51 protein-coding genes and 1 tRNA gene (2 of these 52 cut by a window edge) are annotated in these 57437 nt (G+C 68.5%); 26 read left to right on the forward strand and 26 right to left on the reverse strand.

All coding sequences use genetic code 11. From position 1 onward, the window contains the following. The 3 genes in view from ABD719_RS05900 to ABD719_RS05910 are tightly spaced (at most 1 nt apart) and all read left to right on the forward strand, a layout consistent with a single transcriptional unit that may run on beyond the window. Positions 1–31, forward strand: partial view of an HlyD family secretion protein gene (locus tag ABD719_RS05900; RefSeq protein WP_344692438.1) — the 3' end only. It extends 1154 nt beyond the left edge of the window; only the last 31 of its 1185 coding nucleotides appear in the window; its start codon lies off the left edge, out of view; its stop codon occupies positions 29–31. Between the two features lies 1 nt (position 32). Beyond that, a complete protein-coding gene (locus ABD719_RS05905) occupies positions 33–1595 on the forward strand; it encodes an MDR family MFS transporter (RefSeq protein ID WP_344692440.1) in 1563 nt (520 codons plus the stop codon). After that, positions 1595–3085: an efflux transporter outer membrane subunit gene (locus ABD719_RS05910; RefSeq protein ID WP_344692441.1), complete on the forward strand. Its 1491-nt coding sequence runs from the start codon at positions 1595–1597 to the stop codon at positions 3083–3085. The genes ABD719_RS05905 and ABD719_RS05910 overlap by 1 nt, the downstream gene beginning before the upstream one ends. Here the strand turns inward: ABD719_RS05910 and cobA are convergent. The 7 genes from cobA to ABD719_RS05945 form a co-directional block, all read right to left on the reverse strand. Further along, the gene (gene cobA / locus ABD719_RS05915) at positions 3010–3849 is read right to left on the reverse strand and encodes a uroporphyrinogen-III C-methyltransferase (protein WP_344692442.1); all 840 of its coding nucleotides are present in this window, start codon (positions 3847–3849) and stop codon (positions 3010–3012) included. The two genes, ABD719_RS05910 and cobA, sit on opposite strands and share 76 nt — an antisense overlap. Then, positions 3833–6433 (reverse strand): molybdopterin-dependent oxidoreductase, encoded by a 2601-nt coding sequence (locus ABD719_RS05920; RefSeq protein WP_344692443.1) that lies wholly within the window; start codon positions 6431–6433, stop codon positions 3833–3835. The genes cobA and ABD719_RS05920 overlap by 17 nt, the downstream gene beginning before the upstream one ends. Before the next feature lies 1 nt (position 6434). After that, positions 6435–6791, reverse strand: coding sequence for a nitrite reductase small subunit NirD (gene nirD / locus ABD719_RS05925; RefSeq protein ID WP_344692595.1), 357 nt, complete (start codon positions 6789–6791; stop codon positions 6435–6437). Further along, positions 6791–9334, reverse strand: coding sequence for a nitrite reductase large subunit NirB (gene nirB / locus ABD719_RS05930; protein ID WP_344692444.1), 2544 nt, complete (start codon positions 9332–9334; stop codon positions 6791–6793). Before nirB ends, nirD begins: the two co-directional genes overlap by 1 nt. A 347-nt stretch (positions 9335–9681) precedes the next feature. After that, positions 9682–10929, reverse strand: a complete 1248-nt coding sequence (locus ABD719_RS05935; RefSeq protein WP_344692445.1) for a nitrate/nitrite transporter — start codon at positions 10927–10929, stop codon at positions 9682–9684. A gap of 200 nt (positions 10930–11129) precedes the next feature. After that, complete coding sequence (locus ABD719_RS05940; RefSeq protein ID WP_344692446.1) at positions 11130–12350, reverse strand: CmpA/NrtA family ABC transporter substrate-binding protein; 1221 nt, start codon at positions 12348–12350, stop codon at positions 11130–11132. Further along, positions 12347–12928, reverse strand: a complete 582-nt coding sequence (locus ABD719_RS05945) for an ANTAR domain-containing response regulator (protein ID WP_192126273.1) — start codon at positions 12926–12928, stop codon at positions 12347–12349. Before ABD719_RS05945 ends, ABD719_RS05940 begins: the two co-directional genes overlap by 4 nt. A gap of 138 nt (positions 12929–13066) precedes the next feature. Here ABD719_RS05945 and ABD719_RS05950 point away from each other — a divergent pair, with 138 nt between their 5' ends. Further along, complete coding sequence (locus ABD719_RS05950) at positions 13067–14140, forward strand: alpha/beta hydrolase fold domain-containing protein (RefSeq protein ID WP_344692447.1); 1074 nt, start codon at positions 13067–13069, stop codon at positions 14138–14140. 9 nt (positions 14141–14149) lie between these two features. Here the strand turns inward: ABD719_RS05950 and ABD719_RS05955 are convergent, their stop codons facing one another. From ABD719_RS05955 to ABD719_RS05970, 4 genes are read right to left on the reverse strand one after another with little or no spacing between them, the layout of a single operon-like run. Next, on the reverse strand, positions 14150–14995 hold the full coding sequence (locus ABD719_RS05955; RefSeq protein WP_486387610.1) for an EAL domain-containing protein: 846 nt from the start codon (positions 14993–14995) through the stop codon (positions 14150–14152). Next, positions 14992–16179, reverse strand: coding sequence for an AMP-binding protein (locus ABD719_RS05960; protein WP_344692448.1), 1188 nt, complete (start codon positions 16177–16179; stop codon positions 14992–14994). Before ABD719_RS05960 ends, ABD719_RS05955 begins: the two co-directional genes overlap by 4 nt. Then, positions 16176–17465 (reverse strand): sensor domain-containing diguanylate cyclase, encoded by a 1290-nt coding sequence (locus tag ABD719_RS05965; protein WP_344692449.1) that lies wholly within the window; start codon positions 17463–17465, stop codon positions 16176–16178. Before ABD719_RS05965 ends, ABD719_RS05960 begins: the two co-directional genes overlap by 4 nt. Positions 17466–17472: 7 nt before the next feature. Continuing rightward, complete coding sequence (locus tag ABD719_RS05970; protein ID WP_344692450.1) at positions 17473–17850, reverse strand: phosphonate transporter; 378 nt, start codon at positions 17848–17850, stop codon at positions 17473–17475. Positions 17851–18033: 183 nt separating this feature from the next. On the opposite strand from ABD719_RS05970, the gene ABD719_RS05975 reads away from it, so the two are divergent. The 6 genes from ABD719_RS05975 to ABD719_RS06000 all read left to right on the forward strand — a co-directional run bounded on the left by ABD719_RS05975 (position 18034) and on the right by ABD719_RS06000 (position 21751). Further along, entirely contained in the window at positions 18034–18228 is a 195-nt protein-coding gene (locus ABD719_RS05975) for a hypothetical protein (RefSeq protein WP_344692451.1), read from the forward strand. A gap of 97 nt (positions 18229–18325) precedes the next feature. Then, entirely contained in the window at positions 18326–18646 is a 321-nt protein-coding gene (locus ABD719_RS05980) for a hypothetical protein (protein WP_344692452.1), read from the forward strand. 54 nt (positions 18647–18700) lie between these two features. Further along, entirely contained in the window at positions 18701–19066 is a 366-nt protein-coding gene (locus tag ABD719_RS05985) for a CsbD family protein (protein WP_344692453.1), read from the forward strand. A 6-nt stretch (positions 19067–19072) separates the two neighbouring features. Further along, a complete protein-coding gene (locus ABD719_RS05990) occupies positions 19073–20593 on the forward strand; it encodes a helix-turn-helix transcriptional regulator (RefSeq protein ID WP_344692454.1) in 1521 nt (506 codons plus the stop codon). Then, complete coding sequence (locus ABD719_RS05995) at positions 20590–20835, forward strand: hypothetical protein (RefSeq protein ID WP_344692455.1); 246 nt, start codon at positions 20590–20592, stop codon at positions 20833–20835. The genes ABD719_RS05990 and ABD719_RS05995 overlap by 4 nt, the downstream gene beginning before the upstream one ends. Before the next feature lie 34 nt (positions 20836–20869). Next, positions 20870–21751: a hypothetical protein gene (locus ABD719_RS06000; RefSeq protein WP_344692456.1), complete on the forward strand. Its 882-nt coding sequence runs from the start codon at positions 20870–20872 to the stop codon at positions 21749–21751. Between the two features lie 48 nt (positions 21752–21799). Here the strand turns inward: ABD719_RS06000 and ABD719_RS06005 are convergent, their stop codons facing one another. The 3 genes from ABD719_RS06005 to ABD719_RS06015 all read right to left on the reverse strand — a co-directional run bounded on the left by ABD719_RS06005 (position 21800) and on the right by ABD719_RS06015 (position 24330). Next, entirely contained in the window at positions 21800–22939 is a 1140-nt protein-coding gene (locus ABD719_RS06005) for a CaiB/BaiF CoA transferase family protein (protein WP_344692457.1), read from the reverse strand. Continuing rightward, positions 22936–24132: an acyl-CoA dehydrogenase gene (locus ABD719_RS06010; RefSeq protein ID WP_344692458.1), complete on the reverse strand. Its 1197-nt coding sequence runs from the start codon at positions 24130–24132 to the stop codon at positions 22936–22938. Before ABD719_RS06010 ends, ABD719_RS06005 begins: the two co-directional genes overlap by 4 nt. 112 nt (positions 24133–24244) lie before the next feature. Further along, a tRNA-Tyr gene (locus ABD719_RS06015) sits at positions 24245–24330 on the reverse strand. Between the two features lie 158 nt (positions 24331–24488). Between ABD719_RS06015 and ABD719_RS06020 the strand changes: the two genes are divergently transcribed. After that, entirely contained in the window at positions 24489–26090 is a 1602-nt protein-coding gene (locus tag ABD719_RS06020) for a M20/M25/M40 family metallo-hydrolase (protein WP_425567124.1), read from the forward strand. Continuing rightward, positions 26090–26836 (forward strand): 23S rRNA (guanosine(2251)-2'-O)-methyltransferase RlmB, encoded by a 747-nt coding sequence (rlmB, locus tag ABD719_RS06025; protein WP_344692460.1) that lies wholly within the window; start codon positions 26090–26092, stop codon positions 26834–26836. Before ABD719_RS06020 ends, rlmB begins: the two co-directional genes overlap by 1 nt. Before the next feature lie 216 nt (positions 26837–27052). Here rlmB and ctrA read toward each other — a convergent pair whose 3' ends face one another. Beyond that, positions 27053–27754 carry a response regulator transcription factor CtrA gene (gene ctrA / locus ABD719_RS06030; RefSeq protein ID WP_192126254.1) on the reverse strand — a complete coding sequence of 234 codons (702 nt, stop codon included), beginning with the start codon at positions 27752–27754 and terminating at the stop codon, positions 27053–27055. A gap of 308 nt (positions 27755–28062) precedes the next feature. Then, on the reverse strand, positions 28063–29010 hold the full coding sequence (locus ABD719_RS06035; RefSeq protein ID WP_344692461.1) for a LysR family transcriptional regulator: 948 nt from the start codon (positions 29008–29010) through the stop codon (positions 28063–28065). 197 nt (positions 29011–29207) lie between these two features. On the opposite strand from ABD719_RS06035, the gene ABD719_RS06040 reads away from it, so the two are divergent. Both ABD719_RS06040 and wrbA read left to right on the forward strand, forming a co-directional pair. Continuing rightward, positions 29208–29921, forward strand: coding sequence for a pirin family protein (locus ABD719_RS06040; RefSeq protein ID WP_192126248.1), 714 nt, complete (start codon positions 29208–29210; stop codon positions 29919–29921). Between the two features lie 40 nt (positions 29922–29961). Beyond that, a complete protein-coding gene (gene wrbA, locus ABD719_RS06045) occupies positions 29962–30564 on the forward strand; it encodes an NAD(P)H:quinone oxidoreductase (protein WP_344692462.1) in 603 nt (200 codons plus the stop codon). 206 nt (positions 30565–30770) lie between these two features. Here the strand turns inward: wrbA and ABD719_RS06050 are convergent, their stop codons facing one another. Beyond that, positions 30771–31502, reverse strand: a complete 732-nt coding sequence (locus ABD719_RS06050) for a M15 family metallopeptidase (protein ID WP_344692463.1) — start codon at positions 31500–31502, stop codon at positions 30771–30773. Positions 31503–31551: 49 nt separating this feature from the next. On the opposite strand from ABD719_RS06050, the gene ABD719_RS06055 reads away from it, so the two are divergent. The 3 genes from ABD719_RS06055 to ABD719_RS06065 are packed head-to-tail and all read left to right on the forward strand — an operon-like array spanning position 31552 to position 33146. Beyond that, on the forward strand, positions 31552–32229 hold the full coding sequence (locus ABD719_RS06055; protein WP_344692464.1) for an RluA family pseudouridine synthase: 678 nt from the start codon (positions 31552–31554) through the stop codon (positions 32227–32229). Positions 32230–32232: 3 nt separating this feature from the next. Beyond that, positions 32233–32655 (forward strand): alternative ribosome rescue aminoacyl-tRNA hydrolase ArfB, encoded by a 423-nt coding sequence (gene arfB / locus ABD719_RS06060; protein ID WP_344692465.1) that lies wholly within the window; start codon positions 32233–32235, stop codon positions 32653–32655. Positions 32656–32666: 11 nt separating this feature from the next. Beyond that, positions 32667–33146, forward strand: coding sequence for a GAF domain-containing protein (locus ABD719_RS06065; protein WP_344692466.1), 480 nt, complete (start codon positions 32667–32669; stop codon positions 33144–33146). A 283-nt stretch (positions 33147–33429) separates the two neighbouring features. Here the strand turns inward: ABD719_RS06065 and ABD719_RS06070 are convergent, their stop codons facing one another. Continuing rightward, positions 33430–34704, reverse strand: coding sequence for a M20/M25/M40 family metallo-hydrolase (locus ABD719_RS06070; RefSeq protein ID WP_344692467.1), 1275 nt, complete (start codon positions 34702–34704; stop codon positions 33430–33432). Between the two features lie 138 nt (positions 34705–34842). On the opposite strand from ABD719_RS06070, the gene ABD719_RS06075 reads away from it, so the two are divergent. Beyond that, complete coding sequence (locus ABD719_RS06075) at positions 34843–35010, forward strand: hypothetical protein (protein WP_344692468.1); 168 nt, start codon at positions 34843–34845, stop codon at positions 35008–35010. A gap of 201 nt (positions 35011–35211) precedes the next feature. Here the strand turns inward: ABD719_RS06075 and ABD719_RS06080 are convergent, their stop codons facing one another. Further along, on the reverse strand, positions 35212–35964 hold the full coding sequence (locus ABD719_RS06080; protein WP_344692469.1) for a FadR/GntR family transcriptional regulator: 753 nt from the start codon (positions 35962–35964) through the stop codon (positions 35212–35214). Positions 35965–36142: 178 nt separating this feature from the next. Here ABD719_RS06080 and ABD719_RS06085 point away from each other — a divergent pair, with 178 nt between their 5' ends. Continuing rightward, the gene (locus ABD719_RS06085; protein ID WP_344692470.1) at positions 36143–39193 is read left to right on the forward strand and encodes a TonB-dependent receptor; all 3051 of its coding nucleotides are present in this window, start codon (positions 36143–36145) and stop codon (positions 39191–39193) included. A 61-nt stretch (positions 39194–39254) separates the two neighbouring features. Here ABD719_RS06085 and ABD719_RS06090 read toward each other — a convergent pair whose 3' ends face one another. Further along, positions 39255–42032: a glycosyl hydrolase 115 family protein gene (locus ABD719_RS06090; RefSeq protein ID WP_344692471.1), complete on the reverse strand. Its 2778-nt coding sequence runs from the start codon at positions 42030–42032 to the stop codon at positions 39255–39257. A gap of 136 nt (positions 42033–42168) precedes the next feature. Between ABD719_RS06090 and ABD719_RS06095 the strand changes: the two genes are divergently transcribed. Beyond that, on the forward strand, positions 42169–44349 hold the full coding sequence (locus ABD719_RS06095) for a GH92 family glycosyl hydrolase (protein ID WP_344692472.1): 2181 nt from the start codon (positions 42169–42171) through the stop codon (positions 44347–44349). Between the two features lie 239 nt (positions 44350–44588). Here ABD719_RS06095 and ABD719_RS06100 read toward each other — a convergent pair whose 3' ends face one another. The 4 genes from ABD719_RS06100 to ABD719_RS06115 form a co-directional block, all read right to left on the reverse strand. Next, a complete protein-coding gene (locus ABD719_RS06100) occupies positions 44589–47834 on the reverse strand; it encodes a glycoside hydrolase family 2 TIM barrel-domain containing protein (RefSeq protein WP_344692473.1) in 3246 nt (1081 codons plus the stop codon). After that, positions 47831–49015, reverse strand: coding sequence for a mannonate dehydratase (uxuA, locus tag ABD719_RS06105; protein ID WP_344692474.1), 1185 nt, complete (start codon positions 49013–49015; stop codon positions 47831–47833). The genes ABD719_RS06100 and uxuA overlap by 4 nt, the downstream gene beginning before the upstream one ends. A gap of 108 nt (positions 49016–49123) precedes the next feature. Continuing rightward, positions 49124–49444, reverse strand: coding sequence for a DMT family transporter (locus ABD719_RS06110; protein ID WP_192126225.1), 321 nt, complete (start codon positions 49442–49444; stop codon positions 49124–49126). A 172-nt stretch (positions 49445–49616) separates the two neighbouring features. Beyond that, a complete protein-coding gene (locus ABD719_RS06115; RefSeq protein ID WP_344692475.1) occupies positions 49617–49874 on the reverse strand; it encodes a hypothetical protein in 258 nt (85 codons plus the stop codon). A 301-nt stretch (positions 49875–50175) separates the two neighbouring features. Between ABD719_RS06115 and ABD719_RS06120 the strand changes: the two genes are divergently transcribed. Then, the gene (locus tag ABD719_RS06120) at positions 50176–51270 is read left to right on the forward strand and encodes an FxDxF family PEP-CTERM protein (RefSeq protein ID WP_344692476.1); all 1095 of its coding nucleotides are present in this window, start codon (positions 50176–50178) and stop codon (positions 51268–51270) included. A 222-nt stretch (positions 51271–51492) separates the two neighbouring features. Here ABD719_RS06120 and ABD719_RS06125 read toward each other — a convergent pair whose 3' ends face one another. After that, positions 51493–51660 (reverse strand): hypothetical protein, encoded by a 168-nt coding sequence (locus ABD719_RS06125; protein ID WP_192126219.1) that lies wholly within the window; start codon positions 51658–51660, stop codon positions 51493–51495. Between the two features lie 203 nt (positions 51661–51863). Beyond that, positions 51864–52196, reverse strand: coding sequence for a hypothetical protein (locus ABD719_RS06130; RefSeq protein WP_344692477.1), 333 nt, complete (start codon positions 52194–52196; stop codon positions 51864–51866). Positions 52197–52775: 579 nt separating this feature from the next. On the opposite strand from ABD719_RS06130, the gene ABD719_RS06135 reads away from it, so the two are divergent. The 5 genes in view from ABD719_RS06135 to ABD719_RS06155 are tightly spaced (at most 27 nt apart) and all read left to right on the forward strand, a layout consistent with a single transcriptional unit that may run on beyond the window. Then, entirely contained in the window at positions 52776–53087 is a 312-nt protein-coding gene (locus ABD719_RS06135) for an STAS domain-containing protein (protein ID WP_344692478.1), read from the forward strand. Next, the gene (locus tag ABD719_RS06140) at positions 53084–53452 is read left to right on the forward strand and encodes a response regulator (RefSeq protein WP_344692479.1); all 369 of its coding nucleotides are present in this window, start codon (positions 53084–53086) and stop codon (positions 53450–53452) included. The genes ABD719_RS06135 and ABD719_RS06140 overlap by 4 nt, the downstream gene beginning before the upstream one ends. Further along, positions 53449–55404, forward strand: a complete 1956-nt coding sequence (locus tag ABD719_RS06145; protein WP_344692480.1) for a chemotaxis protein CheA — start codon at positions 53449–53451, stop codon at positions 55402–55404. Before ABD719_RS06140 ends, ABD719_RS06145 begins: the two co-directional genes overlap by 4 nt. A gap of 1 nt (position 55405) precedes the next feature. After that, positions 55406–55906, forward strand: a complete 501-nt coding sequence (locus ABD719_RS06150) for a chemotaxis protein CheW (RefSeq protein ID WP_344692481.1) — start codon at positions 55406–55408, stop codon at positions 55904–55906. 27 nt (positions 55907–55933) lie between these two features. Then, positions 55934–57437 carry the 5' portion of a methyl-accepting chemotaxis protein gene (locus ABD719_RS06155; protein WP_344692482.1) on the forward strand. 317 nt of this gene lie beyond the right edge of the window, so the window shows 1504 of its 1821 coding nt (coding positions 1–1504); its start codon is at positions 55934–55936; the stop codon falls past the right edge of the window.

Consider the following 57437-nt stretch of genomic DNA (forward strand, 5'->3'; position numbering starts at 1 on the left):
ACAGCGGCAGGCCGATCGCGGGGAACGCTGACGTGGCCACCGCTGCCGCCGCTACCCCGCCGCGAAAGGGCGCCGACCGTGCCGATGCCTCCGCGTGGCTGGCGGTGGCGGCCGGGACGCTGGGCGCGTTCATGGCGACGCTCGACATCTCGATCGTCAATTCGTCGCTGCCGACGATCCAGGGCGAGATCGGCGCCAGCGGCACCGAGGGGACATGGATCGCGACCGCCTATCTGGTGTCGGAGATCATCATCATTCCTATGGCCGCGTGGCTGGAGCGGATGCTGGGGCTGCGCACCTTCCTGCTGATCGCGGCGGGGCTGTTCACCGCCTTTTCGGTGATGTGCGGCCTGTCGACCAGCCTGGGCATGATGGTGTTCGGACGTGTGGGGCAGGGCTTCACGGGCGGCGCGATGATCCCGACCGCGCAGGTCATCATCGCGCAGCGGCTGCCGCGCGCGCAACAGCCGATCGGCATCGCCGCGTTCGGCGCGACCGCGATTCTGGGGCCGGTGCTGGGGCCGCTGATCGGCGGCTGGCTGACCGAGAATGTCAGCTGGCATTATGCCTTCTTCATCAACGTGCCGATCTGCGCCATCCTCGTCACGCTGCTGCTGCTCGGCCTGCCGCATGAAAAGGCCAAGCTGCATTTGTTCGGTCAGGCGGACTGGAAGGGGATCGCCGGGCTGGCACTGGGGCTGGGCGGGCTGACCGTCTTCCTGGAGGATGGCCAGCGCGAGCAATGGTTCGATTCCAGCCTGATCCGGACGATGTTCGGGGTGATGCTGGCGGGATTTGTCCTGCTGTTCTGGGGGCAGGCGACCGCGCGGCGGCCGATCATCAAGCTGAAGCTGCTGCTCGACCGCCAGTTCGGATCGGTGGCGCTGATGGGCGTGGTGCTGGGCGTGGTGCTGTACGGCACCGCCTATGCCATTCCGCAGTTCCTGTCATCGATCGCGGGGTACAATGCGCTCCAGTCGGGCAAGGTGGTGCTGTTGTCGGGATTGCCGAGCCTGTTCATGATGGCGATCGTGCCGTTTCTGCTGCGGCGCGTGGATATCCGCATCGCGGTCGCCGTCGGCCTTGGCATCATGGGTCTGTCGGCGATGATGGATGCGAACCTGACGATGGCGTCGACGGGCAGCGATTTCACCGCCAGCCAGCTGATGCGCGGCGTCGGACAGATACTGGGCATGTTGTTCCTCAGCCAGGCGGTGGTGCGATCGGTGCCGCCCGAGGATGCCGGCGACGCATCCGGGCTGTTCAACGCGATGCGCAATCTGGGCGGCAGCTTCGCGCTGGCGGGCATCTCGATCCTGCAGGACCAGCGGCAGTGGCTGCATTCGCGCCGGATCGAGGAGTCGCTGAACGCCAACGGCGTCGCGGTGCAGGACTTCGTCGGCGGCCTGTCGCAGCAGTTCGGCGGGATGCCGACCGCGCTGCGTGTCGTCGGTCAGCAGATACAGGGGCAGGCACTGGTGATGACGTACAACGATATCTTCTGGATCATGGGCGCCGGCACACTGGCGGTGCTGCCGCTGGTGCTTTTCCTGAGGCCGCTGCCGCAGGACGCCGCGCCGGCGATGGTGCATTGATGCGGGCGTTTCCGCTCCTGTGTGGCGCGGCGCTGGCCGGTTGCACGGTCGGCCCTGACTACAAGGCACCGCCGGCGATCGCGAGCGAGGCGGTGGCGCGCGGCAATTTCGTGCGGGCGCGCGATGCCGCGTTCGCGCCGGCTCCCGGCCTTGCCCGGTGGTGGGAAGCGCTGGCCGATCCGACGCTGACCGCGCTGGTCGACGATGCGCTGGCGCACAGCCCGACGATCGACGAGGCGACCGCGCGCATCCGTGCCGCGCAGGCGCAACTGAGGCAGCAGCGTACCGCACAACTGCCCGCCGTCAGCGCCAACGCCACCTATCTCCATGCCACGCTGCCCGGGGTCGGCATCGGCGACAGCGGGGCGGCGGAGGGTGGAACGGCTGACGGCGGGGCGGGTGGCACAAGCGGTTCGGGTAGCGCGAGCGGCCTCGACTTCTACAATCTCGGTTTCAACGCGTCGTGGGAACTCGACCTGTTCGGCGGCGGCCGGCGCGGGGTGGAGCGGTCGCGCGCCACGATCGGGGCGCGCGTCGCCGATCTGGCGGATGCGCAGGTGTCGCTGTCGGCGCAGGTGGCGCAGGCCTATGTCGCGTTGCGCGACGTGCAGGCGCGTATCCGACTGAACCGCGCGTCGACGGCGTTGCAGGAGCGGCAGGTCGTGCTGGCGCGACAGCGTTATGCCGCCGGCACCGCGTCGCTGCTCGATGTGGAGCGGCTGCGCAACCAGCTGGAAAGCACGCAGGCGGATGCGATCCCGCTGGGCGCGCAGGCGGACGAGTATCTGAATCAGCTGGCGGTGCTGACCGGGCGGGTGCCCGGCGCGCTCGACATGACGTTGGGCACGATCGTGCCCGTGCCGTTGCCCCCTGCGCGGGTCGCGATCGGCGATCCGGCGGCGATCATCGCCAACCGGCCCGACATCCGCGCGGCCGAGCGTGCGCTGGCGGCGAACACCGCGGCGGTGGGCGTGAACAAGGCGAAGGAACTGCCCGGCATCCGTTTCCTGGGCATATTGGGGCTGGGCGGCACGAGCCCCGGCGACGTGTTCGATCCCGGCAACCTGACGACGCTGCTGGCGCCGTCGCTCAACTGGTCGCTGCTCGATTTCGGGCGCAACCGTGCGGTGACGCGGGGGTCGGAAGCGGATCGCGACGCATCGGACGCCGCCTATCGCCGGACGGTGCTGGCCGCGTTGCAGGATGCGGAAACCGCGCTGTCGCGGTTCGGCAACACGCGCGCGCAACTGGGTCAGCTGATCCACGTGGAAGCGACGGCGCGGCGATCGACGGCGCTCAATGCCCAACGGGTACGGGCTGGCACCACCTCACTGATCGACCAGCTCGATATCGAACGCCAGCAATTGTCGGCGGCGATCGCGGTCGAGCAGGCGCGGGCGCAGTTGGCGCAGAGCTATATCGCGGTCAACAAGGCGCTGGGACTCGGCTGGTCGGCACCGGCATCCGCAGCTGCTGCGCCGGCGCGCTGATCCTCCCCCTGGTCGCCGCGGCTCACCGCCTCGCCGATCACGAGCAGGGTCGGATCGTCGTCGCTGATCGTGCGGACGAGGAAGGCGAGCGAGGCCAGCCGGCCCCGGATCATTCGTTCCTGCGGCAGCGATACGTTGACCGCGATCAGCACCGGCGTGTCGGGCGAACGGCCCGCCGCGATCAGTTCCCGTGCCACCTCCGGCGCGGCGGCGCGGCCCATATAGACCGCCAGCGTGGCATCCGGGTCTGCCAGTCCCGCCCAGTCCAGATCGAGCGGCGCGCCGGCGCGGGCATGGGCGGTGACCAGCGTCAGCTTGCGGGCCAGGCCGCGCAGCGTCAGTGAGACGGCGGCGCTGGCGGCGGCGGCGCTGGCGGCGGTGATGCCGGGGCAGACGCGGACCGGCACGCCATGCGCGGCAAGGTGATCCATCTCCTCGGTCGAGCGGCCGAACACCGACGGGTCGCCGCCCTTCAACCGCACCACCCGCCGCCCGGCCAGCGCTGCGGCGAGCAGCAGGTCGTTGATCGATCCCTGATCCTTGGAATGCCGGCCCGATCGCTTGCCGACGCTGACGCGCTCGACATGATCGGGCACCAGATCGAGGATGCCGGGGCCGACCAGCGCGTCGTGGAACACGATGTCCGCCGCGCCGATCAGGCGTTCCGCCTTGCGGGTGAGCAGGTCGGGATCGCCGGGGCCTGCGCCCACCAGCCAGACGGTGCCGGGATCGATATCCGGCATGATCCTATCGCGATGCGGCATCGGCGGTCTCCGTCAGGGTGGTGGTGGCGATCAGCCGGGCGAGCGCCGGGCGGCACGACCCGCAATTGGTGCCCGCGCCCAGCGCCTCGCCGATCGCGGCGACGCTGACGAGCCGCTGACCGGCGATCGCGGTGACGATCGTCTTCAGCCCGACATCGAAACAGGCGCACACGATCGGCCCGTGGTCGACGACCGTCCCCGGCGCGCGACCGGCAAGCAGCGCCGGGCCGGGGGTGGCGTGATCCAGTTGCGCGATCAGCCAGTCGCGCGCGGGAAGCAGGCCGGACCGGGTGACGAACAGCACCGCCGCCACCCGGCCATCACGCAGGATCGCGACCCGGCGCGTGCCCTTCGCGGGGTCCTGCGCCTCGATCCGGTCGCCCTTGGGCAGGGTGCGTTCCAGCGCCGCCGGGTCGCCGTCCCCCGCCAGCTCGAACAGCGCGCCGCCCGGTACGGTGACGCGGGTGGCCCACAGGCAGTCGGGCAGCGCCGCCGCCGCATCGCGGGTGACGAGGAAACCGCGCCAGGCGGGCACGACCGGTTCGATCCGGGCGGGCGTGTTCTTGAAACCGGGCTGGCCCGAATGCGGATCGGCGAGGGGGCGGGGCAGCAGGCCGGCGCGGCCGCCGGTCGATTGCCGATCGGTCCAGTGGATCGGCACGAACAGTTCGCCCGGCCGCTGTCCGGTGGCGATCGTCACGCGGAACAGGCTGTCCCCCTGCGGCGTGGCGACGCGGGCGAGGCCGCCATCGGTCAGGCCCAGCGTCGCGGCATCGTCCGGATGGACCTCGACCAAAGGTTCCTCGCGATGGCGGGCCAGTTTGGGGCTGAGGCCGGTGCGCGTCATCGTGTGCCACTGGTCGCGGTAACGGCCGGTGTTGAGCGTCATCGGCCACCCGCGCAGCGGCTCGGCCAGCGCGATCTGGCGCACCGGCACCAGCCGTGCCCGGCCGTCCGGTGTCGAGAACCGTCCGTCGGCGAAGGGGCGGCCGCCCCAGCGGAACGGCGCCAACGCGTCATAGGCCTCGTTGCCGATCGCGGCGTGCGCCTTCAGGTTCAGCACGCGCGCGCCGTCGTTTTGATACGCGGTCAGGCGGGCATGTTCGCGCCAGATATCGGCGGGGTGGCGATAGGCGAAGGCATCCGCCCAGCCCATCCGGGCGGCGACCTGCGCCACGATCCACCAGTCCGGCTTCACCTCCCCCGGCAGCGGCAGCACGGCGCGCTGGCGGGAGATGGTGCGATCGGAATTGGTGACGGTGCCGTCCTTCTCGCCCCAGGCGGCGGCAGGCAGGCGGACATCCGCGTGGAGACCGGTATCGGTCGTCTCCATCACGTCGGACACGACCACGAACGGGCAATCGGCCAGCGCCGCGCGCACCCGTCCGGCATCGGGCATCGACACCGCCGGGTTGGTCGCCATGATCCACAGCGCCTTGATCCGGCCCTGTTCGACCGCGCGGAACAGGTCGACCGCCTTCAGCCCCGGCTTCGTCGCCATCTGGGGGGCGGCCCAGAAACGGCCGACGCGCGCCACGTTGTCGGGCGCGAAATCCATGTGCGCGGCAAGGGTGGAAGCGAGGCCGCCGACTTCGCGTCCGCCCATCGCATTGGGCTGGCCGGTGATCGAGAAGGGTGCGGCGCCGGGCCTGCCGATCCGTCCGGTCGCGAGGTGCAGGTTCAGGATCGCATTGACCTGATCGGTGCCGCGGATCGACTGGTTGATGCCTTGGCTGAACAACGTGACCGTGCGCGGCGTCGCGGCGAACAGCTCGAAGAAGCGGTGGAGGTCGGCCGGCGCCACGTCGCAGGTGCGGGCGGTGGTCCACAGATCGCCGTCCGCGTCCAGCGCCGTCCAGAACCCGTCGGGCACGTCCAGCGTGGCGTCGTCGGTCAGCCCCTCGCGCCGGCAATGGGCCAGCAGGCCGTTCATCAGCGCGACGTCGCTGCCCGGCCGGATCGCGAGGTGGAGGTCCGCTTCCTCCGCCGTTTCGGTGCGGCGCGGGTCGATCACCACCAGCTTCGTGCCGCGCGCCGCGCGCGCCGCCTGGATGCGCTGATAGACGACGGGATGGCACCACGCGGTGTTCGACCCGACCAGCACGATCAGGTCCGCCTCGTCGAGATCGTCGTAGCTGGCGGGTACCACGTCCTCGCCGAACGCGCGCAGATGCCCGGCCACCGCGCTCGACATGCACAGGCGCGAATTGGTGTCGATGTTGCCGGAGCCGATGAAGCCCTTCATCAGCTTGTTGGCGACATAGTAATCCTCGGTCAGCAACTGGCCCGAGACGTAGAGGGCGACGCTGTTCGGCCCGTGCGCCGCGATCGTCTCGCGGAAGCGCCGGGCGACGAGGTCGAGCGCCTTGTCCCACCCCGCGCGCCGGTCGCCGATCATCGGGTGGAGCAACCGGCCCTCCAGCCCCGTCGTCTCGCCCAGATGCGTGCCCTTGGAACACAGCCGGCCGGCATTGGCGGGGTGATCGGCATCGCCCCGGATCGTCACCCCCCGTTCGCCCTGGCGGGTGGCGACGATCCCGCAGCCGACCCCGCAATAGGCGCAGGTGGTGCGTATGCCTGTCATCTCAGGCCGCCCGCGCCACGGGGACGGTAGCGATGACGGTGGCGGCGCGGGGGATCAGCACGCGGCCGTCCCGCACCTCGACCGGCACGGTCGGCACGCAGCCCTTGTCCTCGCCCAGCGCCTCGCCCGTCGCCAGCGAGATGCGCCAGTTGTGCAGGGGGCAGGACACCGCATGGCCGTGGACGATGCCCTGGCTGAGGGGGCCGTGCTTGTGCGGGCAGCGGTTGACCAGCGCGAACACCCGGTCGTCGCCGGTGCGGAAGATGCCGATGTCGTCGCTTCCCGCGATCGTCACGGTGCGCGCACCGCGCAGGGGAATGTCGGCGACCGCCCCGATATCGATCCAGTCGGCGGGCATCATGCGTTCTCCATCATGGCGGGACCGGGTGCGGCGCCGGGTGCGGGGCCGAAGGCGGCGAGGGGGGCATGTTGTTCGCGATCGGCCCCCGCCGCCCGCGCCGCCCAGGGATCGTCCTGCATGAACTGCTGCGAGAACAGGAACCGTTCGGTCAGCGCCTCCCGGCCCGGCGCATCGTCGACGATCCGTGACTTGATGTAATCGAGGCCGATCCGCTCGATCCACGGCGCGGTGCGTTCCAGATAGCGCGCCTCCTCACGGTAGAGCTGGGTGAAGGCGGCGCAGTAATCCTTCGCCTCCTGCTCGGTGGCGACCTTGCACAGAAAGTCGGTGGCGCGGACCTTGATGCCGCCATTGCCGCCGACATGGAGTTCGTAGCCCGAATCGACGCAGACCACGCCGAAATCCTTGATCGTCGCCTCCGCGCAGTTGCGGGGGCAGCCCGATACCGCGATCTTGAACTTGTGCGGCATCCACGATCCCCAGGTCATCTGTTCGATCTGGACGCCGAGACCGGTCGAATCCTGCGTGCCGAACCGGCACCAGTCCGACCCGACACAGGTCTTCACGGTGCGCAGCGATTTGCCATAGGCGTGGCCGCTGACCATGCCGGCCGCGTTCAGATCGGCCCAGACGGCGGGCAGATCCTCCTTCTTGATGCCAAAGATGTCGAGCCGCTGGCCGCCGGTGACCTTGACCATCGGCGCGTTGAACTTGTCGACCACATCGGCGATCGCGCGCAACTCACGCGGGTTGGTCAGCCCGCCCCACATCCGCGGCACCACCGAATAGGTGCCGTCCTTCTGGATGTTGGCGTGCATCCGTTCGTTGACGAACCGGCTCTGCTGGTCGTCGACATAGACGCCGGGCAGCGCGCACAGCAGGTAATAGTTGAGCGCGGGGCGACAGGACGAACAGCCGTCCGGGGTCGACCAGTGGAGCTTCTGCATCACCTCCGGGATCGAGCGCATGTCCTGCGCCACGATCTCGCGCCGGACGTCGTCATGGCCGAAGCTGGTGCATGTGCACATCGTCTTCACGGTGCGCTCGCCGCCGTAATCGGCCCCGAGCGTAAGCGACAGGAGCTGTTCGACCAGACCGGTGCACGATCCGCACGAGGCCGACGCCTTGCAGGTGGAGCGCACCGCATCAAGGCTGGTCGCCCCGTCCACGATCGAGCAGACGACCTTGCCCTTGGTCACGCCGTTGCAGCCGCAGATCTCGGCATCGTCCGAGAGCGCCGCAACGGCCGCCTTAGGGTCCGCCTGCCCCCCTCCGGAGGCATAGGCCTGACCGAAGATCAGCATCTCGCGGATGTCGGCGATGTCCTCCCGTTTCTTCAGCAGGTCGAAATACCAGCCGCCATCGGCGGTGTCGCCGTACAGCACCGCGCCGACGATGCGGTCGTCACGGACGACCACACGCTTGTAGATGCCGCGCGCGGCATCGCGCAGCACGATATCCTCCGCGCCCTCGCCGCCGCTGAAGTCGCCCGCCGAGAACACGTCCAGCCCGGCGACCTTCAGCTTGGTGGAGGTGACGGAGCCGCGATAGCCGCTGTGCCGCTCCACCAGCCCGTCCGCCAGCGCGCGGCACATGTCCCACAACGGCGCGACGAGGCCGTAGACCATGCCGTCATGCTCGACGCACTCGCCCACCGCCAGCACGTCCGGATCGGAGGTGACCATGTGATCGTCGACCTGGATGCCCCGGCCGACCGCCAGCCCCGCCGCGCGGGCGAGGGCGACCGCGGGACGGATGCCGACCGCCATGACGACGAGGGTGGCCGGGATCACGGTGTCGTCGGCCAGCCTGACCGCCTCGACCCGGTCGGTGCCGACGATCCCGGCGGTGTTCGCGCCGGTCAGCACCGTCTGCCCGCGTGCCTCCAGCGCGGATTTCAGCAGCCAGCCGGCGGCCTCGTCGAGCTGGCGTTCCATCAGCGTGGCGGCGAGGTGGATCACCGTCACCTTCATGCCGCGCAGGGTGAGGCCGTGTGCCGCCTCCAGCCCCAGCAGACCGCCGCCGATCACCACCGCATCGCCGCCCCGTCCGGCGGCGACCAGCATGTGATCGACATCCTTCATGTCGCGGAAGGTGATGACGCCGGGCAGGTCGTGGCCGGGCACGGGGATGATGACGGGATCGGAGCCGGTGGCGATCAGCAGCTTGTCGTAGCCGACCGTGCGGCCCGACCGCGCGGTCACGGTGCGGGCGGCGCGATCGATATGGTCGACCGGGTCGCCGGCGATCAGGTCGATATCGTGATCGGCGTACCAGGCGGCGTCGTTGATGACGATCTCGTCGAACGTCTTCTCGCCCGCCAGCACCGGCGACAGCATGATGCGGTTGTAGTTCACATGCGGTTCGGCGCCGAAGATCGTCACCCGGTAGCGACCGGGCTCGCGCGCCAGCAGTTCCTCCACCGCGCGGCACCCAGCCATGCCGTTGCCGATCACCACCAGCCGGCGGTCGCTCCGCACGGCGGACGGGATGGGGTCCGCCTCCGGGGTTTCCGTATTGCCGAGTTCGTGAAAGTCCATTTTTCGCGCTCCGAAACGAAAAAGGCCGCCATGCGGACGCTGGGGAAACCCAGCGCCTGCATGGCGGCCTTGCCATCATCGTGAACGATCCGGGATGATCCCCGATCGGGCGATGCGCCGTCCCCCCTCATCATTGAGCAGGTCCGGCTGTAGAGCCCGGAGCAGCGTCGCCCGAGCCCGGCGAATATGCGTGATGTGCGGGTGACCGGCAAGATGTTTTTCGCGGGTGCGGCAAAAGCGGTCGCGCGTCGCCCGATCCGTCATGACGGGCACTACAAAGCCATCCGGATGCCGCACAGGCGGCGTTCCGGATGGCTTCGCGATACCTTGCGGCGAGGGATCGAAAACTAGATTCGCACGCCCTCGGCCGTGCCCCAGGAGGCGCGCCATTTGCCTTTGACGATCGTCAGCCCGACAAAGGCCAGCGCCGACAGCGCGGCGAAGATCAGGAACCCGGACGAGAAGCTGCCGGTCATCTGCTTGGCGATGCCCAGCGACGAGGCGAGGTAGAAGCCGCCGATGCCGCCCGCGAACCCGACCAGCCCGGTCATCACCCCGATTTCCTTCGCGAAACGCTGCGGCACGAGCTGGAACACCGCGCCGTTGCCGACGCCCAAGGCCAGCATCGCCGCCACGAACAGCGCCAGCGCTGCGGCCACCGTGGTCGCCATGCTGACGCCCGCCAGCGTCACCGCCGCCGCGACGAACACGAAGCTCAGCGCCTTGCACCCGCCGATCGCATCCGCCAGCGCTCCACCCATCGGCCGCACCAGCGACCCGGCGAACACGCACGCCGCCGTGCAATAGCCGGCGGTGATCGGCGACAGTCCGAACCGGTCGGTGAAATAGATCGGCAGGCTGGCGGCCAGCCCGACGAACCCGCCGAACGTCACGCTGTAAAAGGCCATCAGCCACCACGCGTCCGCAGTGCGCAGCGGTTCCAGATAGGCGCCGAACGACTTGGGCGCGGGCTGGCCGGGTGCGTCCTTCGCCATCACCATGTAGAGGACGAAGACGATCGACAGCGGGATGCAGGCGAGGCCCAGCACCGCGTTCCAGCCGAACAGCTTGGCGAGCACCGGCGCGAACAGCGCGGCGAACACCGTGCCGGAATTGCCCATGCCGGCGACGCCCATCGCCTTGCCCTGATGCTCGGGCGGATACCAGCGGCTGGCCAGCGGCAGCGCGATCGCGAAACTGGCGCCCGCGAAACCCAGAATGACGCCCAGCGCGATCGTGGCGCCGAAGCTGTCGACGCCCAGCAGATAGGCGGACAGCAGCCCGGCGATCACGATGATCTGGCTGATCGCACCCGACCGCTTCGGCCCGATCCGGTCGACCAGCAGGCCGTTGACGACGCGCAGGATCGCCCCCGCCAGGGTGGGCGTCGCGACCATGAAGCCCTTTTCGGCCGGGGTCAGCGCCAGCGACGCCGCGATCGCGGGTGCGAGCGGGCCGAGCACGACCCACACCATGAAGGCGAGATCGAAATACAGGAAGGCGGCGATCAGGGTCGGCTTGTGGCCGCTGTTCCAGAAACCGGCAGCAGCCGTCTTGTCCGCGTCGTCCGTGTCTTTCCAATAGGCAGTCGCCATCGGAATCCTCCATGAAATATGGGTGAGCCCAAGCAAAAAGCCGCCGTCCATCGCCAGCGGGTGCGGGCGAGCGGACAGCGGCTTTGCTGATCTGTGTGGAGGGGTGCGACGCCGGCGCTGGCGCGTTCCCCGCTGGACGCGCATCCTCGCGCGTTGCCCCGAAGCTGACCTAGTTCGGCGTTTTTCGCAAGTGCGAAAAATCAGAGGCCGGAGGGGTTTCCGCCGATCGCGGCAAGATATCCCGCGATGTCAGATGGATCGAAGACCGCACCGTCGAAGAAACGATCGGGGCCGAGCGTCAGGCTACCCTTCGACGAGCCGACCGGCAGCGATACGCCGATCGATCCCTCCACCTTCATGCTGGCGCCGGGCATCGGTTCGCCCGTTCCCGCCAGCGCGCGCCGGTAGACGTCGGAGCGGAAGACATCGGCGGCGCGGCGTTCGATATCCGCGCCGGCCTCGATCCATCCCCACCGGACGAACTGCGAATAGATCCACAGCGCCTGGCTGCGCCACGGGAAGCCGGCCGCTTCGCGGTGGAAGATCATCGCATCCGGCGCATGCAGCGACGGATCACCCTGTCGGGGCACCAGTTGCCCGGTCAGTGCGGGCAGGATCAGCTCGGCCGGCTGGCCGAGATAGGTGTCGCGCGCCAGCAACTCGGCCAGTTCGGCATGATGGGCGGGATCGTCGCACCATGCCGCCGCACGCGACAGCGCGAGGATCAGGCGATCGACGGTGTCGGGATTCGCCGCCAGCCAGTCCTCGCGGAAGGCCAGCACCTTTTCCACACCGCGCTGCCAGATGCGCGAGCCAAGCGTGACCAGTTCGGCCAGGCCTGCCGCGATCGCCGCGCTGCCCCATGGCTCGCCTGCGATGAAGCCATCGATCTCGCCCGATCGCATCGCCTCGACCATCAGCGACGGCGACAGCACCCGCAGCGTCACGTCGCGATCCGGATCGACCCCGGCAAAACCCAGCCAGTAGCGCAGCATCAGCGCATGGCTGGAGAAGCGGTGGACCACGCCGATCACCGGTTTACGCCGGTACAGCCCGATCGCGGTCGCGAAATCATGCGCCGTCGCCACCGGATCGCCGGCGCGCGCCATGACATCGGGGTCGAGCGCGGCGGCGAAGGTCGGTGACATGACCAGCGCGTTGCCGTTGACGTTGAGCTTGAACGGCGCGGCGATCGCGGCGGGATGCTGGCTCAGCCCCAGCGTGACCGCCAGCGCCAGCGGCGCCAGCATATGCGCGGCCTGCACCTGCCCGAAGACCAGCCGGTCCCGCACCGTGGCCCAGCTTTCCGCGCGCACCAGCGCCAGCGCGATATCGTGATCGGCAGCGAAACCCTTTTCACGCGCGGCGACCAGCACGGCGCTGTCGGTCAGCGGCAGGAAGGCGATCGACAGCGGCGTCACGACGATGGCCCCAGCAGGCTGCTGGCGGTAATCAGCGCCTCCGCCACGTCGACGATACGACGGCCCTGATTCATCGCGGTCGTGCGCAGCAGCGAATAGGCATCGGGTTCCGACAGGTTGCGGCTGCTCATCAGGATCGTCTTCGCCTTGTCGATGGTGCGCCGGTCGGCCAGCGCGGTCTTCGCCTCGTCCAGTTCCGCCTGCATCCGCGCGAAGGCGTTGAAACGCCGGATCGCAAGGTCGAGGATCGGCTTCACGCGTTCCTTGCGCAGCCCGTCGACGACATAGGCGGACACCCCGGCATCGATCGCCGCGCCGATCATCACGTCGTCCGACCGGTCGACGAACATCGCGATCGGCTTGGCGAGCGCGCGGCTGACCACCAGCATCTCCTCCAGCGTGTCGCGGCTGGGATTGCCCAGGTCCATCAGCACCACGTCGGGCGCCATCCGTTCCAGGCGGGCGACGAACGCGCCCTGCGGCGCGACGATCTGGATATCGTCATACCCCGCCTCGCGCAGGCCCTCTTCGAGCACCGTCGCGCGCAATCCGCTGTCGTCGATGATCACGATTCGCAATGGCCCCGGCCCCCCGCGGGCATACGATCATTGCTGCGGCCGCGAACGTCAACCGCGATCGTCGCCTGCCCATGCTGGACAGGCTGGACGGAGCGGGCGATGCATGTGGTTTGCCGATGGCCGTGACGGAGGATGGACATGCCCGACAATGATCGACCCGCCGGCTGTCCTGCCTTGGATCGCCGCGTCTTTCTGGCGGGTGCCGCCCTGGGCATGGCGGCCCGGCCGGCATGGGGCGCGGGCGTATGGTCGCGCGGCGATCTGGCGGGCGTCGATCCGGCGATGATCGACGATCTGTTGCTGGTCGACGACATGACGGTATCCGCCGCCAATCTCGACCGGTTCCGCCATCGCCCCGCCGCGAGGCATGCGCATCCCGCCACGCCGCCGGCGGTGCCCGTCGCCGCGCCGGTGCCGCGCACCATCCCCGGCCTGCCCGGCCGGTCTGCGGTGCGCACCGTCCAGTTCGATGGCGACCCCGATCGCCGGCGGCAGGGGCGGGGGGCGGTGGTGTGGATGCATGGCGGCGGCTATATCGCGGGGGCGGCGGGCATCCCCGTCGACCTGCGCGTCGCGGCGCGCGAGCATGGCTGGCTGGTCGTGTCGGTCGATTACCGGCTGGCGCCGAAAGCAGCGTTCCCGGCCGCGCTGGACGACAATCTGGCGGCGCTGTGCTGGGTCCACGACCATGCCGGTGCGCTCGGCGTCGATCCCGCCCGGATCGCGATCGGCGGGGCGAGCGCGGGGGGCGGCCATGCCGCGATGCTGGCCTTCGCCGCGCGCGACCGCAGCGCCGTAAGGCCCGCGTGCCAGATACTGATCTATCCGATGCTGGACGACCGGACGGGCAGCAGCCGACCCGCGCGGCCGGGCACGGGGCAGTTCATCTGGACCGCCGCGTCCAACCGGTTCGGCTGGTCGTCGCTGCTCGGGATGCCGGCGGGTGGGGCGCAGGTTCCGGTCGCAGCGGTGCCGGCGCGTCGACGCGATCTGGCCGGGTTGCCGCCCGCGTTCATCGGCGTCGGCACGCTCGACCTGTTCCTGGACGAGGACCTTGCCTATGCCGCCGCGCTGACGACGGCGGGCGTGACGGTCGACCTGCGGGTCGTGCCCGCCGCCTTTCACGCATTCGATGGCGTCGCACCGCAGGCCCCCGCCTCGCGGTCGTTCACCGCGCAGTGGATTGCGAGGCTGGCCGCCGCGATCGGCTGATCCCGCGCGTCAGCGATCGTCGAAGAGGGGCAGGGTGATCGGCGGCAGCGTGGCGGTCGCAGGGCGGGCCAGCGCATATCCCTGGCACAGGCGGATGCCGATCGCCTTCAGCGTGCGCAATTCCGCCGCCGTCTCGATCCCCTCGGCGATGCACTGGATACCCAGCCCCTCCGCGATCCGGACCATGCCGGACACGATGGTGCGACGTGCGGCGGAGGCATCGATCCCCCGGATCAGCGCCATGTCGAGCTTCAGCATGTCGGGTTGCAGATCGGCGAGCAGTCCCAGCCCGGCATAGCCCGCCCCGACATCGTCGATCGCGGTGGTGAAGCCGCGCGTGCGATAGGCGGCCAGGATACGCTGGACATGCGCCACGTCGCGCATCCGTTCATCCTCGGTGAATTCGAACATCAGCCGGCCGGGATCGAAGCCCACGCGCCGCGCCGCCGCCAGCGACGCGCGGATGCAGGCATTGGGTTCGTACACCGCATTCGGCATGAAGTTGATCGACAGCTTCGTATCGGCCGCCGGATCGAACAGGCCGCCGGCCAGCTCGATCGCCTTCACCCGGCACGCCTGATCGAACTTGTAGATCATGTCCGGGTCGACCCCGGCCAGCACCTCGCCGGCGGATCGTCCGTCCAGCCCGCGCACCAGCGCCTCGTAGGCGAAGACCGCGCCGGTTTCGATATCGACGATCGGCTGGAACGCCATCGTGATCGCGATGTTGAGCGGGGCGCCGCTGCGGCATCCCCGGCACGCATCCGCCATGCCGGCCGGCGCCATATCGACGGGCGCGATCGTGAGGGGTTCGGCGAGTGCGACATCGGCCGCGGTGATCGGGGAATGGATCATGCCCAGTCTTTCAGCTTGCCCATCTCGTTACGCGGCAGGGCCGGACCGAAGCGCAGGCTCTTGGGGTGTTCGGGTTCGGTCAGCCGGGTGGTGACGGCGTGGTCGATCTTGGCCGACAGGCCGGCGGGATCGTGATCGCCATGCGGCACGACGAACGCCTTCAACCGGCCGTTGCCGTGCAGTCGCACCGCCGCGTCGGCGACGCCGTCGACCTCGCGCAACACCGCGGCGACCCGGTCCGGCCACACATTGTGACCGGCGACCTGCACCGCGCCGTCGCGTCGGCGAACCGGTCTGATGGCGCGGTCGCCGACGCGTTCTATCCGGTCGGGCAGGGCGTGGACACCGCCGTCCCGGTCGCCGAGCCGCCAGTCCTCGCCGCCATCCGGCAGCAACCGCCAGCGGGGCAGCAGATCATAGGCGGTCGACGGCAGTTCGCGCAGCGCGATCCCGCTCGTCTCCGACGATCCATAGATATCGAACAATCGGGCCAGCCCCGCCGCCGGCAGTGCCGCCGCCAGTCCGTCGTCGAGCGGCCCCGCCGAACTGACGCCGACGACATCGTCGGGGAACCGGCGGGTCAGGCGCAGCATCGCTTGCCACTGGTCGGGCACCGCGACCACCAGATCGCCGGCGGTCAGGCCCAGCGCGGTGCCGGCCGTGCGCACGACGACCGGCACGTCCAGCGCCGCCGGCAGCAGCGCCGTCCAGATGATACCGTAGAGGTGATGCGCGGGCACCAGCGCCACCACGCGTCGCCGGCCGGGGAAACACGTCGCCAGGAACGCCGCCTCGTCCAGCAGGTCGGCCATCGCGTGGTTGCAGGGCGCCGGGTTGCCGGTCGATCCCGACGTGCGGACCGTCATCCGGCCGTCACCCGCGGCATGACCCAGCATGATCCAGTCGATCCACGCACCGACCAGACACGGCGGATCGCCGCCCAGCAGGCTGTCGTCGAGATCGAATGCCTCGGCCAGCGCGCCCAGCGCGCCCAGTTGCTCCATCGAGTCTAGCCCGAGTCCTTCGTCGCCGATCGGTGTCGGGTCCGGCCAGCCGTTCGCCGGCAGCGCCGGCAGGGCGCCGTCCTCGCGCAGACGGCGCAGTTCGGCGGTGACGACCGCACAGGCGATGCGGCGCACCGCGGAACGGGACAGCACGGAACGGGGCAGGGCAGCGCTCGTCACGCCGCACGCGCTTCCGGCTGGTAGACCTGGTTCCGGCCGGCGTGTTTGGCGGCATAGAGCCGCTTGTCGGCCAGCGCGATCAGTGCGTCGATCGATCCGCCCGCCTCGTCCAGCGTCGCCCAGCCCAGGCTCGCGGTGGCGTTGAGCGGCCCGCGCGGGGTCGTGATCTCCAGTGCGGCGATGCCCTCGCGCATCTGTTCGGCCAGCGCGATCGCCTGCGCATGGTCGTGGCGCGGCAGCAATGCGCCGAACTCCTCGCCGCCCAGCCGGGCGAAGATGCCCCGTGGCGGCAGCAACGCGGTACAGGTCTCGGCGACCTGACGCAGCAGCATGTCGCCGACCGGGTGGCCATGGGCGTCGTTCACCGCCTTGAAGTGATCGAGGTCGAGGACGATCAGCGACAGCGACTGCCGCAGTTCCTGCCAATGCGCCTGTTCGCGCTCCATCGTCTGCGCGAAATGCCGGCGGTTGGCCGCGCCGGTCAGATGGTCGCAGGTCAGCAGGCGGCGCAGATCGGCCGCCGCGGTTTCGTGACGCGGAACGTCGCGCAGCACCACCGAGAAGCCGGACGGGGCGGGATCGTCCCCCTCCGAACGCGCGACGACGAGCCGCTGGCACCAGTAGCGTCCGCCATCGGCGCGGGTCTGCCACCCCTCCTGCAGGTGCCAGCCGTCGCGTCCGGCGATTTCCAGCTGTTCGTCCAGCCGCAGGTCGCCGCCGGCGGTGTCGGCGGTCAGGATGTCGGCGAGGTCGCGACCGATCACCGCCGCATGGTCGTGGCCGGTCTGTCGGGTGAAGCAGGGATCGACCGAGGCGATCCGGCCATCGGTCTCGATCGTCAGCGCGGCATAGTCGTTGATCCCGTCGAGCAGCGTCGCGAACCATGCATCCGCCTGACGCAGCCGTTCCTCCTGCACTACCTGCTGGCTGATATCCGTCAGCGTCACCATCAGGCGATCGACACCCAGCTTCACCAGCGTACACGCCAGCACCTTGGGCGCCCCCGCCTTGCGGCCGGGGCCAAGGTCGACGAAAATGCGGTGACCGTCGCAGATGCGCCCAGTGGCCGGGACATGGGCGGCCACGATACTGCGCAGTTCGGGGGCGTGGCGTTCCATCGCGGCGAACAGGTTGCCGGCATCGCGCGGCCCCGCAAGCGGCAACAGGTGCTGCATCGCATACGGGTTCATCATCCCGATGTCGCCGGCGGCATCGCATTCGATCAGCCCGACGGGACAGGCATAGAGGAATTCGAGCAGCTGTTCCTCGCTCGACTTGTCGGTCATGACCGCCTCATCGTTCGATCAGGATATAGCGGCGCGGCATGCCGGCAATCGCCAGCAGGCGCAGCCGTACCTTGGTCGGGCGCATCCTCAGGGTCAGCACATAGGGGACGATCTCGTCCAGGTCCGCCTCGTCCTCGAACCGTTGCGCGACCAGAAAGTTGTTCATGCACTGCGCGACGGCATCGAAGAAGGGGACGCCGACCACCGTCGTCGGATCGAGCCCCGACATCCGCGCCTCCGTCGCGTTATAGGTCTGGACGATCGTATCCGCGCCGAACCCGACCACCCCGAACGGCAGGGCGTCGCGTTCCTCGACGGTCATCGCCTCCAGATCGCGCAGTGCGACCGTCTCGAACCCCGTTTCCACCACCAGCACCTTGGGCACTCCTTCACCGCCGATCCCTGCCGGAAAACGGTTAAATGTCTGCTAAAACGGATGTTTTCGCGGTTGCGAATGCCTCGCGGCGTGGCGGCATCATGGGACCGTCCTGCCACTGGTGCGCTTGTACTAGGGCGTTGGTGCATCTGGACGATATGGCCGGTCATGCCCGCATGGTAGCGATCGGACATGGCCGACCAGTATGATCCCGATCCCGCCTCCCGCACCGGGCCGGACGAGCATGAATATCTGCTCAAGCGTGCGCAGGATCACGAACGGCTCGCCGGACAGACGCAGGATGCCGATGCCCGGGCGATCCATCTCCGCCTGCGCAAACTCTATCTGACACAGGCCGATCGTATCGATGTGGTACATCAAGACTAGCCAGATCGGCTAAAATACCAGGAACGAGCAACTTGCCGGGTGGTTGATACGCCCGAACCGGCCGCGACCAGCGGGCGCGGTCGCAAGAGGAATTGCCGTGAAGACCATCGTCACGACCATCGCCGGCGCATTGACGCTGGTCGCCTGTGCCGCACCGGCGACGCGGATCTCGACCGGTCTCCAGCGCTATGGTCTCGACCAGCAACGCGCCAGTTGCGTCGGCACCCGCTTGCAGGGTGATCTCTCGCTCGGCCAGCTCCAGCAACTCGGACGCGCTGCGGCGGCTTACGGCAAGAATGATACCAGCCCCGGTGTCCTGACGGTCGGCGATCTGCTGCGCGTCGCCGGCGAACTCAGGGACCCCGCGATCCCGCTGGCCGTCGGCAAGGCCGCGGCCGGTTGCGGTGTCATGCCGTAACGGCGGCCTCTCCTTATTCCCAACATCCCTATTCCCGACATCAAGGACAGACAGATGAACAAGGACGAACTGCAGGGCGGTGCCCGTTATGTCGGTGGCAAGGTCGAGAAGTCGATCGGTGACGCCGTCGACAGCCGCGACTGGAAGGTGGACGGCATCGTCGATCAGGTCGCCGGGGCCGCGCAGCATGGCTATGGCCGCGCCCGTTCGGTCGTGAATGAGGCGATCGATGCCGCGCCGGACCTTGCCGAGGATGCGCGCGAGCGGCTGACGGCGGCAGGCGAAAAGGTCGCCGATGCGGCCCGCAAGGGTGGCACGGCCGCCGTGCGCACCGTCGAGGATACGCCGCTGCTGTGGGCCGCCGCCGCCGCGCTGGTCGGATACGGCCTCGCCTGGCTGGTCCACGGGCGTCGCGACTGATCCGTCATGGCCGAGGCATTGTTCAAATCCCTGCGCGAGACCGCCGATCTGCGCCATCTGCGCCAGATCATCGCCGGTCTGGACGAGGGCGTGATCCTGATCGATCCCGACCAGAGCCTGCTCTGGGCGAACGATGCCGCACTTGCCATGCACGGCGTCGGCGACATCGCCGATCTGGGCGCGACGGTGGACGAATACCGGGCGCGCTTCCAGTTGCGCTACCGCAACAACCACCGGGTCGAGGCGGACGAATATCCGATCGAACGCGTCGTCGCAGGCGACTCGTTCTCCGAGGTGGTGGTCGAGGTGACCGTCGCGGGCGAGGATGCGCCACGCTGGGTCCATCAGGTGCGCAGCCTCGTCCTCAACGATGCCGACAATGGCGAGCCGGCGTGTCTCGTCCTGATCATTCAGGACGTGTCCGCCCGGTTCGAGGCGGAGGACCGGTTCGAGCAATCGTTCAACGCCAATCCCGCGCCCGCGGTTATATGCCGGTTGAGCGACCTCCGGTTCGTGAAGGTCAATCAGGGTTTCCTCGACATGACCGGGCGGCAGCGCGATCAGGTGCTGTGCAAGACCGTCTATGAGATCGACGTGCTGCGCGATGCGGATCGCCGCGATCTGGCCAAGGCACGCCTGGCCGAGGGCAGGACGATCCCGCAGATGGAGGCGGAGCTGGAGCTGCCCGGTGGTGGTACCCGGCTGGTGATCGTCGCGGGTCAGCCGATCGACATGGACGATCAGCCCTGCATGTTGTTCACCTTCGCCGATCTCGAACCGCGCCGGAAGGCCGAGGGCGCACTGCGCCACAGCGAGGAGCGCTTCACCCGCACGTTCCAGCTGGCACCGGTGCCGATGGCGATCGGCGCACGCGACGGGCACCTGCTGTGCGAGGTCAATGCCAGCTTCACCCAGATGACCGGCTACAGTTCGACCGAGATCATCGGCCGGCCGCTGGGCGAGGTGGAGCTGTGGGAGAGCGACACGATGCGTCGCCAGATCGAGGCGGCGATCGACGGCGGCCACGATCTGCGCGGCCGCGAAGCGCGCATCCACGGCAAGGACGGCACCGCGATCGACTGCATCGTCTCGACCGAGGCGATCCGATTGGGCGACGATGCCTGCGTGTTGTGGGCGTTTCAGGACATCACCCAGCGCAAGGCGACCGAGGTCGAGCTGGTCGAGGCGATCGAGGCGGTGATGAAGGATACGAGCTGGTTCAGCCGCACCGTCATGGACAAGCTGGCCCGGTTGCGGGCGCCGCAGATGGCGCCCGACGGCCCGGGGCTGGACGACCTGACCGCGCGCGAACGCGACGTGCTGGCGCTGATCTGCCGCGGCTGCGACGACAAGACGATCGCGCGCACGCTGGATGTCGCGGGTAATACCGTGCGCAACCATGTCGCGCGCATCTACGCCAAGATCGGCGTCAACCGCCGGATCGCCGCAGTGGCGTGGGCGCGCGCGCGCGGTTTCGACGGCGAGGGCGTCGCGATCGAGAAGCCGGTTCAGGAGACGGTGGCATGACGGCGCGGCGGACAGGCGACGATGCCGCGGCGAAGGCGGCGGCGACGCGCGCCACCAAGGGCTCTGTCCAGGAGGCGATCGGCAAGCTGATCGGCGACGACGCCGCGCGCGACCGCGGTACCACCGAACGCCAGGCTGGCGTTGAGGGGGCCGGAGTTGAGAAGGCCGAAGTCCGGAAAGCCGAAATGAACGGGTCCGGGGCGGACCACGCCCCGACGACCGGGAAATCCCCGCGGCGCTGACCGCGGCGACCATCAGATTTCAACAGGAGTGATTATGACGACCCACGTTACCACCGGCCTTGCGCCGGTCGATGCCGCTTATCCCGGCAAGACGGCGACCCGCATTTCATGGGGCGCGATCTTTGCCGGCGTCGTCATCGCCGTCGCGGTCCAGCTGGTGCTGGGCATATTGGGGGCCGGCATCGGCCTGACCATGGTCGATCCGGTCGAGGGCACGACGCCCGGGGCCACCGGGTTCGGCATCGGCGCCGGCATCTACTGGCTCATCACCACGGTGGTGGCGCTGGGGGCGGGTGGTTATGCCGCCGCACGCGTCGCGGGGGTGCATGCGCGGTTCGACGCGCTCGTCCACGGTCTGGTCGTGTGGGGCGTCACGCTGATCCTGACGCTGTACCTGCTGACCTCGGCGGTCGGCGGCATCATCGGCGGCGCGTTCCGCACGGTGGGCGCGGTGGCCGGCGCGGCCGGTACCACCGTCGGCGCAGCGGCGCCCAAGGCGGCATCGCTCGCCGGCGTCGACGAAAGCGACGTGCGCAGCGAGGCCGCGGCCTATCTGTCGGACGCGCCGAACGATCCCGCGCAGATGACGCCCGAACAGGCGCAGAAGGAAATCGCGACCGAACTGCCCGCGCTTGCCCGTGGCGGCACCGATGGCCAGCAGGCCGAGGCCCGCATCGTCGACATCGTCGCCGCCCAGCGCAAGATCAGCCGTCCCGAGGCCCAGGCCCAGGTGACGCGTGCCAAGCAGCGCTTCGTCCAGACCAAGAACGAGACGGTCGCGACCGCCAAGTCCGCCACCGACAAGGCGGCCGGTGCCGCCGCCGGTACCTCGTTCGTCCTCGTGCTGGCGCTGTTGATCGGCGCCGGTGCGGCCGGGGCCGGCGCCACCGCGGCGACGCGTCGCCGCCTGCGCTGATCGATTGGCGGCGGGCCCGATCCGTCAGGCCCGCCGCCATCACCGTTATCAGATCGGCGCACCCAGATCGGGTGCGCCATCGTCCAGATCGAGCCGGCTGCGCGAAAAGGCGATCGGGGTGCGCAGGCCGGGAATACCGCCCGGCGCGATCATCATCGCCCGCGCCGCCACTTGCGGATCGGCCAGCGCCTCCGCCACCGAATTGATCGGGCCGCCGGGTATCCCCGCCCGGTCGAGCGCCTCGATCAGCGCCGCCTTCGCCCAGCCGCGCAACCCGTCGCCCAGACGGGCGCACAGCGTGTTGCGATGCGCGACGCGCCCGGCATTGTCGGCATAGGCGGGATCGGTCCCCAGCGACGCCATCCCCAGCACCGCGCACAGCGCCACGAACTGCCGGTCGTTGCCGCAGGCGATGATGACATGGCCGTCCGCCACCGCGAACACCTGATAGGGCACGATATTGGGGTGCGCGTTGCCCAGCCGGGTCGGCGTCGCGCCGCCGACCAGATGGTTCATCGCCTGATTGGCGAGCACGCCGATCCCGGTGTCGAGCAGCGACAGATCGACCTGCTGCCCCCGCCCGGACCGGTCGCGTTCGGCCAGCGCGGCCTGGATCCCGATCACGCCGTACAGCCCGGTCATGATGTCGATCCACGCGACCCCCACCTTCTGCGGCTCGCCGCCGGGATCGCCGGTCAGGTCCATGATCCCGCTCATGCCCTGGATCAGGAAATCATAGCCCGGCTGGTGCGCGCGCGGCCCGGTCTGCCCGAAGCCGGTGACCGAGGCATAGACGAGGCGCGGGTTGCGCCGCGCCAGCGTTTCGTAATCCAGCCCGAACCGGGCCAGCGCGCCGACCCGGAAATTCTCGATCAGCACGTCGGCGGTGTCGATCAGCGCCAGCAGCCGGTCGCGCTGGCCGGGATCGGCGAAGTCGCACGTTACCGATGTCTTGCCCCGGTTGGCGGCGTGGAAATAGGCGGCGACCGTTTCCCGCCCGCCATCGCCATCATGATCGGGGGCATCGCGCGTCACGAACGGCGGCCCCCAGCGCCGGGTATCGTCGCCCTCCGGCGCCTCGACCTTGATGACCTCCGCGCCCAGATCGGCGAGCGTCTGGCCGATCCACGGGCCGGCGAGGATGCGCGCCAGCTCGATCACCCGCAGCCCGCGCAGCGGCGCGGTCATGCGAAGGCCGACAGGCCCGTGATCGCGCGGCCCAGGATCAGCGCATGGACGTCGTGCGTGCCTTCATAGGTGTTCACCGTCTCCAGATTCACCAGATGCCGCATCACGCCATATTCGATCTGGATGCCGTTGCCGCCATGCATGTCGCGCGAGGTGCGGGCGATATCCAGCGCCTTGCCGCAATTGTTGCGCTTGATGAGCGAGATCATGTCGGGCGAGAAGCTGCCGTCGTCCAGCATCCGGCCGACGCGCAGCGACGCCTGCAACCCCAGCGCGATCTCCGTCTCCATATCCGCCAGCTTCTTCTGGAACAGCTGCGTCGCCGCGAGCGGCCGGCCGAACTGGTGCCGGTCGAGGCCATATTGGCGCGCGCGGTGGAAACAATCCTCCGCCGCGCCCATCACCCCCCACGAGATGCCGTAGCGGGCGCGGTTGAGGCAGCCGAACGGCCCGCTCATCCCCTCGACGCCGGGCAGCAGCGCATCCTCGCCGACCTCGACATCCTCCATCACGATCCCGCCCGTCACCGAGGCGCGCAGCGACAGCTTGCCGTCGATCTTGGGCGCGGACAGGCCCGCCATGCCCTTGTCCAGCACGAAGCCGCGCACCTTGCCGCCATGCGCCTCCGACTTCGCCCAGACGACGAACACGTCGGCGATCGGCGCGTTGGAGATCCACGTCTTCGCGCCCGACAGGCGATAGCCGTCGGCGGTCTTCACCGCCTTCGTCCGCATGCCCCCGGGGTCGGAGCCGGCATCGGGCTCGGTCAGGCCGAAACAGCCGATCAGCTCGCCGCGTGCGAGGCCGGGCAGATATTTCTCGCGCTGCGCGTCCGAGCCATAGGCGTGGATCGGGAACATCACGAGGCTCGACTGCACCGACATCATCGAGCGATAGCCGGAATCGACCCGCTCGATCTCCCGCGCGACGAGGCCGTAGGCGACGTAGCCCGCGTCCGCGCAGCCATAGTCCGCGGGCAGCGTGACGCCGAGCAGCCCGGCCTCGCCCATCTCGCGGAAGATCGCCGGATCGGTATGTTCGTCGAGATAGGCGCGATCGACCCGGGGCCGCAGCTTGTCTTGCGCGAAGGCGGCGGCGGCATCGCGGATCATCCGTTCCTCGTCGCTCAGCTGCGCATCGAGACGAAGCGGATCGGCCCAGTCGAAGGCGGTTCCACGGGAATGGACGGACATAGGAAGACACCTGCGATCGAGAAGGACGATCGCTGTCGATACAGCGTCTTGCCCCGCGGGGAAACGCCGATGCCGGATGATGTGCCTGGAAAAATACCGCCGGTCGGGGCGGTGGTGGACAGGGCTGGATTCGAACCAGCGTACGCTTGCACGGGCAGATTTACAGTCTGCTGCCTTTAACCACTCGGCCACCTGTCCAGATGAGCCGCCAACGGCGAGGCGGCTCCATGACGAAGCTGATCGGCCGTGTCAACGCTTGCACGCACGGTTTGCGGCGCATAGCAGGCGGGCCAGTCATGAAATTCATCAAAAGGGAGCCGGTATTGCGTCGTCATCCGCTGTTTGCCGCGGCCGTCATGGTCGCCGGGCCGCTCGCTCCCCTGCCGCTCGCCGCGCAGGCCGCCGCCGGCCACGACGCCGCAATCGCACGGATCATGGATCAGGGGATGAACCACAGCGAGGTCATGACGACCGTGCAGGTGCTGACCGACCAGATCGGCCCGCGCCTGACCAACTCGCCCGCCATGCGCCGGGCCGAGACGTGGACCGGCGAACGGTTCGCCGCCTGGGGCCTGAAGAACGTCCACAAGGAAGGCTTTCCATTCGGGCGCGGCTGGTCGATCGAACGGTCGAGCGTGCGGATGGTGTCGCCGCGCCCGATCCAGCTGACCGCGATCCCGGTCGCCTGGACCCCCGCGACCGGGCCGACGCCGCTGACCGCGCCGATCATCGTCGCGCCCCTGCGGAACGAGCGCGATTTCGCGACATGGCGCGGCAAGCTGCGCGGCAGGATCGTTCTCGTCAGCCAGCCGACCCCGCCGCGCGACCCGGAGACGCCCGCGTTCCGCCGGCTGGGGGGGGAGGACATCGCCAAGCTCGACCGGTACGAACAGCCCGTCAACGATCCCGCCGCCGAGGCGAAGGAACTGCGTGACGCGCAATTCGAGGCCAAGCGCGACGCGTTCCTTGCCGCCGAGGGCGCGGTGGCGCAGGCGACGATGAGCTATCGCGACGGCAAGCTCGTCAGCGGCGAGGGATATCTGTTCGGCACCGGCGAGACGCCGAAACTGCCCGCCGTGCAGATTGCCGCCGAGGATTATCGCCGCCTGACGCGCCTCGCCAAAACGGGCCCCGCGCCCGTGCTGGAGATCGTCAGCGACGTGCGCTTCGACGATGGCGACGCGCAGGCGTACAACGTCATCGCCGAGATTCCCGGCACCGACCCCAAGGCGGGCTATGTGATGGCCGGCGCGCATCTCGACAGCTGGGTGGCGGCCGACGGCGCCGCCGACAACGGCGCGGGCAGCGCCATGGTGATGGAGGCGGCGCGCATCCTAGCCGCCACGGGCGTGCGCCCGCGCCGCACGATCCGCTTCGTGCTGTGGGCGGGGGAGGAACAGGGGCTGCTCGGCTCGATCGCCTATGTCGACCGTCACCTCGCCGCGCGCGGCAAGCCGGGTGAGCCGATGCCGACCGGGCTGTCCGCCTATTACACCTATGGCCAGCGCTGGCCGATCGTGCCGCGGGCCGGGTACCGCGACCTGACCGCCTATTTCAACATCGACAACGGATCGGGCAAGCTGCGCGGCCTGTATGCCGAGAATGGCGGACCGGCGACGGTGTCCACCTTGCGCGCGTGGCTGTCGCCGTTCGCCTCGATGGGCGCGGATGCGGTGGTGGCGGGCCGGACCGACGGGACCGACCATGTGTTCATGCAGGCGATCGGCGTGCCCGCGTTCCAGTTCGTGCAGGACCCGCTCGACTATGGCAGCCGTATCCATCATAGCGCGATCGACACCTTCGATCACCTGAAAGCGCAGGACATGCGACAGGGGTCGACCGTCCTGGCGGGCGTGCTGCTCGCCGCCGCCGATGCCGACAAGGCGCTACCCCGGCCGCCGCTGCCCACGCAGCCCGCGGTCACCGATCCCTTTGCCTACCCTGAGGATAACGACTGATGGCCCGCCGCGGACACCGCCCTTCCACCGGCACCGCCAACCGCCCCCGCCTGTGGGGTCGACATGCGGTGACGGCGGCGCTCGCCAATCCCGACCGCACCGTGCGCAAGCTGTGGCTGACGCGCGAGGCGGCGGCATTGCTGGAGGTGCCGCCGGTGATTCCGGTGACCTATGCCGATGTCGCCGACCTCGGCCGCCTCGTCCCCGCCGATGCGCCGCATCAGGGCGTGGTGGCGGAGGTCGATCCGCTGGAGGACATGTGGCTGGGCGACCTGCTGCATCTGGGGCAGGACGATCGCCGGCCGCTGGTGGTGCTGGACCAAGTGACCGACCCGCACAATGTCGGCGCGATTCTGCGTTCCGCGGCGGCGTTCGACGCGCTGGGCATCGTGACGCAGGACCGGCACGCCCCGCCCGAATCGGGCACGGTGGCGCGCGCCGCATCGGGCGCGCTGGAGACGGTGCCGTGGATCCGCGTCGTCAATCTGGCGCGAGCGCTGGAGGAGATCGCGGAGGCCGGGTTCTGGCGGATCGGCCTGACCGGCCACGCCACCCAGACGCTGGGGGAGGCGATGGGCACGCAGCGCATCTGCATCGTGCTGGGCGCCGAGGGTGAGGGGATGCGCCAGAATACCGAGGCGCATTGCGACCTGCTGGCGAAGCTGCCGATCTCGCCCAAGGTGGAGAGCCTGAACGTGTCGAACGCCGCAGCGATCGCGCTCTATGCGGTGGCGGCGCGGGGGTAGGTTTCCCGCTGTCGTTTACCGAACACTATCCCGTCGTCGTTGCCAGCGCAGCCCCGCCGTCATCGCGAGCGTAGCGAAGCGATCCAGGGCGCCCCGCGCGGGGTACTGGATTGCTTCGCTGCGCTCGCAATGACGGACCGGGGCTTGGTGACGGACCGGGGGGGTGATGACGGGACGAGACGGGGCGGGCGGCGTCATCTCGCCGGCCCGCTCCCCTCAGGCCACCTGCGTCGCGGCGACCTCTTCGGCTTCGCGCAGCACATAGCCGCGGCCCCAGACGGTTTCGATGTAGTTGTCGCCGTCGCACGCCATGCTCAGCTTCTTGCGCAGCTTGCAGATGAAGACGTCGATGATCTTGAGTTCGGGTTCGTCCATGCCGCCATAGAGATGGTTCAGGAACATCTCCTTGGTCAGCGTGGTGCCCTTGCGGAGCGACAGCAGCTCCAGCATCGCATATTCCTTGCCGGTCAGATGGACGCGGGCGCCATCGACCTCGACGGTCTTGGCATCCAGATTGACCGCCAGCTTGCCGGTGCGGATCACCGACTGCGAATGACCCTTCGACCGGCGGACCACGGCGTGGATGCGCGCGATCAGTTCCTCGCGGTGGAACGGCTTGGTCACGTAATCGTCCGCGCCGAACCCGAACGAGCGGACCTTGGAGTCCATCTCGTTCACGCCCGACAGGATCAGCACCGGCGTCGTCACGCGGGCGACGCGCAGTTTCTTCAGCACGTCGTACCCGTGCATGTCGGGCAGGTTCAGGTCGAGCAGGATGATATCGTAATCATACAGCTTGCCGAGATCCAGGCCCTCCTCACCGAGATCAGTGGTGTAGACGTTGAACCCCTCGGTATTCAGCATCAGCTCGATGGCCTTGGCGGTCGTCGGCTCGTCTTCGATCAGCAGCACGCGCATACAGGTATTCCCCAGCCGCGGGACCGCTCGTCGTCGAAGCGGCAGACCCGAATATTAACCACACAAGCAATGAACGCGAAAGGTTAATCGACACTTAAATCGGTTGGTTTTTTTACACCCATTTACGGTTTTTCAACCGTAGCCGGTGTTTCGTGCCCGCAACGACTTTGCCCGGAACCATGCCCGGAAAGTCACGGTGGAAAGTCACGAAAGTCGCATCCTACACCCCTGCGCGGGCATGGACGTGGACGCCCGGAGGGCGCGGGGATCGGCTATGGCGAAGGGGGGCGTGCGGGCGGGCGGTGGCGTCAGGCATCCGCCGTATCTGCCAGATGACCGGGCTGTAGGACAGCCGCGGGCTGGGTGCAGGGATCGCGCAGGTGCCGGCTGAGAAAGGCGATCAGCGCCTCCACGCGTTGCGGGCGCAGCGGGCTGGGCGGGGTGAGCAGGTGCAGCCCGACCGGCGGCGGCGTCCATTCCGGCAGGATCGCGACCAGCGCGCCGCTGGCCAGATGCGGCCCGACGATGAACCCCGGCAGCGCGGCGATGCCCAGCCCGGCGATCAGTGCGGGGATCAGCGCGTCGCCGCTGTTGGCGGCGAGCGGTCCTTCGGGACGCACCGTCACCTCCGCGTCGTCGGGGCCGTGCAGTCGCCACGGACCGGTGATGTTGGCATAGCGCATCAGGCGGTGGCGGGCGAGTTCGGCGGCATGGCGCGGCTCGCCGGCGGCATGGAGATAGGCGGGGGCGGCGACGATATGCGTCGCGATCTCGCACAACCGGCGCGCGCGGAGACTGGAATCGGCGAGATCGCCGATCCGGAGCGCGACATCGAATCCCTCCGCGACGATATCGACCCGCGCGTCGGACAGATGCAGGTCGATCTGGACGCCGGGGTGCAGCGTCAAAAACCGCGCGATCAGCGGCGCGACGTTGGCGACCCCGAAGCTCATCGGCACGGCGAGGCGGACGGTGCCGGCCGGCGAACTGGCGGCATCGCGCGCGGCTTCCTCGGCGGCGCGGGCCTCGGCGACGATGCGCTGGGCATGGTCGGCCAGCGGCCGTCCCGCCTCCGTCAGCGCCAGCCGGCGCGAAGTGCGGTGGAACAGCGACTGGCCGAGTTGTGCCTCCAGCCGCGACACCGCCTTCGACACGGTCGCCTTGGACAGGCCGATCCCGTCGGCGGCGGCGCTGAACGACCGGTGTTCGACCACGGCGGCGAAGATCGCCCATGCTTCCAGATCGGGCAGACGCATGACGGGGTTCCTGTATTGCCGTGGCTATGTCGGCCTTTTGGCAGCGGGCGTCGATAGCAATTCGGCGATCGCGGCCCGTCTTCGAACAGTGGATTACTCGCGAATAATCCAATAAACGGAAACGATCATTTTCTATCGTTTCCGTTTACGTCGTGATGCGACCGCCTATCTTGGGGGCAAGCAAAGGAGATAGCATCATGTCCGACACCATGACCAAGATCGATCGCCGTACCTTCGACAGCCTCGGCCACGCGAACCACGGCTGGCTGGATGCGCGCCATCACTTCTCGTTCGCCAGCTATCACGATCCCGACCGGATGGGCTGGGGCGCGATCCGGGTGTGGAACGACGATGTCATCGCCCCCAATTCGGGTTTTCCGCCGCATCCGCACCGCGACATGGAGATCATCACCTATGTCCGCACCGGCGCGATCACGCATCAGGATTCGCTGGGTAATACCGGCCGCACCGCGGCGGGCGACGTGCAGGTGATGAGCGCCGGATCGGGCGTCCGCCATGCCGAATACAATGTCGAGGAAGAGGCGACGACGCTGTTCCAGATCTGGGTCGAGCCCACCACCCGCGGCGGCGAGCCGAGCTGGGGCGCCCGCCCGTTTCCCAAGGACGAGCGGTCCGGCAAGCTGACCGTGCTGGCCAGCGGCTTCGCCGAGGACACCGACGCGCTGCGCATCCGGGCGGAGGCGCGCGTGCTGGCGGCGACGTTGCAGGCGGGGGAAAGCGTGACGCACACCGTCGGCGCGGGTCGTCATGCCTATCTGGTGCCTGCCACCGGTACGCTGACGATCGATGGCGAGACGGTGAACGCGCGCGACGGTGTGGCGTTGTCGGCGGGAACGGTGACGATCACCGCGACCGAAGCCGCCGAAATCGTCCTCGTCGACGCTGCCTGACGTTCAGCTGCCTGACTTTTACCTGTCGAAGGAAATCATCATGACCAAGGTCCTCGTGCTCTATTACTCGTCCTACGGCCATATCGAGCAGATGGCGGATGCCGTCGCCGAGGGCGCGCGCGCCGGCGGGGCCGAGGTGGACATCCGCCGCGTCGCCGAAACCGCGCCCCAGGCGGTGGTCGAGGCCGCGCATTTCAAGACCGATACGAAGCATGCCGAGATCGAGGGGCCGGATGCCTTGGCCAAGTACGACGCGATCATCGTCGGTGCGCCGACCCGGTACGGCCGGATGCCCAGCCAGATGGCGGCGTTCTGGGACACGACCGGCGGCCTGTGGTTCCAGGGCAAGTTGATCGGCAAGGTCGGCGGCGCGTTCACCTCCACCGCCAGCCAGCATGGCGGGCAGGAGACGACCTTGTTCTCGATCATCACCAACCTGCTCCACCATGGCATGACGATCGTCGGGCTGGATTACGGGTTCGCCGGCCAGAACGGGCTGGACGAGGTGAAGGGCGGCACGCCTTACGGTGCGTCGACGCTGGCCGATGGCGATGGCTCTCGCCAGCCCAGCGCGGTGGAACTGGATGGCGCGCGCTATCAGGGCAAGCGCATCGCCGAAACGGCGGCGAAGCTGGCGGGCTGAGGCTTGCCACGCTCCTTTCCGGCAAGGGGGGGCGTGGTGAACATGCTGTAACGACGATCACGGGCCACTTCCCCGGCGGAGGCCGGGGTCCAGCTGGAACGTCTTCGGCGATGGACCGCCGACGTTACCCAACTGGGCCCCGGCCTCCGCCGGGGCGGCACATGATGTTTTGTGGCACCGATCCCCCCGGAAGCGTCGCGCGCGGATCAGCGGCGGCGCTTCTTCTTCCTGTCCTTCACCGGCGCTGCGAGGACGGGGGGCGAGGGTTGCCCGGTCAGCACGATCCGCAGCGGCGGACGGATGCCGGGATCGGCGGGAAAGGCAGCGCGCGCGCGGGCGAACAGGAACCGCGCCTTCGCCGCGCCGGGCGTCGACGCGGTCGTGCCGACCCAGCGCCAGTGCCATGGTTCCCACTTCACCCGTTGCGCATTGCCGGGCGGGAAGCTGAGTTCGAAGCCGAAGCGGGGGCCATTGGCGATCAGCCAGCGCGCCGGGGGCAGCGCCGCCATGCATGCCTCGATATCCGGGCAGCCGCCATGGGGGCGAACCGCGAAGTCGACCGCGAAGCCGGTGGTATGCTCGCTATGGCCGGGGGGCGCGACCGAGATCGCGCGCGATTGCGCATCCCCCTCGCCACCGGTGGCGAACACCGAGGACTGGCGCGCGATCGAGCGGTGGCACGACAGCGCGAGGATGCGGCCCCCCGCCGCCGGGTCGGTCGCGGCGGCGGCGATCAGTCGCTGGAGATCGGGCAGCATTTCGCGCCGGACGCGGCAGGCGTGGACCGACAGATCGGCGGGCACCATCACCAGTTCGTCGGGCGCAACGTCGCCATAGGCGAAATGCCCGAGCACGCGGCCGTCGGAGACGGGGCCGGGGGCCGGTGTGGGCGCAGGGGCGGCCGGAACCGTCGCCTGGGCAAGGAGAAACGCCAGCATCACCCTCGCGCCTCTGGCATGTCGCGCCGTAGGGTGGCAAGGAGCCGCCATGCATGGTGACCGTGTCCTCTTCCTCGATGGCGAGGCGTTGGTAATCGACAAGCCCGCCGGGCTTCCCGTCGACAAACCGCGGGATGGCGCGATCAGTCTCGAAAACCATCTCGAATCGCTGCGGTTCGGGTTCCAGCGCTGGCCGACCGCGGTCCACCGGCTGGACCGCGATACCAGCGGCTGCCTGTTGCTGGCGCGCAATCCCAAGGCGGCGGCGCGGTTCCAGCAGGCGTTCGAGGGCGGGCTGGTCGAGAAACGCTATATCGCGATCCTCGACGGGATCGTGAGCGGCGAGGGGACGGTCGACATGGCGCTGGGCAAGACCAGCACCGCCGAGGACGGCTGGCGCATGGTGCCCGATCCGCGCGGCAAATCCGCGCGCAGCCACTGGCGCGCGCTGGAACAGCGGGACGGCCGCACGCTGGTGGAGTTCAAGCCGGAAACGGGCCGCACGCATCAGATCCGGGTCCATGCCGCCAGCGGGCTGGGCGTGCCGGTGGTCGGCGACCCGGTCTATGGCCGGGCGGATCGCAGCGGTCCGCCGGCGCGTTCGGGTCCGGGCATGATGCTGCACGGCGTCGAACTGGTGGTGCAGCGGCCGGGCAAGGAACCGATCCGCGCCGAGGCGCCGTTCCCCGAGCGGTTCGGCGCATGGGACCTTGCCGTCCCCGCCTGACCGATGCCGCTGATCCCGATCACCCGCGCGATCGCCATCGACGAGGGCGAACTGGACGAAAGCTTCACCCGCGCCGGCGGGCCGGGCGGGCAGCATGTCAACACCACCGACAGCGCGGTGCTGCTGCGGTTCGACGTGGCGAATTCGCCCAGTTTGCCCGAGGCGGTGAAGCTGCGCCTGGCCGTGCTGGCCGGATCGCGGATGACGCAGGCGGGTGTGCTGGTGCTGCGCAGCGAGGGCGCGCGCTCGCAACTGCTCAACCGGCAGGAGGTGCGCGAGCGGCTGATCGCGCTGATCCGCGAGGCGACGATCGTGCCCAAGAAACGCCGCCCGACCAAACCCACCCGCGCCTCGCAGACCCGCCGCGTCGACGGCAAGACCCGCCGTTCGGCGGTGAAGGCGGGACGCGGCAAGGTGCGCGACTGAAGGAAGACGAGATGTACGCGTTCGATGTGACCGGCGGCTCCAAGGCCGAACTCTACCATGATCTCCACGCCGCGCTCGACGCGCTGACCGCGGGGGAGCATGACGGGATCGCCAACATGGCGAATGCGGCGGCGCTGCTGTGGCAATATCTGCCCGACCTGAACTGGGCGGGATTCTATCGCATGGTGGATGGCGAACTGGTGCTGGGGCCGTTCCAGGGCAAGGCTGCGTGCATCCGCATCCCCGTCGGTCGCGGGGTGTGCGGCACCGCCGCCGCGACGCGCGAGACGCAGCGGGTGGACGATGTCCACGCCTTTCCCGGCCATATCGCCTGCGATGCGGCCAGCCGGTCCGAACTGGTGGTGCCGCTGGTGCGGGACGGGGTGGTGCTGGGCGTGCTCGACCTCGACAGCCCGGTGCCGGCACGGTTCGACGACGCGGACGTGGCGGGATGCGAGGCGCTGGCGGCGGTGCTGGCGGCGCGGATCTGAACCGGATCGGGACGAAGTACGGCTGGCGCCGGCCGGGGATCGATGGTAGTTTTGTACCAGACGGAAGATAGTGCGGCCGGGTGGGGGCCGTGACAGTCACCGTTCGGACTCCTTTACCGGGAGTGACCGCGATGCCGCCCCGTACCAACTCCCGCGGGGCGGCATTGCCGGGTTCCCGCACATGCCGTCATCGGCAAGCTCGGCGAGGCAAGCCAGAGGCCGCGTGTGTGACGCCCTGGATTGCTTCGCCATGCTCGCAATGACGAGCGGGGCCGGGTAGCCCCTACCGCCCCGCGAAGGTGACGAGGCTTTCCGATCCGTCCGCCCCCAGCGCCGACACGCCGACGAAGTGATCGTCGACCGGCGTCTGCGGCAATACCGCCTGCGTGCCGGTCACGTCGCGGTGGCCGGTCCAGTCGGCGGTGTCGTTGCGCCGCCAGTGCAGGCGATAGCGGACCGCGCCCGGCACCGGTGCCCACACCACCTTCGTATCGCGCGACAGGGCGCCGGAAATGGTCGCGGTGGCCGGCGCGGCGGGGGCGGCGGCGAGGCGGGCCAGCGTCGCGGTGTTGATCGCGGTCACCTTGCCCAGATAGGCGAAGTCCATCCGGTCGATCGTGTCGCCGAACACGGTGCCGCCCTCGGTGCGCAGGTCCTGATGCTGCGCGTCCCAGTTCTCGTTGGCGACGGAGAAGCGGACGGCGGGATAGCCGAGCTTCAGGAACGGTTCGTGGTCGCCGCCGCGCCCGAACCGGTCGGGCCGGCGATCGAGGAACACGTCGAGGCCGAAGCGCCCGCGCGCCGCGACGCCGTCGATCGCCTTGGCCAGTGCGCGGCTGGGGCCGTCGTCCTCGCCGCCATTGCCGCGTCGGGCGATCTGTTGGGCCATGTCCTCCGACGAGCGGATGCCCTCCGAGAAGACGCGCACCCAGCGCGCCTCGCGCGCACCGCCCTGACCGATCGTGTTGCCGACGATGTCGTTGTTGAGCATCGCCGACACCTGCCACCCGCGCGCCTTCGCGGTATCCGCCAGCAGCGTCGCGCCCCACAGTCCCTGCTCTTCGCCGGAGAAGACGGCATAGACGATCGTCGCGTCGAACTGCCGCCCGGCGAGCAACCGGGCCGCCTCCAGCACCAGGGCCACGCCCGACGCGTCGTCGTTCGCGCCCGGCGCGTCGCTGGTCGTGTCCATCACGTCGGTGACGCGGCTGTCGATGTGCGCGCCGATGATGACGACGCGGCTGGGGTCGCGGCCGGGCTGGATGCCCAGCACGTCCTGCACCACCACGCCGCCCGGCGCGCGCGGGCCGGTGAAGGAGCGTTCGATCCGTTCCACCCGGATGCAGCCGCCGCAGGTCCGCCCGATCGCCGCGAATCGCGCCGCCGCCCAGTCGCGCGCCGCGCCGATGCCGCGCCGCGGATCGGTGGTGGTGGAGGCGGTGTGGCGGGTGCCGAATCCGACCATCGCCGTCACGTCGGCACGCAGCCTGGCGGGGGAGGGGGAAGGTAGCGGGGGAGCGGGGGCGGCAGCGGCGGCAAGCGCGAAAAGGATCGACATGGCAGGGGGTTGTGGCGCGGAACGGGGGCATACTCAAGCCATGGGCGCGGCGGCGGATTCCGTGCCGGGTTGGGACGGGACGCGGTTAACCATCTTCACCGCTGGCCGAAATCGTAAACAGGGCGTTAACGTGTCGCCATGACCAGACGTCTTGTCCTGACCAACGAAGCCGCCCGCCACCCGATGCGCCGCGCCCTGCCGCCGCCGTCCGTGCCACGGCCGGCGAAGAACGGCGATCAGGACGTGAAGCTGTTCCTGCTGAGTTTCGCGGCATTCTTCACCTGTTTCTACACCTTCTTGTTCTGAGGTTCGGCCTGTTCTGAGGTCCGGCGTGCTCTGGAGGCCGGCCCGTTTGCGTATCCGATGACATCAGGTTGAACCGGGTGCCCGTCATTGCGGGCGCAGCGAAGCAATCCAGTGCCGGATCAGGACGCCCTGGATTGTTTCGCTGCGCTCGCAATGACGGATTGGGGCGGGGCCGTGTCATCCTGCTCCAATGGCCCGCCGTCAGGCGTGGAGGCGTTTGGCGACCATGCCGCGCTGGTCCTCGATCTCCGACCGGGCGCGGCGAAGCACCTCCACCTCGGTTGCCGCGAGCAGGTCCTCCACCACCCGGCGCAGGTGATCGCGCATCGTCTTGCGGGCCAGTGCCGAATCGCGGGCGCGCAGCGCATCGACGATCAGCCGGTGTTCGTCGACCCGGGGGTGGATGCCCTCCCGCCGTGCCTCCGCGAACATATGTGCGCTGAGCGGCGCGCGATCGCGCAGCGACCATAGCATCGCGACGACGGTGCTGATGACGGTGTTGCCGGTCGCCTCCGCGATACACAGGTGGAAACGGCGATCGGTTTCCATCGCCTCGGCACTGGCGGGATCGAACGACGCCATGTCGGCCAGAATCCGGTCCAGTTCCGCCAGCGCTTCATCGTCGATCACCGTCGCGGCGACCGCCGCGGCCTCGCCCTCGAACAGGATGCGTGCTTCGATCAGTTCGAACGCGCCGATATCCAGTTCCGCGGGAGTGCCGCCATCGTTCGACGTGCCGACCACGTACAGGCCGGAACCGTGTCGGGCCTCCACCATGCCGCGAATCTCCAGCGCGATCATCGCCTCGCGCACGGTATGGCGACTGACGGCGAATTCCTCCGCCAGTTCGCGTTCGCCCGGCAGGCGCGTTCCCACCGCATAGCGCCCGTCGTCGATCGCCCTGGCGATCGCCTGGGCGACCTGTTGATACAGTTTTCCGGTCGGTTTCGTCATGACGGTACCGATCCCATAGCGAACGGACAGATACAACAGGCCACTTAAGCCAAATTGGTTGCACAAAAGGTCCGGACAATTTATACAAGTGGTAGGCGCAGCGGTCGGCGCCACAGTCCGGGCATGGCCGGACGATCCAAAGACCGGAACGATAACGATAAACCCGAGGGGGGATGACATGAGGAATGCCAATGGCGGCCGGTCGATACTGGCCGTGCTGATGGGCGCGACGATGTTGACGGCACTGCCCGCCGCCGCACAGCAGACGCCCGCCACCCCCGCCGATCCCGCAGCCGCCACTCCTGCCCCGGCCCCCGCAGACACCGTGCCGGCCAATCCCGCCACGCCGACCGTCGCGACGCCGGCCAATCCGGACCAGACGACCGCCGCCGATCCCCGGTCGCTGCCCGAAGAGAGCGCCGCACCGGGCGCCGACATCGTCATCACCGGATTCCGTCAGAGCTATACCGACGCGATCCGATCCAAGCGCAACGAGGTCGCGATCACCGATGGCATCTCGTCGGACGGGCTGGGCCGCTTTCCGGACCTGAACGTCGGCGAGGCGTTGCAGCGCGTGCCCGGCGTCCAGATCAACCGCGAGGCGGAGGGGCGCAACGCCACCATCAACCTGCGCGGCCTGCCCGGCGAATATGCCCGCCTGACGCTGAACGGCGTCGCCTTCGCCGAGCCGATCCTGACCGAGGCGGCACCGCTGGGCGCGTTCAACGCCGACATCTTCAGCGCGATCATCGTCGACAAATCGCCACTGGCCAGCGCGCAGTCGGGTGGCCTGTCGGGCAATGTCGACCTGCAGATCGCCCCCGCGCTGAGCCGCAAGGAAGGCGGCTTCGCCAAGCTGGCGATGGAATACAACCAGCTGGGCGACAAGTTCGCGCCCGCCGCCACGGTCGGCTACAACCACATCTTCTCCGAAAAGTTCGCGGTGTTCGGCGTCGCGACCTACAAGCGGGAGAATTTCCGGCGCGATACGGTGCAGTTCAACACCTATTCGGCCTTCACCGCCGCACAGGCGCAGGCCAATGCGGGCACCCTGGGCAGCTATTATGCGCGGTCGACGGCCTGCCCGTCATGCACCGGCACCACGACCACGAACGGCGTCCTCTACAATTCGCAGCTGCGCCAGTATTCGCGCGACAATGACGGCAACCTCTACACCGGCGCGGCGGGCGCGGAATGGAAGCCCGACAGCAACACGCGGATCGGCCTGACCGGCTTCTACACCGATCGCAAGCTGCCCAAGACGATGCAGTATTTCTCGATCGTCGATAACAACGCGGCCAGCTTCGTCACCCCGCGCACCGGCCCGGTGCAGCTCGATGACGGGCGTTACGTGGTGACCGATTACGACTTCACCAATCCCGACACGCGCATGTCGACCCGGCGCCTGTCGCTGCGGCAGAAGGCGTGGGGCGTGAACCTGAAGGGCGAATGGAGCGACGATAACTGGCGCCTGACATCGGTGTTGACCGCGTCGCGCGCCAACAACCGGTCGGAGGAGACGTCGATCGATTTCGACCGTATCCAGACCGCGGCGGGCAACGGCGTCAGCGGATCGATCCGCACCGGCGCGGGTGAGATCGGCGACCTGTTCTACTCGCTGGCGCCGACCCCGGCGGTATCCAGCCTGTCGCCGACCGGCTGGTTCTGGGGCGGGGTGGCCGATCCCACGCAGTTCTACGACTCGACCGTCGTCGCCAATCGTCGCCAGCGCCTGCAGGTGACCGGCACGCAAAGCTATGCGCAGAACGATCTGCTCGCGTATCAGTGGGATGCGGAGCGCAGCTTCGAGAACAGCGTGCTGACCGGCATCCAGGTCGGTTTCCGCTTCGAACACAACAAATACGTGTCCGAAGGCTATCGCACCCAGGCGTTCGGCATCAAGACGCAGAATATCGACGCCAGCTTCCTGGAGGCATCGCCGGGCATCGACGGGTTCTTCGGCGGCAAGGCGGGCACCACCAGCACCAACTGGCAGTCGACGCGGTTCGACTATGCGCTCGACAAGCTGTTGCCGGTGACGCTGTATCCGGGCGGGGCGCTGTCACCGCTGGGCTTCAACATCCGTTATAACGACAACGCCTATTCGCTGTTCAACTTCTCCAACCAGACCGACATCGCGGCCGGCTATGCGCAGGCGAAGTACGAGGTGACGATCGCCGGCATCCGCATCCGCGGCAATGGCGGGCTGCGGTACGAACAGGCGCGCAATTCGATCGATGCGCTCAACCGCATCTCGCTGACCGGCACGGTCGGATCGCCCGCCGATTTCCGGGAGACGAACTACACCCGCACTTATGGCAAGCTGCTGCCGTCGTTCATCGCGGTCGCCGACATCTCCGACAAGCTGCTGGTGCGCGGTGCGGCGTACAAGACCTATGTCCGCCCGCAGCCGCGCCAGTTCACGCCCGCGACGATCGTCGGCAACCCGGTCAACGGCGTCTATTCGGTCACGCTCGGCAATCCCGATCTGAAACCGTACGACTCGACCTCGCTCGACCTGTCGGTGGAATGGTACAACCGGCCCAACGGCATCATCTCGCTGGCGGGGTTCCAGAAGCGGATCACCGGGCTGATCGCGTCGATCAATGATCCGCGCCGGCTGTGCCCGTCGAACGCCACCACGCTGGGGCTGGGCACGCTGACCGTCAACGGCGACCTGTGCCAGAGCAGCCTGATCTACACCGGCGGGCCGGTGCCGACGCCGTTCATCGTCGCCGCATCCGGTTTCGTGAACCAGGAGAACACCGTCACGGTGCGCGGGCTGGAGTTCAACCTGCAACAGTCGCTCGATTTCCTGCCCGGCTTCCTCAGTCACTTCGGCGGCGGGTTCAACTATGCCTTCACCGACATCAGCGGCCGGGGCGCCAACGGACAGCAGGCGACCTTGCCGGGCGTGTCGAAGCACAATGCCAACGTGATCGGTTATTACGAAACCGGCGATTACGGCCTGCGCCTGGTCTACAACGTGCGCAGCAAATATGATCTGGCGGCGGCCGGCACGGTGACCGGCGCGGCGCGATCGGTGCGTGCGCGCGGGCAGATCGACCTGTCGGCATCGTACAACATCAACGAGCGCATCTCGCTGTCGTTCGATGCGTACAACATGACCAACGCCACCCGGATCGAGTATGAGAATGACGAACGCCTGATCCGCCGCGCGGATTATGACGGCCGCACCTTCACCGCGACGGTGCGCACGACCTTCTGATCCTTCCCGTCTTCCCCACCTTGCGGCGCCTTCCCGGTCACGGGAGGGCGCCGTTCCTGTATCAGCGGGCGGCGCCGTAGCGCGGGCGGGCACGGTCGAATACCAGCTCGATCCGGTCCAGCATCACGCCGGGATCGAGCGGCACGATCGTCAGCGTGTGCGCGCCGGGCGTCACCATCCGGATCGGGACGGTCGCGATGGCGGTGTTCGACAGCACGTTCGCCCGCCACGCGTCGCTGCGGCCGGTGGTCGCGACATCCAGCATCCGCGCCGGGCCGCCGTCGATCGACACGGAGATGCGCTGGCCCTGACCGGGCGCCAGCGGATGCGTCGGCAGCGCGACGACGCGCAGGTCCGCGCCGGTCGCGGTGACGGTGGTGAAGCGGTAGGTGACCGGCGAGACGGACCCAGCCCCCGTGGCCGCCCCCGTCAGCGTCAGGCGCGCGCGCAGGGCGCCGCCGGTGCTGCCGAGACCGGCGATCCTCTCCCAGTCCCGCCCCGCCGTGCCGGCGAGCGCGGGGATCGTCACGCGCCGTTCCCGTTCGGCGATGCCGCCCGCGCCCGGGGCGGGGATCAGCCCGACATGCACCGTCAGCGGCATTCCGCCACAGGCCAGTGCGACCGGCGCCACCGCGCCGCGCCCGTCATAGGACAGGGTCAGCCGCTGTTCGTAGCCGCCGGCCGCCGCCAGCGTGCCGCGCGTCATCGACAGCGACAGGCCGGCGGGCATCGCGGCCGCCCGCCATGCCAGAGCGACGTGGCGGTGGCCGTACAGCGTCAGCGTGCGCCGGTCGGGTCGGCCGGCGGTGAAGGTCAGCATGTTCTCGTCGCCGATCCAGTCGCCCCACAGGGCGGTGTCGCAGCCCTGTTTCGGGGACGGTGCCCAGTGCGGCCATGCCGGTTCGTCGAACACCGGCAGGCGGCGGGGGGCCATGTCCATCATGCCGCGCCACTTGCCGTCCGCCAGCGCATCGTACCGCGCCGTATCCGCCACCAGCGCGGCATGGGCGCGGCGGGCGCGTTCGACATACCAGTTGGCGCTCGCGCGGTGCTGGCGCGCATAGAGATCGGCGAGGTCGAGCGACAGGATGCGCTCGTTCAGCAGCGCCGCCGCGCGCACCGGATAGAGGACGAGTTCGACATAGGCATCGCGGCGATCGGCGGGAATGTCGGCCGCCAGCGCCTCCGCATCCCGGCGCAGCGCGGCATAGGCGGCAAGGCGATCCTGCGCCTCCTCGCCGTCCGACTGCACATAGGCGGTCGGCCGGTTGGGCGTGACCCATTCCGTCTCGCCGAAGCCCATGAACTCCGGCTTCCGCTCCCACGCCAGATCGTAGAAGCGGCGCATCACCGGCGCGATCCGCGGGCCGGCCGCGCCGAACTGTTCGGTCATGAAGTCCGCCAGATGCGCGTCGGGCGACTGCGCCAGCAGGTCGGCATCGAACGCCAGATCGAGGAAATACTGCGTCAGATATTCGATCGGCTTGATGTCGCCGACATTGACGATCCACATCCGGCGCGCCTCGGTATCCCATGCCCGGCCCATCTGTTCGCGGATCAGCGCGGGATGGGTGGTGCCCAGCCACAGATAGTCGTGCGGCCGGCCCCAGTAGGACAGGTGGTAATAGACGCCCGCGCCCCCCGGCCGCCGCCGTTCCGCCGGCGTGCTCAGGCGACGGAGCCAGCCGTAATTGTCGTCGGTCCACATCAGCGTCACGTCTGGCGGCACGGCTAGGCCCGCGTCATAGGCTTCCTGCAATTCGTGATAGGCGACGAATACCTGCGGGATCTGCGACAGCGGCCGGGCGAGCGTCGTCGCCAGCAGGTCCTGCTGCAGGCCGATGACGTTTTCGAGGATCGTTGCGCGGGCCGCGGTCGTCGTCGCGCCCTGCATCGGGCCGTCATGAATGCCGCGCAGGCCCAGCGTGTAGATCGCGTCCTGCCCGCGCGTCGCCGTCACCCGTTCGCGCCAGTAATCGACGATCGCATCGGGGCGGCGGGTGAAGTCGAAGGGGCCGCGCGACCCTTCGTCCCATTCGCGCAGGTTGTTGCGCATCATCGGTTCGGCATGGCTGGTGCCGACGACGATGCCATAACGGGCGGCCAGCGGCGCGTTGCCGGGATCGCCATAGAAGGGCGTCGAGACGGAATGCATCGCCGGCCACAGCGTGTTCGCCTTCAGCCGCAGCATCAGGTCGAACACGCGTTCATAGGTACGCGGGCCGATATTGCCCTTTGCCGGGTCGAGCGTCTTCGCCGCCCAGGGCAGCAGGCCCCAGTCCTCGTCGTTGAGGAAGATGCCGCGATACTTCACCGATGGCGCGCGCGACACGACGGTCCTATCGTCGATCGCGACGATCGCCCGGCGGCGCGGCGCGACGTCCGCCCACCAGCGCCATGGCGATACGCCCAGCGTCCGCGACAGGTCGACCACGCCGTACGCGGTGCCGCGCGCATCGGACCCGGCGATCAGCAGGATGCGCCGCCCGCCGTCGCGGACGACCGCGCGGACATGGCGTTCCCATGCCCCGGCCAGCGGCGACAGGTCGATGCCGCCCGCCCGCGCCAGCCGCGCGACCAGCGGCGCATCGTGACGGCCGATGACGATGCAGGTGGCCGGGCAATCGGCCAGCGTGATGACGACGGCAGGCCGCGCCGCGCCGAGATCGGCGAGATCGCCCGCCAGCATCGTCGCGGCGATCCCGGTCAGATCGCCCGTGCCGGCGGCATCCCGGACGATGACCGCGCGCCCCAGATCGAGCGGTGCGGCAAGGGCGGGGGCGGGGGCGACGCTACCGGTCGCCGCGAGCAGCAGGGATATCGTGGTCCGCGCGATCATGGGGTACCTCTCGATGATTGGGCGACCACTTTCGATGCGAGTGGTTCGTTCAGGCTGGTCATGCCATCGCCCCCGCGCTACGTCGAGCGGACAACGACCGGCCGTCAGCGCCGGACGACACCGGGAGAACGCCACGATGCCGCACCTCTGCAAATCCGTCGTGGCGACGCTGCTGATATCGGCATCGGTGTCGGCGCAGCAAATCCAGCCGCTCTGGATGCATGTCGATCCGCTGATCGGCACTGGTAACGACGATCAGGGCGATACCATCCCCGGTCCGACCCGGCCGGCGGGATCGATCCACCCCAGCCCGGAAACGCTGGTGGGTAGCAATGCCGGCTACGATCGCGACGCGCCGCTCAGCGGCTTTGCGCAACTGCACACGCAAGGGTCGGGCGGGCGGACGACATATGGCACGTTCCTGATCTCGCCACAGACGGGTGAGCCGCTGCTGGACGAGCCGGCGCATCTGTCGGCCAAGGCGGACGAGCACGCCCGCGCGGACGGCTATGCCGTCACGCTGACCCGCTGGAACATCCGGGCGGAAGTGACCCCGGCGGAGAATGCCGCGCTTTATCGCTTCGCCTATCCCGCCGGCGCGCCGGCGACGATGGTGTTCGATATCACCCGCAAGATTCGCGGCGAGCTGGCCAGCGACGGCGCCGACGTGACGATCGATCCGGTGAAGGGCCGGATCGTCGCGCGGGTGCGGACGAAGGATTACTGGAACCCGGCACGCACCGACATCTGGTTCGTCGCGCAGCTGGACCGCGCGCCGACGCGCTGGGGCATACGTACCGACGACACGGTGCGGGCCGGCGCCACCGACGGCGCGACCCCCGCCGACACCAGACTGGCGGCATGGTGGCAGTTCGACACGGCCGGGGGCAAGCCGGTGATGATGAAGGTGGCGGTGTCCTTCACCAGTGCGCAGCGCGCGGCCGAACTGCTGGATCAGGATATTCCCGGTTTCGATTTCGATGCGGTGCAGGCCGGCACCCGCGCCGCGTGGAACCGCGAACTGGCGCGCGTGACGATCGACGGCGTCGGTCAGGCGGACAGGCGCCGGTTCTACACCGCGCTGTATCACAGCGCGATCCAGCCGCGCGACCGCACCCGCGACCAGCCGGTGGCGGATCGCGCGACGCCGCACTGGGACGATTACTATACGCTGTGGGACACGTACCACACCGGCTTTCCGCTGATGTCGCTGCTGCGCCCCGGCGTCTATGCCGGCAACGTCGCGTCGATCGTGTCGACCTTCCGCAAATATGGCGCGGCGCACACCGCGTTCATCGCGGGCCGCAACTATCATGTCGGGCAGGGCGGGGACGAGGTCGACAATGTGCTGGGCGAAGGGTTGATCCGCGGCGTGCCGGGGGTCGACTGGAAGAAGGCGGCGGAGGTCGCGCTGCACAACGCGTTCGAGGAACGCCGCCCGCGCTACCTGATCGACGGCTGGTTCGCGGTCGGCGATCGCAGTCCGGAGCCGGACAACCAGCGCGCAAAATCGGGATCGTCGACGCCGGCTTTCGCGCTCAACGATTTCTATGCGGGGAGGCTGGCGGCGGCGGCGGGGCGGCCGGCGGAGGCCGCCATGCTGGCCGCGCGTTCGGGCGGCTGGCGCAAGGTGTGGAACCCGGCGGCGACCAGCGACGGCTATGCCGGCTTCATCATCCCGCGTTACCCGGACGGCCGGTTCCAGCCGCTCGATCCCAAGATCGGGTGGGATGGCAAGAAATACGACAATGTCGGGTTCTACGAGGGCACGGCCTGGGTCTATTCCTACACGATGCTGCACGACCTGCCGGGCATGGTCGAGGCGATGGGGGGCCGCGCGCGCTTTACCGACCGGTTGCGCCATGCGCTCGACGCCAACCTGATCGACATCACCAACGAACCCAGCTTCGCGACGCCGTGGCTGTTCAGCGAGGTCGGCCGGCCCGATCTGGCGAGTTACTGGGCGGATCGCATCTTCCGCCGCTTCACCGCCAATGCCTATCCGGGCGACGAGGACAATGGCGCGATGAGCTCGCACTATGTCTTCAACCGGATCGGCCTGTTCCCCAAGCTGACGACCAACCTATTCTATCTCCATGCGCCGCACCAGCCGCGCAGCGTCATCACGCTGGAGGACGGCCGAACCTTTGCGATCGTGGCGCGCAACTGGAAACCGGGGCGCATCTACATCGCGTCCGCCCGGCTGAACAAGCGCGCCCTGACGACGCCGTTCGTGCGGCAGGCGGATATCGTGGCGGGCGGCACGCTGGAGCTGACGCTGGCGGCGAAACCGACGGGATGGCTGCGGGCGGATTGACGGAACCGGCCGCGCCCTTTCGCCGGCTCCGTCGTCTTTTCCCTATCCTGTGAAAAGAGGGAAGCGGAGGGCCGGAAGGATGAGGGCGGGAAACTGGAATCGATGACATCGGGTCGAACCGAAGGTCCGTCATTGCGAGCGTTGCGAAGCAATCCAGCGCTGGATCAGGACGCCCTGGATTGCTTCGCTACGCTCGCAATGACGGCTTGGGTCAGGCCGATGCCATCCTGCTATCAGCCTCAATCCCCCGTGGTGGCGGTCGCCGGCCGTGCTGCCGCCACGGTCGTTCCCGGCCCGGCGAACGGTTCCAGCCGGAACGAGAAACGGCGCGGAGTCAGGGGGATGCGGTATGGCGGCAGGGGCTGGCCATCCTTGTTCCACGTCGTGTCGCCGCCCAGCCCGGCCTGCACCGCGTCGACCATCAGGCTGACCTCGCCATGCGGCACGATATCGGCGCTGGTGCGCGTGCCCGGCGGGCGGCGGGCCAGATCGGCATAGGGAAAGGCGAGCGCGTTGACCGACAGCGGCCGGTCGCCGGTGATGCGCAGGCCGGTGGCCGGCCCGGTCAGTTCCAGCCAGCGGACGTCGGTCTTGTTGCCGGTTTCCTGCGGGCGCATGAAATCATGGTGCTGCGCGGCGATCGCCCCGCGCCACAGCGCGATCATCGCCCCGGTCTTGCGATCGGCATAGCTTTCGTGCGGACCACGGCCATACCATTCGATCGTCCGGTACGCGGTCGGCATCGTATAGGCGAAACCGATGCGCAGGGGATGGGGCAGGTCCTGCTTCAGCGGCGTGAAGTCGCCCGCGACCGCGACCGATCCGTCACCCGCCATCGTATAGGTGGTGACGAAGCGGGCGGCGCCGTCGCCCATGCCGTGACGGACGGTGATGGTGGCATCGGCGGCGGTGACGCCGTCGACCCGGCGCGTCGCCGACATGCCGGCCCAGGCGGCGTGGACCGCTTCCGGCCCGGTGCCGATATCGTTGTCGGTCAGCGCGCGAGTGAAGTTGGGGGCGCCGCCGTGCAGCAGCTCCGACCCGTGGACGCGGTAGCCGGCGATCAGGCCGGTCGTGCGGTCGATCGTCAGCGTCGCGTCGCCGGCCGCCAAGGTCACGGTGTTGTTTTCCGCGGTCAGCTTGACCTTTCCCGGGCGTGACGCGGTAGCGACGATGCGCGGGCCGAGCGCGAACTGCTCCCAGCCGATCACGGTGTTCGCCGGCACCAGCGGGATCGCCCCCGCCTTCGCCAGCGCACGGATCGTCACGAGATATTCGATGTCCGGGGGTGTCGTGTCGTTTTGTAGCTGCAAGGTGAAACCGTGCCCGAGCGCGACCGACGTCCCGTCGAAAGCGGGAAGTTTCGGCAAGGTCAGCACGAAGCCCTCGCTGGCCCGCGCCTTCGTCGCCAATGATGGCCCCGCGCCCTGTGCGACGATGACCCCGTTCGCGGTCACCTCCCATTCGATCGCGAAGCCGGACAGGTCGCGGAAATCATGGCGGTTGGTGACGGTGAAACGACCAGCCTTCGCATCCACGGCGGCGAAACGGATCGGGGAATGGACCTTGGCCAGTTCGTGATATTGCGGGTTGGGGGTGCGATCGGGCTGGATCAGGCCGTCGCCGAACTCGATCTCGCCACCCGGATTGGGGCCGTAGCTGCCGCCGTCGCCCCAATAGCGGCGGCCATCCTTCGTATACCGATACATCGACTGGTCGACCCAGTCCCACACGAAGCCGCCCTGCAACCGGTCCGGATGCGCCTCGATCGTGTTCCAGTAATCGATCAGATTGCCCCCCGAATTGCCCTGCATATGGGCATATTCGGACTGGATCATCGGCTGCGCGAAATCGGTGCGGCGGGCATAGTCGGCCATCCTGGCGGCGCTGTCGTACATCGGCGCGTAGATGTCGGCGAACGGGTTCGGCCGGAAATCGCTCAGCTGGCTCCAGCCGAGATACGAGATCAGCCGGGTGGGATCGATCGCGCGGGCGGCGGCGGCCGCCGCCTCGAAATTGGGGCCGTTGCCGGATTCGTTGCCCAGCGACCAGAAGATGATCGACGGGTGGTTCTTGTCCCGCTCCACCATGTTGACCACGCGGCTGACCTGCGCCGCGCGCCATGCGGGATCGTAGCCGATCTCGTATTTGGTCCGGTCCACATCGGTGCGGCGGCTGTTGATCATGTAGCCGTGGCTCTCGATGTTGGCCTCGTCCATCACGTAGAGGCCGTATTCGTCGGCGAGGTCGTAGAGCCGTTCGTCGTTGGGATAGTGCGAGGTGCGCAGCGCGTTGACGTTCGCGCGCTTCATCAGCGCCAGGTCGCGGCGCATCGACGCTTCCGAGATGACGTGGAAGGTTTCGGGATCGTGTTCGTGGCGGTTGACGCCGCGGATCGTGACCGGGCGGCCGTTGATCGTGACCAGCCCCTGCCGGATCGCGATCTCGCGAAAGCCGATGCGGCGCGCGGTCGATTGCACCACCCGCCCGCGACGATCGACCAGTTCGGTCAGCAGCGTGTAGAGCGCGGGCGTCTCTGCCGTCCATGGCCGCACCATGGGCAGCGTGGCGGTGAACACAGTCGCGGTGCCGCGGACGGGCGTGGTGCGGGTCAGCAATGCGCGGTCGCCGTCCAGCAGTGTCAGCCGCGCGACATGGCCGGCGGCGGCGGCAGTGGTCGTCAGGCGCACGTCGAGCGTGCCGTCGCGATACCCGTTGGCGAGGCCGGCCCTGACGATTGTGTCGGCGATCCGCGCCTTCGGTGCCGCCATCAGGTACACCGAGCGTTCGATGCCCGACACGCGCCAGAAATCCTGATCCTCCAGATAGGAGCCATCCGACCAGCGGTGGATCTGGATCGCCACGCTGTTGCGCCCCGGCGCCAGGAAACGGGTGATGTCGAATTCGGACGGCAGCTTGCTGTCCTCCGAATAGCCGACCTTCCGCCCGTTGACCCAGACATGATAGGCCGATCCCGCCGCGCCGATGTGCAGGATCACGTCGTCGCCGCGCCATCCCGCCGGCACGTCGACATCGCGGCGGTACAGGCCGACGGGATTGGTCGCGTGCGGGATCAGCGGCCGGTTGGCGGGAAACGGATAGGTGATGTTGTTGAAGCGGGGCTGGTCGTACCCCTCCGCCTGCCAGTCGGCCGGCACCTTGATGCTGCGCCAGCCGGATACGTCATAGCCGGGGGCGGCGAAATCCGTCGGGACGCCGTCGGACGAGGGGAAGAAGGCGAATTTCCACGCGCCGTCGAGCGTCAGGAACCGGGCGGAGCGGGCCATGTCGCCCGCCAGCGCGCGGTCGCGATCCTCGAACGGGAAGCCGGTGGCGCGGGCGGGTAGCTTGCCGATCGCGAAGACCGCCGGATTCTCCCATTCCGGCCGGGCGGGGTCGATCTGCGGCTGGATCGGCGGCGTCTGCGCATGGAGCGGAGCGACGCCCAGCAGCGACAGCCAGCGCAGGCGGCGCGATATCGTCATCGCATCGTCGCCGCATGGGCGATACCGCGTTCCAGCCCGCGCAGTTCGGCCAGCCCGCGCATCCGGCCGATCAGCGAATAGCCGGGATTGGTGGTGCGGGTGAGGTCGTCCATCATCTGGTGGCCGTGATCGGGGCGCATCGGAATGCTGCGGCCCGATGCGGCGGACAGCCGGTGGACCGCCGCCACAACCGCCGTCATGTCGGCATCGCCGTCCAGATGCGGCGCCTCGTGGAACGCCGTGTCGCCGCCTTCGCGATCGACCGAGCGGAGGTGGAGGAACCCGATCCGCTCGCCCAGCCGTGCGACCATGCCCGGCAGGTCGTTGTCGGCGCGCACGCCGAGCGAACCCGTGCAGAAGCACAGGCCGTTCGATGGATTGGGCACGCGCGCGAACAGGGCGGTCAGGTCCGCCTCGGTCGATACCACGCGCGGCAGGCCGAAGATGGGGAAGGGGGGGTCGTCGGGATGCACCACCAGCCGCAGCCCCAGTTCGTCGGCATGGGGGCACACCGCCGCGAGAAAGGCGGTGTGATGGGCGCGCAGCATCTCCGCATCGATCCCCGCATAGCCGGCGATGGCGTCGCGGAAACCGGCGGAGGTAAAACTCTCCTCCGCGCCCGGCAGGCCGGCGAGGATCGTCGCCTCCAGCCGGGTGCGCCCGTCATCGTCCATCGCGTGGAAACGGGCGGTGGCGGCATCGATCAGGTCGGGGGCGTAATCGTCCGCCGCGCCGGGCCGGCGGAGGATGTGCAGGTCGTAGGCGGCCACCGCCTCCCATTCGAACCGCAGCGCACGGGCGCCATCGGGCAGCGTCCAGCCGAGATCGGTGCGGGTCCAGTCCAGCAGCGGCATGAAGTTGTAGGTGACGGCCCGGATACCCTCGGCGGCGAGGTTGGTCAGGCTGATGCGATAGGCGTCGATCAGCGCGCCCCAGCGGGGGCCGCGCGTCTTGATGTCGTCATGGACCGGCAGGCTTTCGACGACGGTCCAGTCGAGGCCCGCCGCTTCGATGACGGCGCGGCGTTCGGCGATCGCGGCGCGGGGCCAGACCGCACCGTTGGGGATGTCGTGCAGCGCGGTGACCACGCCGGTCGCCCCGGCCTGACGGATGCCCGCCAGCGACACCGGATCGCGCGGCCCGAACCAGCGCATCATCTGCGTCATCAACACCGGTAGCATCCCCTGCCGTCTTTTCGTCCAACACCCCGATCCTACCAAAGCACGCCGTGGGCGACCAGTGGTAATCGATGTGGGTTGGCCAATTCGACCCGGAAGCGGGGCGGGTGGTCAGGCGGTGGCGAAGAACTTGGTACCCGCCACCCCGACGATGATGAGCGCGATGAAGGCCATCTGCGTCGGGTTCAGCTTTTCGCCGAACAGCACGACGCCGAACACCGTCACCCCCACTGCGCCCAGCCCGGTCCATACCGCATAGGCGGTGCCCGCCGGCAGCCCGCGCATCGCGAGCGCCAGCAGCCCCATATTCACGAAACTGAGGGTGACCGGCACGGCGGAGGCGAGCAGCGTGCCCTGCATCGCGGCCCATTTCAGGCTCAACGCCCAGACGATCTCGGTAATCACGGCAATGCCGAGGATGAGCCACGCCATGCGGGCACCTCCTGCTTGCGGGCTCGGTGGAAAACGTGGCGACCGGAAACCCGTAAGAGGCGCGCACGATGCGGCGCCCGATAGACGGTGATCGGGCGTCTGTCCATGTCGGTATCCTGGCCATGGCGGGTTCGGGCCGCCGACAGAATAGCCGTCGACAGCCGCCGCTCCGTCAGCCGCCACGTCGCCGGATCAGTCGCGCCCAGCCGATCCGTAGCCATGACAGCAGGCCACGGATGCCACGCCGGCCGGCATCGGACCGGCGCGGAGCCGTGGCATCGTCGAGCCCGCTGGCCCTGGCCAGCGCGGCCTGATGTTCGGCCGCCCGGATATGGATCGCCCTGACCGCCTCGATCGGGGAGGCGACGGCTTCGGCGACATGACGCCGCATCTTGTCGCGCGGATCGTCCAGAAACGGTGATGGGCGCATGATCTTCTCCCTGATCCGCTATAACGCCGGTCGACCGCTTTCGGCCCGCGCCACGACGAGGCGGTCGATGGGGCCTGAATATGCGCCACGTATCGCCCGATCCCCGGGAGCAGATTCCCCGGCAGCCGATCGTCGGGATCGTCCTGTTCCGGGATGGGCGACGGAGTCCCGCAACGATGACCCATAGCGGTCGCGCGTTATCCGTCGCCCGTCCCGGAACAGGACGATCCATCGATGGGAACGGCGCTGCGCTTCGTCGATGAGGCTGATAGGGCAGCGCACCGACAGGGGGTCTTTTACCGTGAAAAATATCGTGTTGCTTGCTGCCGCCGCCATGGCGGTCGTATCGCCGTCCACCGCCATCGCCAAAGGCAATGCCGCCGATGGCCTGCAGGCGATGCGCGAACTGAACCTGATCGTGCTGGGCGATCTGAACACGCAGCAGCATATCCAGGGCAAGGCGTTCGTCGGCGGCAACGTCAAGGGCCGGCCCGTGGTCGCGCAGGGCGGCAGCCAGGGCTATCGGGCGAGCGGTCGTCCGCAGCTGACGGTCGGCGGCAACAGCGAGGGCTTCACCATCGAGCGCAACCTCGGCGAGCCGTTGGTGGCGCTGGTCGGCGGGAACGCCGCCGGCATGGCGTTGAACGGCGTTGGCACCGTCCAGGTCGGCGGCACGGCCAATGTCGCCAATTTCAACCCCGGTGGCAGCAAGCTCGTCCAGTACGGCACGGGCGTGACCGGCGGTCAGGCGCAGGACGCCCCCTATCTGACGCTGACCCCCGGCCTGGCCGATCCCCGCAACGGGTTGGCCGCCACCATCGCGGCGCAGACCACGAAGCTGGCCGAAGACCTCGGCGTCCTGTCGATGCAGTTGTCGTCGCTCGCGTCGATCTCGACCATCACCTCGACGACGACGGCGCTCGATTATGCGCGCGCGGCGGACGGCTATGCGGTCTTCACCATGACCGCCGCGGCGTTTCAGGACCAGAATGCCAATTTCGATGTGCTGTTCGGCCGTCTTCCGGCGGGCATGACGACGATCGTGAACGTGCTGGGCGAGACACTGGTCCAGGGCGGCAACATCAATTCGACCGCGCTCAACCAGACGGTGATCTGGAACTTCGCGCAGGCGACGTCGATCACGACGAAGGGATGGCACGGTTCGATCCTGGCGCCGCTCGCCACGTTGACGAACACCAGCGCGATCGAGGGGAGCGTCGCCGTGAAGGCGTTCACCATGAACGGCGAGGTCCATCTGGGTACGTTCGCAGGCACCGATGCGATCGTCGCGACGGCCGTGCCGGAACCTGCGACCTGGGCGATGATGCTGACCGGCTTCGCGATGATCGGTGCCGCCGTTCGCCGCCGCCGTCGCGCCGCCATCGCGTTCGTCTGAACGCTGCGGGGTAACGGCGGTACTCCCGTATCGCGCATCGCGATCGCCCGGCCATACCGGGTCTGCCGCGATGCTGCGCCGGTATCGGGTTCGCCGCCTGTCCCGCCAACGACACGTCCGTGGTCGACGCCATGCCGCCGGGCAACCGGGATGGGAGTGCGTCGACCCGGTCGTCATCACGACCATCCGCCCCTCATTCCCGGCGCCCGGCGCCAGCGTCGCCTATGCCGCCTCGCTCAGTCCTTCGTCCGCCTTGTTGGCCAGTTCGAGGTACAGGTTCGCCAGGGCGTAATGGCTGGCACATACCGCCGGATTGGCGGTCGCCGCCGCCAGCCGTAGCTGCAATTCGGCCCGCGCCTCGTAATAGGTTCGCTCGTCGTCGGCCTGCATCACTCTTTCCTAATGTTGGCGATTTGCTCGCCTTATGGGCGCTTCGCTACGCCCGCGAGACAGCCATCGCAAGGCTTATGTTCGCCTTTCGTTCCAAGCAAAATCAATCGTCTGTCCCAAAAAAGGGCAGTGCCGCATCCACATCAACGACCTATGTTTATCCGGCGATGGCAGGCTGCCGTGTCGGCATCGCGCCCACCGGGTCATCCGGCCTTTGCCGACTCTCCCTTGCCGGGTAACCTGACACCGCGAAGCTGACGAACCATGTCCTTCGCGTCGGGGCCGGCGGCCTGCATGAACAGGGCGAACAGGTCGTGATCGCCCAGATCGTTGCCGATGTGGAGGGGTAGCGCGACCGGCTGGCGCAAGCGCACCCCCGGCTGCGCTTCCAGCACGATGGCCCGCCACGACATGCCCACCGGCGCGGGCCCGAAATCCTCGCTGAATTCCCGTGCAACGGCATTGCGGATGCGGATCCGGTTGTCGGGATGCGTGTCGAACCAGGCCGCGTCGCCCTGCGTCGCGATCTCGATCATCCGTTGCTGCAGTGCCGTGATTCCAGCCATCGTTCGCCTCCGGCCGCCCCCTACCGACAAAAGTCGCATTCGTCACGACGGCCAGTCCTGCGTGGTTCGCGCGGGGTGCGATGGGCTGGGCAAATGTTCCCCCGGTCAGGCGCGGCAAGCCCGATCCGATCCGCTGCCGCGTCGCCGCTCCGGTTTCCGCGCGGCATCGGCCGGTTCCCGGCGGGCAGGGTGGATCGCCGCCTGACCATGCCCGACATTTATGCCAAGATATACAACCACTTCGCTCTTAATCGGCAAAGGATCACCAACCGGTGCTTCCGGTGAATGTCATGCGTCCTGCTCGGAGCATTCATCAGGTAATTTCAGGTCGACTACAGAGGAAAGGCAACAGATTTTTGCATTCGGGAATATATATACGTCGCATCCGTCATATAAATATTTGGAATGATGGCGAATGCATTCCGTTTGACGATTGCCTGACGCCAAAAACCGGCGTGTGACGCCCGGCTGTTCCTGCGTGGTTACCACTTTTTTAGGATGTTCCGTTTACGAAACGAAACACCAAGAACAAAGGTGTGCAACCCTATCATGCCGGACCTCCCAGTAAGCATCGGCAACCATGCCGATGACGGGCTGCTCAAGCGGGTGGCCCAATTCAGTGATGATCTGAAATCGTCTCTGTCGAGACACGGCTCCGTGTCGCTCGACCTGTCGGAGGTCCGGAATCCGGACATCCGTGTCGTGCAGGTCGTCGAGGCGGCGCGCAAACAGGCGGCAGGCACCGGCGCGACCATCTCGCTGGTCGGCACGGTCGATGCCGCTCTCCTCTCCCTTCTCGAGCGCGCCGGCTTCCTGACCGGCGAGCATCCATTCTGGTCGCAAGGAACCATCGCGCGATGACCGCCTCCATTCTCACCGTCGACGACAGCGCCAGCCTGCGCATGGCGATCCGTATCGCGCTGACCGGCGCGGGCTATGCCGTGACCGAGGCCGGCGACGGCGTCGAAGGGCTGGCCAGGGCTGCGGAGACGCGGTTCGACCTGATCGTCACCGATCTCAACATGCCGAACATGGACGGGCTGGCGATGATCCGTGCGCTGCGCAGCCAGCCTGCGCAGGACGGCATCCCGATCATCTTCCTGACCACCGAATCCGACGCCGACATGAAGGCGCAGGCCAAGGCGGCGGGGGCGACCGGATGGCTGGTCAAGCCGTTCGTGCCGGATCAGCTGGTCAAGGTCGCACGCAAGGTGCTGGGCCGGTGAGCGCCAACGATCCGGTCGCCGCCTTCCGGGTCGAGGCGGGCGAACTGCTCGATCAGGTCGAGCAGGGCTTGCTCGATCTGGGCCACCGGCTCGACGACATGAACGTCGTCAACGCGGTCTTTCGCGGGCTGCACACGCTGAAGGGCTCGGGCGCGATGTTCGGCTTCGATGCGCTGGCGGGCTTTACCCACCACTGCGAAAGCGCGTTCGATCAGGTCCGCAAGGGCACCGTCCCCGCGACCGGGGAGATGGTGGCCGTCATCCTGTCGGCGGGCGACCATATGCGCGCGCTGGTCGAAGGCGACGCGCCCAAAGCGGTCGGCGACGAGATTCTGGTGCGGCTGGCTGCGGCGGTCGAGGCCGCGCGTGGCGGGCCGGTCGCGGCGGCGACCGTCACCGGCGGCACGCAGGGCTGGCGGCTGTCGTTCCGCCTGCCGGTCGATGCGGTGGTCAACGGCACCAACCCGTTGATGCTGCTCGACGAGCTGCGGGCGCTGGGCGAATGCACGGTGGTCGCGCGGACCGACACGGTGCCGATGCTCGACGACCTCGCCGTCGCGGAAATCCATATCGGCTGGGACGTGACGCTGATCGGCGACATGTCGCGTGAGGATATCGAGGACGTCTTCATCTTCGTCATGGACGACATGACGCTGTCGATCGAGCCGATCGAGCCGGCCGGCGCCGACGTCGCCGGGCCGGCGCCCGCGGACGAAGTCGACACGCCGGCGGTGGAGAGCGACGATCCCGTCGCCGCCCGGATCGCGGCGAAGCCCGCGGGCGAAAGCGTCCGCGTTCCGGCCGAGCGGCTGGACGCGCTGATGGACCGGGTGGGCGAACTCGTCATCGCGCAGAGCCGCCTGTCGCAGCTCGCGCAGCAGGACGGCGGCGTCGCGATGCGCTCCATCTCGGAAGAGATCGAGCGGCTGGCCGGCGAATTGCGCGACACGATGATGGTGTTGCGCATGGTGCCGGTGGCGACGCTGTTCGGCCGGTTCCGCCGCCTGATCCACGATCTGTCGCGCGACACCGGCAAGACGATCGAACTGGTCACCGAGGGCGAGCATACCGAGGTCGACAAGACCGTGATCGAGCGGCTGTTCGATCCGCTGGTCCACCTGATCCGCAACAGTTGCGACCATGGCCTGGAGCCGGGCGAGCAACGGCTGGCCGCGGGCAAGCCCGAGGCGGGCACGGTGCGCCTGTCCGCGCATCAGGCGGGGGGCGAGGTGGTCATCACCATCCGCGACGACGGCCGCGGCATCGACCGGGTGCGCGTGCGGGCCAAGGCGGAGGCCAACGGGCTGATCGAGCCGGGCCAGCCGCTGGCCGACCAGGAACTGCTGCAACTGATCTTCGCGCCCGGTTTCTCCACTGCGGCGCAGGTGACGAACCTGTCGGGGCGCGGCGTCGGCATGGATGTGGTCAAGCGCACCATCGAATCCTTGCGCGGCACCATCGACGTCGCCTCGGTCGACGGCGAGGGATCGACGATCACGCTGCGCATCCCGCTGACGCTGGCGATCATTGAGGGGCTGCTGATCCGGGTCGGCGAGGCGCGATACGTGCTGCCGCTGGCGGCGGTCGAGGAATGCCTCGAACTGACGCTGGAGGAGGATGGCCGGTCGCGGGGCCAGAACCTGATCACGCTGCGCGACCGGCTGATCCCGTTCGTGCGGCTGCGGGAGGTGTTCGCGACCGGCACGCCGCCCGATCCGTACCAGAAGATCGTCGTCGTCTCGGTCGGGCAGGAGCGTGTCGGCCTCGTCGTCGACCAGATCATCGGCAACCACCAGACGGTCATCAAGTCGCTGACCGCGCTGCATCGTGGCGTGGCGTCCTTCGCGGGTGCGACCATCCTGGGCGACGGCAGCGTCGCCCTGATCCTCGACATCGGCCAGCTCGTCGCGGCGGCCCAACCACGGGAGGAGCGGCTGCGCGCCGCTGCATGACATGAGCGATCCAACCCCGACCCTTCCCGCTGCCGGCACCACGCTGGAGGTCCTGACCTTCGGCATGGGCGGTGAGACGTTCGCGCTCGACGCGGTGCTGGTGCGCGAAATCCTCGACATCGTGCCGTGCACCCCGGTGCCCGGCGCCGATGCGCTGGTCGGCCACGTCATCAACTTCCGTGGCCGGGTCATCCCGCTCGCCGATCTGCGTCCCGCCTTCGGGATGGAGAAGGCGCAGGTGACCGCCGACAGCCGCATCATCGTGATCGAACTGACGATCGACGACGAGCCGCTGCTGATCGGCCTGACCACCGACAGCGTCGACGAGGTCGCGACCTTGCCGGCCGACGATTGCGAGCAGCCGCCGGCCATCGGCATGCGGTGGCCGCGCGATCATGTCCGCTGCCTGGTCCGGCGCGCGCACGACATCGTCGTGCTGCCCGACCTGCAATCCCTGTTCCACGCGCTGGCCACACGGGCCGGCGTCTCCACCATTCACTGATCCTCGAAGCCAAGGGGGCTTTTTCCAATGCGTGCAACGATCAAGATGAAACTGGGGGTCACGTTCGCGATCCTCGTGGTGATGATGCTGGCCATTGTCGGCATCGGTATCAGCAGGATGAACCAGCTGAACAACGCCATCGCCGATATTATTTCCGGCCCGGCGGCGCAGCTGGACGCAGTGCTGTCGATCGATGCGGAGGCGGGCCGCGTCGTGCGAAACGAGAAAAATCTCGTGATGACGAGCGATCCCGCGCTCATGAGCGAATTCAACAAACGTATGCAGATGCAGCGTGCCAACGTCGATCGGCTCATCGCGACGGGTTCGGCGGCAGCGAGCGATCGGGGCAAGCCTTTGTGGGCAGAGCTGGGTCCGCAATGGAACGCCTACAAGGCGCTGAACGAGCGCGTGGGCGTACTCGGCATGGAAAACAAGAACGAAGCCGGAGCCCGCATCTCGATGGCAGAGGCGCGCGATGCGGTGATGCAAATGTCGGCGACCATCACCAAGCTGGTCGACCTGCAGCGCGTTCGCATGAAGGAAGCCGATGCCAGCACCACGACGCTGTACAACGATGCTTGGATGGTGCTGGTAACCACTGCGGTGCTGGCGCTGATAATCGCCACAGGTGGTGCGATCTGGATTTCACGGGTCGTTTCGGTCGGTCTTCGCCGGGTAAGCGCTGCGGTCGATGCGCTCGCGGTTGGCGATCTCGACAACCAGATCACGGTTACCAGCAACGACGAGATCAAGGATTTGGTCGACACGGTGAACCGGATGACCGTCAACCTGCGCAAGTCGGCTGCCTTGGCCGAGACGATCGCCCAGGGCGACCTGACCGTCGATTACCAGCCGCTGTCGGACAAGGACACGCTGGGCCACGCGCTGGTCAGCATGACCAATCGCCTGCGCGGCGTCATCGGCGATGCCACGGTCGCGGCACAGAATGTCGCGGCCGGTACGCAGCAGCTGTCGTCCACCGCGGACCAGGTGTCGCAGGGTGCGACCGAACAGGCCGCCGCCGCCGAGGAAGCATCGGCGTCGATGGAGCAGATGAGCGCCAACATCAAACAGAATGCCGACAATGCGGCGCAGACCGAAAAGATCGCGCGCCAGTCGTCGAAGGACGCCGAAGCGAGCGGCATCGCGGTCGACCGCGCGGTAGGCGCGATGCGCACCATCGCCCAGAAGATCGGCATCGTGCAGGAAATCGCCCGCCAGACCGATCTGCTCGCGCTGAACGCGGCGGTAGAGGCGGCGCGCGCCGGCGAACACGGCAAGGGTTTCGCCGTCGTCGCCTCCGAAGTGCGTAAGCTGGCCGAGCGCAGTCAGACCGCGGCGGCCGAGATCAGCGCGGTGTCGTCCGACACCGTCACGGCGGCGGCCGAGGCTGGCGACATGCTGTCGAAGCTGGTGCCCGACATCCGCCGCACGGCGGAACTGGTGTCGGAGATCAGCGCCGCCTGCCGCGAGCAGGATATCGGGTCGAGCCAGATCAATCAGGCGATCCAGCAGCTCGACACCGTGACGC

The sequence above is a fragment of the Sphingomonas cynarae genome, from assembly GCF_039537815.1.
GTDB classification, from domain to species: domain Bacteria; phylum Pseudomonadota; class Alphaproteobacteria; order Sphingomonadales; family Sphingomonadaceae; genus Sphingomonas; species Sphingomonas cynarae.

What these genes read in the sequence shown, in the direction of transcription:
- nirD (WP_344692595.1), bottom strand. Translation starts at nt 6,791, where the DNA reads ATGCCCGCCGACTGGATCGATATCGGGGCGGTCGCCGACATTCCCCTG.
- ABD719_RS06110 (WP_192126225.1), bottom strand. Translation starts at nt 49,444, where the DNA reads ATGGCGTGGCTCATCCTCGGCATTGCCGTGATTACCGAGATCGTCTGG.
- ABD719_RS06090 (WP_344692471.1), bottom strand. Translation starts at nt 42,032, where the DNA reads ATGATCGCGCGGACCACGATATCCCTGCTGCTCGCGGCGACCGGTAGC.
- ctrA (WP_192126254.1), bottom strand. Translation starts at nt 27,754, where the DNA reads ATGCGCGTGCTGCTGATCGAAGACGAGCCGACGACCGCCAAGGCCATC.
- ABD719_RS05950 (WP_344692447.1), top strand. Translation starts at nt 13,067, where the DNA reads ATGCCCGACAATGATCGACCCGCCGGCTGTCCTGCCTTGGATCGCCGC.
- ABD719_RS05910 (WP_344692441.1), top strand. Translation starts at nt 1,595, where the DNA reads ATGCGGGCGTTTCCGCTCCTGTGTGGCGCGGCGCTGGCCGGTTGCACG.
- ABD719_RS05985 (WP_344692453.1), top strand. Translation starts at nt 18,701, where the DNA reads ATGAACAAGGACGAACTGCAGGGCGGTGCCCGTTATGTCGGTGGCAAG.
- ABD719_RS06050 (WP_344692463.1), bottom strand. Translation starts at nt 31,502, where the DNA reads ATGCTGGCGTTTCTCCTTGCCCAGGCGACGGTTCCGGCCGCCCCTGCG.
- ABD719_RS05965 (WP_344692449.1), bottom strand. Translation starts at nt 17,465, where the DNA reads ATGACCGACAAGTCGAGCGAGGAACAGCTGCTCGAATTCCTCTATGCC.
- ABD719_RS06005 (WP_344692457.1), bottom strand. Translation starts at nt 22,939, where the DNA reads ATGACCGCGCCGCTGCGCGGGCTGCGGGTGATCGAGCTGGCGCGCATC.
- ABD719_RS06055 (WP_344692464.1), top strand. Translation starts at nt 31,552, where the DNA reads ATGCATGGTGACCGTGTCCTCTTCCTCGATGGCGAGGCGTTGGTAATC.
- ABD719_RS05990 (WP_344692454.1), top strand. Translation starts at nt 19,073, where the DNA reads ATGGCCGAGGCATTGTTCAAATCCCTGCGCGAGACCGCCGATCTGCGC.
- nirB (WP_344692444.1), bottom strand. Translation starts at nt 9,334, where the DNA reads ATGGACTTTCACGAACTCGGCAATACGGAAACCCCGGAGGCGGACCCC.
- ABD719_RS06010 (WP_344692458.1), bottom strand. Translation starts at nt 24,132, where the DNA reads ATGTCCGTCCATTCCCGTGGAACCGCCTTCGACTGGGCCGATCCGCTT.
- ABD719_RS06130 (WP_344692477.1), bottom strand. Translation starts at nt 52,196, where the DNA reads ATGATCGAGATCGCGACGCAGGGCGACGCGGCCTGGTTCGACACGCAT.
- ABD719_RS06140 (WP_344692479.1), top strand. Translation starts at nt 53,084, where the DNA reads ATGACCGCCTCCATTCTCACCGTCGACGACAGCGCCAGCCTGCGCATG.
- ABD719_RS06075 (WP_344692468.1), top strand. Translation starts at nt 34,843, where the DNA reads ATGACCAGACGTCTTGTCCTGACCAACGAAGCCGCCCGCCACCCGATG.
- ABD719_RS06020 (WP_425567124.1), top strand. Translation starts at nt 24,489, where the DNA reads ATGGTCGCCGGGCCGCTCGCTCCCCTGCCGCTCGCCGCGCAGGCCGCC.
- ABD719_RS05935 (WP_344692445.1), bottom strand. Translation starts at nt 10,929, where the DNA reads ATGGCGACTGCCTATTGGAAAGACACGGACGACGCGGACAAGACGGCT.
- cobA (WP_344692442.1), bottom strand. Translation starts at nt 3,849, where the DNA reads ATGCCGCATCGCGATAGGATCATGCCGGATATCGATCCCGGCACCGTC.
- uxuA (WP_344692474.1), bottom strand. Translation starts at nt 49,015, where the DNA reads ATGCTACCGGTGTTGATGACGCAGATGATGCGCTGGTTCGGGCCGCGC.
- ABD719_RS06065 (WP_344692466.1), top strand. Translation starts at nt 32,667, where the DNA reads ATGTACGCGTTCGATGTGACCGGCGGCTCCAAGGCCGAACTCTACCAT.
- ABD719_RS06115 (WP_344692475.1), bottom strand. Translation starts at nt 49,874, where the DNA reads ATGCGCCCATCACCGTTTCTGGACGATCCGCGCGACAAGATGCGGCGT.
- ABD719_RS06135 (WP_344692478.1), top strand. Translation starts at nt 52,776, where the DNA reads ATGCCGGACCTCCCAGTAAGCATCGGCAACCATGCCGATGACGGGCTG.
- ABD719_RS05920 (WP_344692443.1), bottom strand. Translation starts at nt 6,433, where the DNA reads ATGACAGGCATACGCACCACCTGCGCCTATTGCGGGGTCGGCTGCGGG.
- rlmB (WP_344692460.1), top strand. Translation starts at nt 26,090, where the DNA reads ATGGCCCGCCGCGGACACCGCCCTTCCACCGGCACCGCCAACCGCCCC.
- wrbA (WP_344692462.1), top strand. Translation starts at nt 29,962, where the DNA reads ATGACCAAGGTCCTCGTGCTCTATTACTCGTCCTACGGCCATATCGAG.
- ABD719_RS06035 (WP_344692461.1), bottom strand. Translation starts at nt 29,010, where the DNA reads ATGCGTCTGCCCGATCTGGAAGCATGGGCGATCTTCGCCGCCGTGGTC.
- ABD719_RS06100 (WP_344692473.1), bottom strand. Translation starts at nt 47,834, where the DNA reads ATGACGATATCGCGCCGCCTGCGCTGGCTGTCGCTGCTGGGCGTCGCT.
- ABD719_RS05955 (WP_486387610.1), bottom strand. Translation starts at nt 14,995, where the DNA reads ATGATCCATTCCCCGATCACCGCGGCCGATGTCGCACTCGCCGAACCC.
- ABD719_RS06000 (WP_344692456.1), top strand. Translation starts at nt 20,870, where the DNA reads ATGACGACCCACGTTACCACCGGCCTTGCGCCGGTCGATGCCGCTTAT.
- ABD719_RS06070 (WP_344692467.1), bottom strand. Translation starts at nt 34,704, where the DNA reads ATGTCGATCCTTTTCGCGCTTGCCGCCGCTGCCGCCCCCGCTCCCCCG.
- ABD719_RS06125 (WP_192126219.1), bottom strand. Translation starts at nt 51,660, where the DNA reads ATGCAGGCCGACGACGAGCGAACCTATTACGAGGCGCGGGCCGAATTG.
- ABD719_RS06085 (WP_344692470.1), top strand. Translation starts at nt 36,143, where the DNA reads ATGAGGAATGCCAATGGCGGCCGGTCGATACTGGCCGTGCTGATGGGC.
- ABD719_RS05975 (WP_344692451.1), top strand. Translation starts at nt 18,034, where the DNA reads ATGGCCGACCAGTATGATCCCGATCCCGCCTCCCGCACCGGGCCGGAC.
- arfB (WP_344692465.1), top strand. Translation starts at nt 32,233, where the DNA reads ATGCCGCTGATCCCGATCACCCGCGCGATCGCCATCGACGAGGGCGAA.
- ABD719_RS06095 (WP_344692472.1), top strand. Translation starts at nt 42,169, where the DNA reads ATGCCGCACCTCTGCAAATCCGTCGTGGCGACGCTGCTGATATCGGCA.
- ABD719_RS06040 (WP_192126248.1), top strand. Translation starts at nt 29,208, where the DNA reads ATGTCCGACACCATGACCAAGATCGATCGCCGTACCTTCGACAGCCTC.
- ABD719_RS06150 (WP_344692481.1), top strand. Translation starts at nt 55,406, where the DNA reads ATGAGCGATCCAACCCCGACCCTTCCCGCTGCCGGCACCACGCTGGAG.
- ABD719_RS06080 (WP_344692469.1), bottom strand. Translation starts at nt 35,964, where the DNA reads ATGACGAAACCGACCGGAAAACTGTATCAACAGGTCGCCCAGGCGATC.
- ABD719_RS05995 (WP_344692455.1), top strand. Translation starts at nt 20,590, where the DNA reads ATGACGGCGCGGCGGACAGGCGACGATGCCGCGGCGAAGGCGGCGGCG.